The sequence below is a fragment of the Nocardiopsis alkaliphila YIM 80379 genome, from assembly GCF_000341005.1.
Lineage (GTDB): Bacteria > Actinomycetota > Actinomycetes > Streptosporangiales > Streptosporangiaceae > Nocardiopsis > Nocardiopsis alkaliphila.
The window spans coordinates 1-47,642 of sequence record NZ_ANBD01000019.1; the positions used below are offsets into that span (position 1 = coordinate 1).

39 protein-coding genes are annotated in these 47,642 nt (G+C 68.6%); 17 read left to right on the top strand and 22 right to left on the bottom strand.

Translation table 11 applies throughout. The annotated features are described in order from the left end of the window. Window positions 1-814 (bottom strand): MFS transporter (locus tag D472_RS0102065; RefSeq protein ID WP_017602842.1); only part of this gene is annotated, 814 nt, incomplete at its 3' end. Between the two features lie 69 nt (window positions 815-883). Between D472_RS0102065 and D472_RS0102070 the strand changes: the two genes are divergently transcribed. The 5 genes from D472_RS0102070 (at window position 884) to D472_RS0102095 (ending at window position 6,116) form a co-directional block, all read left to right on the top strand. Beyond that, a complete protein-coding gene (locus D472_RS0102070) occupies window positions 884-1,816 on the top strand; it encodes a LysR family transcriptional regulator (RefSeq protein ID WP_017602843.1) in 933 nt (310 codons plus the stop codon). Window positions 1,817-1,923: 107 nt separating this feature from the next. Continuing rightward, complete coding sequence (locus D472_RS0102075; RefSeq protein ID WP_017602844.1) at window positions 1,924-2,250, top strand: ArsR/SmtB family transcription factor; 327 nt, start codon at window positions 1,924-1,926, stop codon at window positions 2,248-2,250. Between the two features lies 1 nt (window position 2,251). Continuing rightward, a complete protein-coding gene (locus D472_RS24620; protein WP_033302973.1) occupies window positions 2,252-3,973 on the top strand; it encodes a SulP family inorganic anion transporter in 1,722 nt (573 codons plus the stop codon). A 542-nt stretch (window positions 3,974-4,515) separates the two neighbouring features. Next, on the top strand, window positions 4,516-5,625 hold the full coding sequence (locus D472_RS24625; RefSeq protein WP_017602847.1) for a ferric reductase-like transmembrane domain-containing protein: 1,110 nt from the start codon (window positions 4,516-4,518) through the stop codon (window positions 5,623-5,625). A gap of 44 nt (window positions 5,626-5,669) precedes the next feature. Then, the gene (locus D472_RS0102095; protein WP_017602848.1) at window positions 5,670-6,116 is read left to right on the top strand and encodes a DUF6221 family protein; all 447 of its coding nucleotides are present in this window, start codon (window positions 5,670-5,672) and stop codon (window positions 6,114-6,116) included. Between the two features lie 380 nt (window positions 6,117-6,496). On the opposite strand, the gene D472_RS0102105 is transcribed toward D472_RS0102095, so the two are convergent. Genes D472_RS0102105 through D472_RS0102125 form a run of 5 tightly spaced genes read right to left on the bottom strand, consistent with a single transcriptional unit; the run spans window position 6,497 to window position 11,536 of the window. After that, complete coding sequence (locus D472_RS0102105; RefSeq protein WP_017602849.1) at window positions 6,497-7,957, bottom strand: aldehyde dehydrogenase family protein; 1,461 nt, start codon at window positions 7,955-7,957, stop codon at window positions 6,497-6,499. A gap of 38 nt (window positions 7,958-7,995) precedes the next feature. Next, window positions 7,996-8,781: an ABC transporter ATP-binding protein gene (locus tag D472_RS0102110; protein ID WP_033302983.1), complete on the bottom strand. Its 786-nt coding sequence runs from the start codon at window positions 8,779-8,781 to the stop codon at window positions 7,996-7,998. A 54-nt stretch (window positions 8,782-8,835) separates the two neighbouring features. Next, window positions 8,836-9,744 (bottom strand): ABC transporter permease, encoded by a 909-nt coding sequence (locus tag D472_RS0102115; protein WP_017602851.1) that lies wholly within the window; start codon window positions 9,742-9,744, stop codon window positions 8,836-8,838. Next, window positions 9,741-10,580, bottom strand: coding sequence for an ABC transporter permease (locus tag D472_RS0102120; RefSeq protein WP_017602852.1), 840 nt, complete (start codon window positions 10,578-10,580; stop codon window positions 9,741-9,743). Before D472_RS0102120 ends, D472_RS0102115 begins: the two co-directional genes overlap by 4 nt. Then, a complete protein-coding gene (locus tag D472_RS0102125) occupies window positions 10,577-11,536 on the bottom strand; it encodes an ABC transporter substrate-binding protein (protein ID WP_017602853.1) in 960 nt (319 codons plus the stop codon). Before D472_RS0102125 ends, D472_RS0102120 begins: the two co-directional genes overlap by 4 nt. Window positions 11,537-12,254: 718 nt before the next feature. Between D472_RS0102125 and D472_RS0102130 the strand changes: the two genes are divergently transcribed. Then, complete coding sequence (locus D472_RS0102130; protein ID WP_026117300.1) at window positions 12,255-12,965, top strand: GntR family transcriptional regulator; 711 nt, start codon at window positions 12,255-12,257, stop codon at window positions 12,963-12,965. Between the two features lie 155 nt (window positions 12,966-13,120). On the opposite strand, the gene D472_RS0102135 is transcribed toward D472_RS0102130, so the two are convergent. Both D472_RS0102135 and D472_RS0102140 read right to left on the bottom strand, forming a co-directional pair. After that, the gene (locus tag D472_RS0102135; protein ID WP_026117301.1) at window positions 13,121-13,786 is read right to left on the bottom strand and encodes a lytic polysaccharide monooxygenase auxiliary activity family 9 protein; all 666 of its coding nucleotides are present in this window, start codon (window positions 13,784-13,786) and stop codon (window positions 13,121-13,123) included. A 556-nt stretch (window positions 13,787-14,342) separates the two neighbouring features. Next, window positions 14,343-16,127: a serine/threonine protein kinase gene (locus D472_RS0102140; RefSeq protein ID WP_026117302.1), complete on the bottom strand. Its 1,785-nt coding sequence runs from the start codon at window positions 16,125-16,127 to the stop codon at window positions 14,343-14,345. Between the two features lie 281 nt (window positions 16,128-16,408). On the opposite strand from D472_RS0102140, the gene D472_RS0102145 reads away from it, so the two are divergent. From D472_RS0102145 to D472_RS0102155, 3 genes are all read left to right on the top strand, one after another. Continuing rightward, window positions 16,409-17,662 (top strand): cytochrome P450, encoded by a 1,254-nt coding sequence (locus D472_RS0102145; protein ID WP_026117303.1) that lies wholly within the window; start codon window positions 16,409-16,411, stop codon window positions 17,660-17,662. A gap of 138 nt (window positions 17,663-17,800) precedes the next feature. Continuing rightward, window positions 17,801-18,727 carry an aminoglycoside phosphotransferase family protein gene (locus D472_RS0102150; protein WP_017602857.1) on the top strand — a complete coding sequence of 309 codons (927 nt, stop codon included), beginning with the start codon at window positions 17,801-17,803 and terminating at the stop codon, window positions 18,725-18,727. 81 nt (window positions 18,728-18,808) lie between these two features. Further along, a complete protein-coding gene (locus D472_RS0102155; RefSeq protein WP_017602858.1) occupies window positions 18,809-19,783 on the top strand; it encodes an alpha/beta hydrolase in 975 nt (324 codons plus the stop codon). On the opposite strand, the gene D472_RS0102160 is transcribed toward D472_RS0102155, so the two are convergent. Further along, window positions 19,760-20,776: an AraC family transcriptional regulator gene (locus D472_RS0102160; RefSeq protein ID WP_017602859.1), complete on the bottom strand. Its 1,017-nt coding sequence runs from the start codon at window positions 20,774-20,776 to the stop codon at window positions 19,760-19,762. The genes D472_RS0102155 and D472_RS0102160 overlap by 24 nt on opposite strands. Before the next feature lie 81 nt (window positions 20,777-20,857). On the opposite strand from D472_RS0102160, the gene D472_RS0102165 reads away from it, so the two are divergent. Then, window positions 20,858-21,712 carry an NAD(P)H-binding protein gene (locus tag D472_RS0102165; RefSeq protein WP_017602860.1) on the top strand — a complete coding sequence of 285 codons (855 nt, stop codon included), beginning with the start codon at window positions 20,858-20,860 and terminating at the stop codon, window positions 21,710-21,712. A gap of 46 nt (window positions 21,713-21,758) precedes the next feature. On the opposite strand, the gene D472_RS0102170 is transcribed toward D472_RS0102165, so the two are convergent. Next, window positions 21,759-22,466, bottom strand: coding sequence for a pentapeptide repeat-containing protein (locus D472_RS0102170; protein ID WP_017602861.1), 708 nt, complete (start codon window positions 22,464-22,466; stop codon window positions 21,759-21,761). Window positions 22,467-22,503: 37 nt separating this feature from the next. Then, a complete protein-coding gene (locus D472_RS0102175) occupies window positions 22,504-24,069 on the bottom strand; it encodes a PucR family transcriptional regulator (RefSeq protein ID WP_017602862.1) in 1,566 nt (521 codons plus the stop codon). A gap of 315 nt (window positions 24,070-24,384) precedes the next feature. On the opposite strand from D472_RS0102175, the gene D472_RS0102180 reads away from it, so the two are divergent. The 5 genes from D472_RS0102180 to D472_RS0102200 all read left to right on the top strand — a co-directional run bounded on the left by D472_RS0102180 (window position 24,385) and on the right by D472_RS0102200 (window position 31,202). Then, entirely contained in the window at window positions 24,385-25,254 is an 870-nt protein-coding gene (locus D472_RS0102180; protein WP_017602863.1) for an FAD binding domain-containing protein, read from the top strand. Beyond that, entirely contained in the window at window positions 25,245-25,760 is a 516-nt protein-coding gene (locus tag D472_RS0102185) for a (2Fe-2S)-binding protein (RefSeq protein WP_017602864.1), read from the top strand. Before D472_RS0102180 ends, D472_RS0102185 begins: the two co-directional genes overlap by 10 nt. Next, the gene (locus D472_RS0102190) at window positions 25,757-27,115 is read left to right on the top strand and encodes an 8-oxoguanine deaminase (RefSeq protein WP_017602865.1); all 1,359 of its coding nucleotides are present in this window, start codon (window positions 25,757-25,759) and stop codon (window positions 27,113-27,115) included. The genes D472_RS0102185 and D472_RS0102190 overlap by 4 nt, the downstream gene beginning before the upstream one ends. After that, window positions 27,115-29,547: a xanthine dehydrogenase subunit D gene (pucD, locus tag D472_RS0102195; RefSeq protein ID WP_017602866.1), complete on the top strand. Its 2,433-nt coding sequence runs from the start codon at window positions 27,115-27,117 to the stop codon at window positions 29,545-29,547. Before D472_RS0102190 ends, pucD begins: the two co-directional genes overlap by 1 nt. A gap of 212 nt (window positions 29,548-29,759) precedes the next feature. Further along, a complete protein-coding gene (locus D472_RS0102200) occupies window positions 29,760-31,202 on the top strand; it encodes an NCS2 family permease (protein WP_017602867.1) in 1,443 nt (480 codons plus the stop codon). A gap of 364 nt (window positions 31,203-31,566) precedes the next feature. On the opposite strand, the gene D472_RS0102205 is transcribed toward D472_RS0102200, so the two are convergent. From D472_RS0102205 to D472_RS0102220, 4 genes are all read right to left on the bottom strand, one after another. Next, window positions 31,567-32,517: a D-alanine--D-alanine ligase family protein gene (locus tag D472_RS0102205; protein WP_026117304.1), complete on the bottom strand. Its 951-nt coding sequence runs from the start codon at window positions 32,515-32,517 to the stop codon at window positions 31,567-31,569. A gap of 52 nt (window positions 32,518-32,569) precedes the next feature. Further along, window positions 32,570-33,802: an aminotransferase class I/II-fold pyridoxal phosphate-dependent enzyme gene (locus tag D472_RS0102210; RefSeq protein ID WP_083903354.1), complete on the bottom strand. Its 1,233-nt coding sequence runs from the start codon at window positions 33,800-33,802 to the stop codon at window positions 32,570-32,572. A gap of 749 nt (window positions 33,803-34,551) precedes the next feature. Next, entirely contained in the window at window positions 34,552-35,856 is a 1,305-nt protein-coding gene (locus tag D472_RS0102215) for a GAF domain-containing protein (RefSeq protein ID WP_017602870.1), read from the bottom strand. 501 nt (window positions 35,857-36,357) lie between these two features. Further along, the gene (locus D472_RS0102220) at window positions 36,358-37,905 is read right to left on the bottom strand and encodes a PucR family transcriptional regulator (RefSeq protein ID WP_017602871.1); all 1,548 of its coding nucleotides are present in this window, start codon (window positions 37,903-37,905) and stop codon (window positions 36,358-36,360) included. 292 nt (window positions 37,906-38,197) lie between these two features. On the opposite strand from D472_RS0102220, the gene speB reads away from it, so the two are divergent. Next, window positions 38,198-39,157: an agmatinase gene (gene speB, locus D472_RS0102225; protein WP_017602872.1), complete on the top strand. Its 960-nt coding sequence runs from the start codon at window positions 38,198-38,200 to the stop codon at window positions 39,155-39,157. A gap of 261 nt (window positions 39,158-39,418) precedes the next feature. Here speB and D472_RS0102230 read toward each other — a convergent pair whose 3' ends face one another. After that, window positions 39,419-40,042 carry a TetR/AcrR family transcriptional regulator gene (locus D472_RS0102230; protein ID WP_017602873.1) on the bottom strand — a complete coding sequence of 208 codons (624 nt, stop codon included), beginning with the start codon at window positions 40,040-40,042 and terminating at the stop codon, window positions 39,419-39,421. 202 nt (window positions 40,043-40,244) lie between these two features. Beyond that, complete coding sequence (gene ddaH / locus D472_RS0102235; protein ID WP_033302977.1) at window positions 40,245-41,084, bottom strand: dimethylargininase; 840 nt, start codon at window positions 41,082-41,084, stop codon at window positions 40,245-40,247. A 260-nt stretch (window positions 41,085-41,344) separates the two neighbouring features. On the opposite strand from ddaH, the gene D472_RS0102240 reads away from it, so the two are divergent. Beyond that, window positions 41,345-42,439 (top strand): zinc-binding dehydrogenase, encoded by a 1,095-nt coding sequence (locus D472_RS0102240; protein WP_017602875.1) that lies wholly within the window; start codon window positions 41,345-41,347, stop codon window positions 42,437-42,439. 98 nt (window positions 42,440-42,537) lie between these two features. On the opposite strand, the gene D472_RS0102245 is transcribed toward D472_RS0102240, so the two are convergent. From D472_RS0102245 to D472_RS0102265, 5 genes are all read right to left on the bottom strand, one after another. Then, the gene (locus D472_RS0102245; protein ID WP_033302987.1) at window positions 42,538-44,247 is read right to left on the bottom strand and encodes a dihydroxyacetone kinase family protein; all 1,710 of its coding nucleotides are present in this window, start codon (window positions 44,245-44,247) and stop codon (window positions 42,538-42,540) included. 65 nt (window positions 44,248-44,312) lie between these two features. Further along, window positions 44,313-45,182: a dihydrodipicolinate synthase family protein gene (locus D472_RS0102250; RefSeq protein WP_017602877.1), complete on the bottom strand. Its 870-nt coding sequence runs from the start codon at window positions 45,180-45,182 to the stop codon at window positions 44,313-44,315. A 49-nt stretch (window positions 45,183-45,231) separates the two neighbouring features. After that, window positions 45,232-46,740 carry a tripartite tricarboxylate transporter permease gene (locus D472_RS0102255; RefSeq protein ID WP_017602878.1) on the bottom strand — a complete coding sequence of 503 codons (1,509 nt, stop codon included), beginning with the start codon at window positions 46,738-46,740 and terminating at the stop codon, window positions 45,232-45,234. After that, window positions 46,737-47,231 (bottom strand): tripartite tricarboxylate transporter TctB family protein, encoded by a 495-nt coding sequence (locus D472_RS0102260; RefSeq protein ID WP_051045921.1) that lies wholly within the window; start codon window positions 47,229-47,231, stop codon window positions 46,737-46,739. The genes D472_RS0102255 and D472_RS0102260 overlap by 4 nt, the downstream gene beginning before the upstream one ends. Before the next feature lie 14 nt (window positions 47,232-47,245). Continuing rightward, the coding region (locus D472_RS0102265) for a tripartite tricarboxylate transporter substrate-binding protein (RefSeq protein ID WP_017602880.1) at window positions 47,246-47,642 on the bottom strand (397 nt) is incomplete at its 5' end.

Consider the following 47,642-nt stretch of genomic DNA (forward strand, 5'->3'; position numbering starts at 1 on the left):
GGAACAGTAGTGAGGCCACGGCCTGGGACAGGCCGAAGGGTTCATCGGTCAGGCGAAAGCCCAGCACGTTGTACACGGCCATGAAGGCACCCATGAGCAGGAGGGCCTGGGCGTAGAGGGCGGGCAGGCCACGAGTGGTCGAGGCGGCGCGTAGGCGTGGACCCAGACCGATCGTTTCGGCGGTGTCGGTGCGGTGGAGGGGGCCGGTCCGCCTCTGTCGCGGTAGGACCAGCACGAACACGATCAGGGTGGCCAGTCCCAGGATGGTGTTGGCGGCCACTCCCCACTGCCAACCGCCGTGTTCGGCGGCGAATCCGGCCAGGAGTCGTCCGCCCATGCCACCGAGGGGGTTACCGGCGATGTACAGGCCGGTGGCCTTGGGGGCGTCGGCGGGGTGGATCTCCTCGGCCAGGTAGGCGACGGCGGCGGCCGAGACTCCGCCCAAAGCGGCGCCTTGGAGGGTACGCAGCAAGAGCAGGATCCAAAGTTCGCCGGCGAAGGGCGCCGCGGCCCCCAGCAGGATGGACAGTGCCAGGGAGAGGGCGATCACGCGGGCCCGACCGATGCGATCGGCGACACCGCTCCAGATCAGGGTGAAGCCGGCCAGGCCTCCGGTGGCCAGGGAGACGGTGAGGGCCGCCTGGCCGGCGGTGGTGTCGAAGCCGGCGGCGATGGCGGGCAGGATCGGTTGGACCGACCACAGTTGGGCGAAGGTGGCCACGGCGGCGGCCACCAGGGCGATGACCGTGCGTCGATAGGCCCAGGTGCCGGCCCTGGGTTTGAGATCGGTGGTGGACGTGCTGGTCACGGTCATGGTTCAACGCTAGGAAGCGTCGTTTCATACGTCCAATGCATGATTTCGGGTTCATGCATACTGTTTCGCATGGATGAACCCGACGTGGAGGCGTTGACCCGAGTGTTGGCTCCGCGACTGGAGATGTTCTCGGCCATCGCCCGGACCGAGCACGTCACCGGCGCGGCCGAGGCGTTGAACATACCCCAGCCCACGTTGAGCAGGGCGTTGTCGCGTTTGCAGGACGAGTTGGGGATGGCGTTGGTGGAGCGCACCGGGCGGGGAATCCGGTTGACCCGTGCCGGGCGCTCGTTGCTGCCACACGTGGAACGGGCGTTGGATGATCTGCGTCAGGGGGTGGCCGAACTCACCGGTGTCGAGGAGGGCCGGGTGGCGCTCACGTTCTTGCCCACGCTCGGGGTGGAGGTGGTGCCGGTGCTCCTGCGGGGGTTTCGCGCCGAGCATCCGGGGGTGCGGTTCACCCTCACCCAGGAACCGTGGGCCGACTCGCTTCATCGTCTGTCGGCCGGGGGCGCGGATCTGGCGTTGACCTCTCCCCTACCGTCGGGACAGGGGTTGGTCTCGCGGGTGTTGCACACCCAGTACCTGCGTCTGGTGGTACCCGAACATCATCCGGCGGCGAATGCGGGCGTGGTGTCGTTGGCGTCGGTGCGCGATGAGTTCATCCTGCTCAAGCCCGGACGGGGGGTGCGACATCTGACCGACCGGTTGGAGGACCTGGCCGGTTTCACGCCCAGGGTGGCCTTCGAGGCCGACGACATCGCCACGGCGCGGGGGTTGGTGGCGGCGGGTCTGGGGGTGTCGGTGTTGCCGGCACGCCCCAAGGGTCCACTCGGTGGCACGGCGGAGTTGTCCTTGGGCGAGGGGGAGGCCGAGCGTCCGGTGGGGATCGTGTGGCCCGGTGAGGGGTCCGGAGGTGGTTACGAACCGCCGGCGGTCGGGCTGTTCCGTGAGTACGTGTGCCGGGTGGGGCCGAAGGTCATCCCGGGTCTGACCGGGTGAGGGCGGAGGGAAGCGGGTGAGCGACGCGACACCATGAAAACATGGAGAATTCTTCAATTGAAGATATGGTGAGTACATCCCCGATCCGTCGACCCTTGAGGCGTGCTGTGCATCGACCCCTGTACCAGGCCAAGGCGGAATTCTTCCGCATGCTCGGCCACCCCATCCGCATCCGCGTCCTGGAACTGCTCCAGGATGGCCCCAAGGCCGTCCGCGAACTCTTGACCGACGTGGACGTGGAGCCCTCCAGCCTGTCCCAACAACTGTCGGTCCTGCGGCGTTCGGGCATCGTCACCTCTCGACGCGAGGGTTCCACCGTGGTCTACGAATTGGCCGGCACCGACGTCGCCGACCTCTTGATCGCCGCCCGCCGCATCCTCACCGAGCTCAGTACCGGACGCGAGGAACTGTTGTCGGAACTGCGTGGCGGTTGACATGGCACGGACGACTTCCCCTTCCCACCTCGGCCGGAGGCTGTGGACGAGTGTGCGCACGCTCCTGCCCCAACGTTCCGACTTCACCGCCATGCGCCGCTCCCCCGGACGGGACCTGCTCGCCGGTGTGACGGTCGCGATCGTCGCGCTGCCCCTGGCTTTGGGTTTTGGCATCTCCTCCGGGCTGGGTGCCCAGGCCGGACTGGTCACCGCGATCGTCGCCGGGTTCCTGGCCGCCGTGTTCGGGGGTTCCAACCTCCAGGTCTCGGGGCCCACCGGTGCCATGACCGTGGTGCTGGTGCCCATCGTGGCCGTGCACGGGCCCACCGGTGTGCTCATGGTCGGGATGATGGCGGGGCTGATCCTGTTGGCCCTGGCCTGGGCCCGAGGCGGACGGTACATGCGCTACGTTCCCGCTCCGGTGATCGAGGGTTTCACCCTGGGGATCGCCGTCGTCATCGCCCTACAGCAGGCCCCGTTCGTGCTGGGTCTGCCCCAACCCGAGGGACACGACGTTCTGGCGGGCGCGGCCTTTTTGGTCATGGACTTCGTGGCGGATCCGAACTGGACGCCGCTGCTGGTCGCGTTGGGGGTGGCCGCGGTGATGTTGCTGGGGACGCGGTGGCGGCCCACCTTGCCGTTCTCTCTGTTGGCGGTGGCCGCAGCGACCCTGTTGGTGCACTTCACACCGTTGTCCACGCCTACGATCGGCGCCCTACCGGCCGGCCTGCCCGCGCCCTCCCTGTCGTTCCTGGACCTGTCCGCGATGGGCCCGTTGATGGGCGCGGCCGTGGCGGTGGCGGCTCTGGCGGCCCTGGAGTCGCTGCTGTCGGCGACGGTGGCCGACGGGATGCGCGTGGACGAACGTCACGATCCCGACCGTGAACTCTTCGGTCAGGGTGTGGCCAACCTGGCCGCGCCGATCTTCGGTGGGGTGCCCGCCACCGCGGCGATCGCGCGAACGGCCGTGAACGTGCGCTCGGGCGCCAACAGCCGTCTGGCCGCGGCCATGCACGCGCTGGTGTTGGCCGTGGTGGTCCTGCTCGCCGCCCCGTTGGTGGAGCTGGTGCCGCTGGCGGCTCTGGGCGGTGTCCTGTTGGCCACGGCCGTGCGGATGGTCGAGGTGGGTTCGGTGCGCGCGATGATGCGTTCCACCCGAGGTGACGCCGTCGTGCTGGTGATCACCGCGGTCGCCACCTTGGCCCTGGACCTGGTCACGGCGGTGCTGTTGGGCATGGCGGTCACCGCGTTCCTGGCCCTGCGCGCGGTCGCGCGCGAGGCCCGCCTGAACCGGGTGGAGCTGTCGAAGGGGTGGTCCGGTGACCACGGTGCGCAAGAGCGTGCTCTGTTGGACGAGCACATCGTGGCCTACCGGCTGGACGGGCCACTGTTCTTCGCGGCCGCGCACCGGTTCCTGCTGGAGTTGACCGAGGTGGCCGACGTGTCCGTGGTGATCCTGCGAATGTCGCGGGTCAGCGCGGTGGACGCCACCGGAGCCCTGGTGTTGGGCGATGCGGTGGAGCGTTTGGAGCGCAGGGGCATCACGGTGCTGTTGTCGGGAGTGCGCCAAGACCATACCCGGGCGTTGACGGCGCTCGGGGTGGTCGCTCGTCTACAGGAACAAGGGCTGGTGTTCGACACCACCCCCGAGGCGATCGCCCACGCCCACGCCCTGTTGCGTGAACGCGGAACCCTGGACGACGTGGGGACTTCTTCGATCTGAGCCTGGGGTCGCGAGGGTCGAGGATTTTCGGATCACGGCTTCCGGGTGAGGTCGTGATCCGGGGTCGAGGCGCTGACCGGGACGGGCCTGGCCGCGAGAGCGCGCGGCGCCGTCACGACACCACGGTCGGGTGGCGATCGACAGGGTGGGCCTGGTCATTTCGAAGAGGCGGGGCCAGGCCCGTTCGACGGTCGAGAGCACGAGCTCCGACGTTTCCCCGCCCACGTGTGCGATCGCCGCCGGAGGGGCCGTGGATGAAGGCCCGTTGCCCATGTGCTCGATCGTAGGGTCGGCCTCGCCAGGGCCGGGCTCCGGGCAGGGCGGTTTCCAAACCCCCGCCGACGAGTGACCACCCGCTGGAGCGAGCGATTACCCGAGGATCTCACCGGCCTCCTCACAATCGAGATCCGTTCGGCAATGATTGAGCACTCAACAACCCTGGGCGTGGCGTCGACTTTCCGCTAGCGTGCCAGTGCGGTCCGTGTTCCACCTCCGCCCCCCTCCCACCCTCGAACCGGATCCCCGCTCTCCCACTTGGAGCCATGATGTCCTCCCCCCTCAGACCGCGTCCTCGGTTCGACCGCAGGACGCTACGCGCGGATCTGCGCACCTTGCTCATCGACTCCACCGCGGCCCTCATGGTGACCGCGGTGATCTTCGTGATCCTGTACCGACGCATCGACCACGGCACTTCGGCGACCCTGGAGGTCATGCCCTACCTCGCGGACGCCAGGACGTACTGGCTGTACTGGGCGTGCCAGGCCTTCGGTTGGTCGGCGATGCTGTGGGCGTGGATCACCGTCATGCTCGGGCTGTCGCGCTCGACCCGACCGGTTTCCCGGTCACCGCTCTCTCACGCCCGCATGGAACACTGGCACCGGGTCGCCAGCATCACCACCATCGGGCTGATGTTCGCCCACGCCCTGGCGTTCTTCCTGGAGTTGCTCCGACAGAACGAGGACGGCCTGTCCTGGGGAAGGCTGGTGTGGTCGGCCTTCGTCGACGTCTTCGTCCCCGGCGGGTACGCCACCGGCACTGGTCAGGTCGCGATCCTCCTCGGTCTGATCGCCCTCTACCTCGCAATCCCCTTGAGCCTGTCGTTCTACCTTCGGGCGTGGACGGGATCGCGTCTGTGGCGGGTGTTGCACCGGTTCGTGATCCTGGTCTACGTGTTGAGTGTGTGGCACACCCTGTTGTACGGCACCAACGTGTGGTTCGACGGTTGGTTCCGCACCATCGTGTGGGGTCTCCAACTTCCGGTGGCCCTGTTGTTCCTGGCCCGCTTGCTGGCACCGCTGCGGCGTGAGGAGAGGCTCACTCGCGCCGACCTGGGCGGTGGTGTCGGCCCTCTGTCGAGGCTGGGCGGGCGGTTGTCGGTGGCTGCGGGAGTGGTCGTGATCTTGCTGGTCACGGTCTCCGGCCGGGACGGTGGCAGGACTCCGGGACAGGAGAGTGGGGACATGCTCGTCACCCAGCCCATGGTCTGGGGCGGGCTCGCCGTCGTACTGACGGTGATGGGCGCGGTGGCCTTGGCCGTGAGGTCGGGTGGGGAACGGGTTTCCCGCGGTGGGCGGATCGAGCCCGAGTCGCGAGTGCGACAAGGCCCCCTGGGCCCCGCTTCCGGTCGTGATGACTCCGAACATCCGCTATAGGGTTCGTCCAGGCACGCTCCGATGTCCTTCGAGGTATCGAACCCTTGGGGGAACACCGAAACGATCAGGGGGATGCGTTGGAGGCTTTGCTCTCGTTCCTACGGGCGCGCATGGACGAAGGGTGGCGGGGCGCACTCGCCGCGGGGGCCTCCTCCGCCGAGCGAACGTGGTCGGCTCGGCTGGACGGCGTGGAGTCCGTGGACGGCGCGACCGTGGCGTCGACCCCCGGTGAAGACGCGCGGATGGATCGCGCGCGCTCGGAACACATCAGCCGCAACGACCCCGCACACGTTCTCCGGTCCCTGGAGTCCACCCGGCGCCTGCTGGAACAGTACGAACTGCTTCACGCCGATAGGGTCGACCACCCGGACCGGGAACCTCTGCTCCGCGAATACGAGGAATTCATCCTTCCCCTGCTCGCCCTCTCCTTCTCCGAGCATCCCGACCACCGTTCACGATGGTCTCCTCGGGAGGCTCCTCCTCGACGGTGAGTCCTACCTTTCCGTGTCCGGGCCGTCCCTGGTCTGTGCGCAGGTGGCGAGCCTCGGTCGGATACGAGACCGCACCTGAGGCAGACCGCCGCGCAAAGGCCTTTCGCCGTGAGGGGGGCGCCTCGGGCGGGAGCCTTCGGCGCGGCGGTCTCTTTCGGAGCCGCTTACGGCGGCAGGTGGTGAGCGAGCACCCCGAACACGGCGAGGGCGCGAGTCGCGTTTCCACCCACGTGTCACCGGATCGCTTCCGTGCACGCCTCGTCCACGGCGGCGACCCGGTGCTCTCGGTGCGAGCGGAATCCACGGACCGGAAGGGGCATCGGGGGCCGGTTCCTTCCCGAACCCATGGAGGCACCGACACCCGTGGAAGGGGCTGCGGGCTAGAAGGGGTATCGGGCGGGGTCGGCCTGCATGGTGATCCACTGGGTCTCGGTGAAGGCCTCCAGGTTGGCGCGGGTACCACCGAAGCGTGACCCGGTTCCCGAATCGCCCACACCACCGAAGGGTGCCACGGCCTCGTCGTCGACCGTCTGGTCGTTGACGTGCACGATGCCGCTGGGGATGCGATCGGCGATCTCCAGTCCTCGCATGGGGTTGGTGGTGATCACGCCCAGGGAGAGCCCGTACTCACTGCTCGTGGCCAGTTCGACGAGTTCGTCGATGCCGGAGAAACGCATCACCGGGGCCACGGGACCGAAGACCTCCTCGGCGTAGGCCGCGGTGGTGGTGCTCACCTGGTCCAGGACGGTGGGCCGGTAGTACAGGCCCTCGTAGGTGCCGCCGGCGCGTAGGCGGGCTCCGGCCTCGACACTGGAGGTGACCAGGTGGTGGATCTTGTCGCGCTGGCCGGTGTCGATGATGGGTCCCAGGGCGGCGCCGTCCTGTTCGGTGCTGCCCACGGCCAGGGCCTCGGCCTTGGCCGCGAGCTCGTCGACGTAGGCGTCGGCGATCGATTCGTGCACCAGGTGACGTCCGGTGGTCATGCAGATCTGGCCTTGATGCAGGAAGGACCCCCATGCGCCGATGGAGGCGGCGGCTTCCACGTCGGCATCGTCCAGGATCACCAGGGGTGAGTTGCCGCCCAGTTCGAGGTGGGCGCGCTTGAGGTGGCGGGCGGCCGCCTCGCCGACCTTGCGGCCGGCCGGGGTGGAGCCGGTGAAGGAGATGACGCGCACGGGCGGGGTGGCCACCAAGGCCTCACCGGCCTCCACGCCTCCGGGCAGCACCTGGAAGACGCCTTCGGGCACCCCGGCCTGGCGGAACACCTCGGCCAGGACCGCGCCACCGCACACGGCGGTGCGCGGGTCGGGCTTGAGGATGACGGAGTTGCCCACGGCCAAGGCCGGGGCGACCGAACGGATGCCCAGGATGAGGGGGACGTTGAAGGGGGCGATGACCCCGACCACGCCCACGGGCACCTGGCGCGAGAAGCTCAGTCGCGGCTTGGCGGTACGCAGGATCTCACCGTGCGGCTGGGAGGCCAGGGCGGCGGCCTCATAGCACTCCTCGGAGGCCACGTGCACCTGAAAACCGGCCATGCCGGCGGCGGCTCCGCCTTCGTGCCTGAGCCAGTGGGAGATCTCCTGGGCGTTGGCGTTGAGGATGTCTCCAGCGCGGCGCAGGATGGCTGCGCGCTCCTCGAAGGAGAGTGCGGCCCAGGCGGGCTGGACCTTGGCGGCACGCTGGGCGGCCTCGTGGACGTCGTCGGCGTCGGCGATGCCGATACGCCCCAGGACGGTGCCCGAGGAGGGCGAGACGACCTCAGTGTCGCCTCCCTTGGCGGGGGTCCAGGCGCCGGTGAAGAGGGCGGAGGTGAACTTGTCGGCGTCGAGCAGGCTCACGGTGGGCTCCTTGCGGGTTCGTTGCTGATGCGGCGGGGTCAGGCGGCGGGGGTCGGGGTGCCCTTCTTGGCCTGTTGGATCTGGGCGTAGACGTGGGCGCGCAGGTGGGTGAAGCGTTCGTCCTGTCGGGTGGTCAACTGGTCGCGTTCGACCGGCAGGTCCACGATGACGTCGTCTTGGACGACTGTAGGTGAGTTGGACAACACCAGGACACGTTCGCCCAGGTAAACGGCTTCGTCGATGTCGTGGGTGACGAACAGGACGGTCACGCCCAAGCGCTTCCAGATCTGGCGGACCAGGTCTTCGAGGTCGGCGCGGGTCTGGGCGTCCACGGCGGCGAAGGGTTCGTCCATGAGCAGCACCTGGGGCTCGTAGGCGATCGCCCGGGCGATGGCCACGCGCTGCTGCATACCGCCGGAGAGCTGCCAGGGGTAGGCGTCGGCGAAGTCGGTCAGGCCGACCGCTTCGAGGGATTCGGCGACCAGTTCGGCTCGGCGGGCCTTGGGAAGCTTCTTCTCCTTGAGGGGCAGCTCGACGTTGGCGCTCACGCTCATCCACGCGAAGAGGCTGCGCCCGTATTCCTGGAAGACCACGGCCATGCCCGGTGGAGGTGAGAGTACGGGCTGCCCGGCCAGTTCCACGGTGCCGTTGGTGGGCGGCATGAGGCCTGCGATGCACTTGAGCAGAGTGGTCTTGCCACACCCGGAGGGACCGACGAGGCAGACCAGCTCGCCTTGGGCGAGCTCGAAGGTCAAGTCGCGCACGGCCTCCACCGCCGTGGCGCCCCCGTTGTAGATCTTCTGCAGGCCGGTGACCTTGAGCATGGTGGGGCGTTCTCCCAGGTGGTGCGGGACGGATTCATGGGTGGTGGTCACGGGTCACTCTCCCCGGTGTGCGGCGCGCAGGCCGCGGTACCAACCCAGGACGCGACCTTCGACGAATTCGAACAGGGACGACAGCACGAAGCCGAGAACGCCGAGCAGGACCATGCCCGCCCACATCTCGGGGATGGCGAAGGTGCGCTGGAACTGGACGATGGCGAAACCCAGACCACTGGAGCTGGCGAACATCTCGCTGATGACCATGAGGATGATGGCCAGGGCCAAGGCCAGGCGCAGTCCAGCCATGATCTGGGGACTGGCCGAGCGCAGGATGAGTACACGCAGGCGGGTGGTCCCGGTGATGCCGTAGCAGCGGGCGGTGTCGGACAGGACCGGGTCGACGGCGCGCACGCCCTCGACGGTGTTGAGCAGGATGGGCCACACGCACCCGAAGACGATGACGGTGATCTTCATGGTGTCGTCGATACCGGCGAGCATGATCATCAACGGCACCAGGACGGGTGGCGGAATGGCGCGCAAAAACTCCAGGACGGGTTCGATCGTGGCGCGCACGCGGGAGTCCAGGCCCAAGAGCACACCCAGACCCACACCGATCAGGGCGGCCAGGGCGAAGCCGGTGAGCAGGCGGCCCAGGCTGGGCAGGACGTCGACGAAGAAACGGTCGGAGAACCACAGTTCCGCGAAGGCCGACCCGATGGCGGACGGGGTCGGTGTGTAGAAACCGGCACCGGGTTGGGCGGTGAAGGCCCAGTACAGACCGATGAGCACGGTGGGCAGCAGCAGGATGTGCGCGGTGCGCAGGGCCACGCCGGCCGGTCCGCCGGCACCGGGGCGGCGCCGCGTGGTGCGGGCCACGGGGCTCTCCTGTTCGGTCGGGTCCGCCGTGGGCGGGTTCTGGGGGTCGTGCGGTGTGGATCGTGTATCGCCGAGGGCGGTCCGGCTCATGTGGTGACCTCCCCGCGAACGGAGGTGTGCCAGCGCAGGACGCGACGCTCCAGGGCCCGCACACCGATGTTGATGATCACGCCGAGGATTCCGGTGGCCACGATCCAGGCGTAGACGAGGGCGATGGCGTTGCCCTGTTGGGCGGTGGTGATCTGTTGTCCGATCCCGGGTGAGCCGATGATGAGCTGGGCGGTGATGGACAGGATGAGGCCGACGGCGGCGGCCAGGCGCAAGCCGGTCATCAGGTAGGGCAGCGTGGTGGGCCACACCACGTAACGGATGCGGGACAGGCGGCCCAACCCGTAGGAGCGGGCGGTCTGTTCGGCGACCGGGTCGACGTCGGCCACCCCGTACAGGACCTGGATGTAGATGAGCCAAAAACAGGCGTAGATCACCAGGAGCAGGGTGGAGCGGATGTCGGTTCCGTACACGAGCACGGCCAGCGGGATCAGGGCCACGGACGGGATGGGGCGCAAGAAATCCACCGTGGAGGTGGTGAAGGCCCGCACGCGAGGCGCCGCCCCCAGCGCGAAGCCCAGGACGACGGCGGCGACGAAGGCGATGGCCAGACCCAGGGCCCATCCGTACAGGGTGTGTCCGACCGCCTCCCAGAACGGGCCGGTCAGGGCGCGTTCGGCGAGGGTGAGCAGGACTTCGGAGACGGGTGGGAAGTAGCGTTCGGGCAGCACCCCGGCGCGGGGCATGGCCTCCCACAGCAGGAGCAGGGTCGTGACGCCCAGGATGCCGAGGAGGGGTCGGTTGGGTGCGCTGCGCGCCCGGGCGCCCGGGCGACGGACGCCGCCCGGGGCCGGGGCCTGTGTGGTGACGGTGCTCATCGGATGAGGGTGTCCAGGTCGGGGTCGGCGTCGATGAGGCCGTCGGTGACCATCAGGTCGGCGAGGGTGGCCACGGCGTCGGTGTCGATGGTGCTGGGGAAGCGCGGCCAGCGCAGGTCGTCGATGATCTCTTCGTTGATCTCGGTGTAGGTGGTGAGGATCTGCTCGGTCTCCTCGGGGTTCTCCTCGGCGTAGGCCAGTGAGGCGTTCATGGCCTCGGTGAAGGCGTCGACGGTCTCGGGGTCCTCTTGGATGAGTTCCTCGCCGGTGAAGTAGGCGGCGATGGACAGGTCCTGGTGCAGGTCGACGAAGTTACCGGCGATCTCGGTGGCGCCCTGTTCGAGGGCGATGGTCAAGAAGGGCTCGACGACCCAGGCGGCGTCGACCTGGCCGTTGCCCAGGGCGCTGGGCATGTCGGGGAAGGCCAGTTCGATGAACTCCAGGTCGGCGGGGTCGCCCCCGTCCACGCGTACCGAGTTGCGCACGGAGGTGTCACCGATGTTGTTGAGGTTGTCGATGGCCACGGTGGCGCCTTCGAGGTCGGCTGCGCCGGTGACGTCGCTGTCCGGGGGCACGACCAGGGCACTGTAGTCGGTGTCGGCGTCGCCGGTGGTGGTCATGCCGTTGGCGACCACGGTCAGGGGAAGGCCTTGTTCGCGGGCGATAATGATGGAGGCGAGGTTGCCGAAGGCGAAGTCGAGTTCGCCGCTGACCACTCGGGGCACCGTGGTGGCGCCACCACCGCCGGTCTCGATGGTCACGTCCAGTCCCTGTTCCTCGAAGAGTCCCTGTTCCACGCCGAGGTAGAGCGGGGCGACCGCGGTGATCGGGAGGACGCCCACCGTGACGGGGGTCAGGCCGCTCTCGTCGGTGGCTTCTTCGCCGGTGCCGCAGGCCGTGGCGGTCAGGGCGAGTATGGCGCCGATGGCGAGCGCTCTGGTCTTGATGGCGGTCATCTGTTCTCTCCTGGGACGGGCCGGCAGGGGATGGGCCTGCTTCGGGGTGGCGGGGGTGGATCAGGGTGATGGTCGGTGGGCGGGGATCGGTACAGGAGTGTGTCCAGCGGTGCCGCGATGGCGGTGGCGAGAGCCGAAGGGCACTGTGTGGAGACTCCGACGGACCAAGGATGGAAGGCGCACTCATTATGTACGCCCTGCGAACATGTGTTCAGTAAGTGAACATAGGTGATCCCGATCACCGGGTCAAGGCGCAGGTGAGGAACATTTCGAACACGCGAACAGCCGAAGACCGAATGACCATGACCGGACGGCGTTCTCGCAAGGACGCGAGGAAGATCCATCGCCCCGGCCCGTCGATCAGGGGACGCCGTTCAGGGAGCGCCGAGGAAGGGATGCGGAGTCTCGTTCGGAGCGCAAGGAGGGTCAAGGGCCACCAGGCCCGAAGCGACGCATCCACCAGGGGTGGGAAAGAGGTCCGGCAACGGTCGACGAGCACCACGCTCGGACACCGAACGGTCGAAGGCGGGGCCCGTGGTCCGGATCAGGACGGAACCCGGACCACGGAGCAGAACTCCGCACGAGGCCCCATGTTCGACCAGACCTTGTCGAAATGTCAACATTTGAACATCACGAATGGCACCAAAATCCACCGTGGACGGTACCAAGATCCACGTGGTTCTCCCTTTCCTCCGTGTGCGCCCTACACTTTTGCGACGTGGCACGAGACGACGGCAGTAACAACGGGGTCCGGCGGGTCCGCAGACGGGGCCTGGCCCACGAGGTGGCCGACCACATCCGGGAATCCATCCTCACCGGGCGAGTCGCTCCGGGCGAGCCCCTGCGCGAGGTCGACCTGGCCTCCTCCCTGGACGTGAGCCGTGGATCGGTACGCGAGGGACTGGCCATGCTCGAACGTGAGGGCCTCGTGCGCAGTGAGTGGCATCGTGGCGCTCGGGTGATCGACTTGGGCCCCCAGGACGTCAACGAGGTCTACATGGTGCGCGCCGCACTGGAACGTCTGGCCACCGTCAGCGCCGCGGCCAACATGACCCCCACCCGCCTGGCCGACCTGGACTCCCTGGTCCAGGCCATGGGCCGTGCCCTGGAAGACGACGCCGACGGCCTGACCCTGCTCGCCTTGGACCTGGCCTTCCACGACCGTGTCTACGAGGCGGCCGACAACAGTCGCCTGACCGACTCCTGGCACGGGGTGCGCTCCCAGGTCCGCCTGATCCAACTCGTACGGATCGAACGCGACCAGGCCCACTATCGTGACCTTCTGGTCGCCGAACACCACGATCTGGTCCGCCTCATCAGCCGCGGCCCCAGCGAGGAACTGGCCCGGGCCGCCGAGGAACACGTCGACGCGGCCCGGCGCGTTCTAGCCCCTCTCGTGGACCATGGACGCTCTGACGCTCCCCGCTGAGCCGCGCCCCTGAGCCCATCTTCTTCGGTACGACCCCACCGGCCCACCTCCGGGGTCGCCGACGAACCCGTCCAGCCTCCGAAACGGGTCGGGGCCCGGTCTCCTCCTGCGAGACCGGGCCCCGACCCTCCACAGGAGGGCCTTGGGTGGACGGGTCAGTTGAAGACCACGTCGGAGCAGTTGTAGAACGCCTCGGGGCTGTCCGAGCGCTCCCAGACCACGTAGATGACGTGCTGGCCCGAACGCTGGGGCAGGTCCACGTCCCAGTAGTACTCGGCGCCCTCCACACCGCCCTCGCGCAGCGGCGGGTCGGTGACCTCGTCGATGAGCTCCAGATCCGACCAGTTCACCGGAGAATCGGGCGACCAGCCGGAGTTGGTGACGTAGGTGTAGAAGGTGCCCGGGTGGGGCGCCCAGGCGTTGTGGTGGAACTCCACGGTCTGTCCCGAGGGCATCGACGTGGTGGGCCAGTCCGAACGCACCGCGTTGAAGGCGGCGAAGTCGTCGGTGGGGCCGCACAGTTCACCGTCGGCCACGAACTCCTGGTGGCGACCGTCGGAGTCGCTGATCAGGTTGCCGAACCAGTTGTAGAAGGCGTAGTTGCCGCCCTCTGCCAGGGCATCGGCGCAGGCGGGATTGGTGGGCACGACGTTGCCGCCCTGACCGCCCTGGATGCCGTCGACGTAACAGGCGTAGGTGCGGCTGGCGGGATAGGTGAAGGCACCGTGGGCCTCGGCCGACTCCGCGCTCAGGGTCAGGGCCAGACCGCCTATGAGGGCGGCCGACGCGGTGAGTGCTCCGGTCCTGGCGAGGGTTCTCATGGGGCTTCCTTTCGGGGTTCGCGGGGTTCGGTGATGAACGGAGCGTGCCCTGGCCTCGGCGGCGGTGCCGTCGAGGGCGTAGCGGACACGCCCTCCCCAAGGGGTGGTGCGGTCGGTGTCACCACGGCCCACGGGAGTCCGGCTTCAGTACGGGCCCCACGGGTCCCATCGCTCGGGGCGATGAGCGGCCAAGCGGTGTGCGTCGGCAGGAGCGGAACCGGGGCGGAACCTGCCGGGAACACCGGTGAGGGGGGTCGGTGCACTACGCCTCTCCGTTTGCCTCTGTGACTACCATTCCTGAAAACCCTGTCCATGGGAGCGTTCCCATGGGGGTTGTGGTGCAACTTAACAAGCACCGAACCCGACCACAAGGGGGGTCTACGCGAATTCTTTACTCATAGCTCCACACATCACACGTTGAGTCATCAATCGCCGAACAGGTGAGACCCGCGTGAAGTGCGAGGACGACCACTGGTCACACCAATGGCCATGATGTGTCCCAGAGGAAACGGGGGCGGTGGACCGATCGGTCCACCGCCCCCGCGCAGAGATCGATTCAGCCCCAGAAACCGAAGCTGTACAACAGTCCGTTGGTCGCCGCGATCACGCCCAACGCCAGCACCGCGCCCGTCACGAACGAAGTCCGCAACGACCGCACCAGGTACTCCAGCGCCACCAGGTTGTTCAGAATGAAGTAGCCCAGCATGGTCGCGTGCCAAAAAGAGGCCATGCTCCAGGGTTCGAAGTAGTACGGAGCACCCGTCCACACGTCGGTTTCGGTGGTGAACCACGTCCACGCCAGCGCCGCACCGTACCCCAAGGGGATCTGGATCAGTGGCAGGATCAACAGCGGTAGTACCTTGACGAAACTCCACAGGCTGGGCTGGTCCGCCTGTCGCGCCTCCGCCTGCGCTCGGCGGGTCGCCTCCTGTTCGGCGCGTATCCGGTCGCGGTGGGCACGTTCGGCCTCCTGGCGACGTCGCTGCTCCTCACGCTGTTGCCGGGCGCGCTGTTCCTCCTCCTGCTGCTGCAGGCGCCGCTGCTCCATCTGGCGCCGCCGCTGTTCCTCGGCCTGGCGGTACTGCTCCTGTTGTGCCTGGTGCGGGTCCGCGGTATCGCGGCGTGCCCCGTACAGGTCCGCGTAGGGGTCCTCTCCCCCGGGGCCGCCCTGCCGGTGTGTGGAGTCCAAACGTGCCGTGGGCGGAGACTGCCCCGGCCGCTGCCCCTCACTCGGGAACCGTCGGGTGGGCTGGTAGCCCTGGCCAGGCTGGTTTCCCAGTACCGAGGTCGCACCCGCCGTCGGGTCCTGGCCCTGCCCGGCCGAGGGGGCCACCTGGGTGGACTGGTCATCGCCCAGCGCACCGGCCGCGGCGGCTCCGGCCACCCCGCCCAAGGCCGCGGCGCCCCCGGCGCCCAACACCTCGGTCCGTCGGTGACCTCCGGTCGCCCCCGGGTCGGCCGCCGAGGTCGCCAGGGCCTTGTTGACCTTGGCCACCTGTTCCTGCACGCCCATCATCACCGCGGGCGGCAACCAGGAGGCGCCCGCGTGCACATCGCCCAGGTAGTCCAGGATCTCCCCCGGGCCCGGGCGACCCTTGGCGTCCTTGGACAGGCAGGCCGCCACCAGGTGTCTCAGTGACTCGGGCACCCCCGACAGGTCGGGTTCTCGGCTGATGATGCGCATGACCATCGTGGGCATGTTGCCCTCCCCGAAGGGCCCGCTCCCCGAGGACGCGTACGCGAGCACCGCGCCGTAGGCGAACAGGTCACTGGCCGGGGTCAACTCCTCGCCCTGGACCTGTTCGGGGCTCATGAACCCCGGAGTGCCGATCACCGACTGGGTCGCCGCGGTGCCATCGGTGGCCCGCGCGATCCCGAAGTCGATCACCCGTGGCCCGTCCTCGGCCAACAGGACGTTTCCAGGCTTGAGGTCACGGTGGATCAGGCCCACCCGGTGGATCTCGGCCAGTGCCTCGGCCAGCCCCGCCGCCAACACCCGTACCGAAGGCTCCGGCAGCGGGCCGTGGGTCCGCACCGCCTCATCGAGTGGCAACGAAGGTACGTAGGAGGTCACCAGCCACGGCACCTCGTCCTCGGGGTCGGCGTCGATGACCGGAGCGGTGAACGCGCCACTGACCTGGCGGGCCGCGGTGACCTCCCGAGCGAACCGCTCCCGGAAGGAGGTGTCCGCGGCCATGTGCGGATGGATGCGTTTGATCGCGACGGCGCGGCCGCCGGCCGAACGTCCGAAGAACACCTGACCCATGCCCCCGGCACCCAGGCGCCCGATCAGCCGGTACCGGCCGATGCGCTCCGGATCAGTGCCCTCTAGCGGCCCCAACGTCCTCAACCTCCGGCCTGTGCGGCGTTGTCCCAATGCAACGAGGCCCCAGTCTAGGGCTTGGCCCGTCCCCGCCCGAACCATCGTCACGGTGCCTGCTCCTCGGGCGCGTCAGGGGGATCGTGCCGGGAAGGAAGACGGCTCCAAGAGCGATGCCAACGACCGGACCGGTGCGCATGGTTCCCATCTGGCCACAGACGGCCAACCCTGCGGATGGGCCCTTGGCCGAGGAAGGTCCGCCTAGGGTCGAAAGAGTGTCCCCGAGACGAGAAGGCGTGACCGTGGAGATTCTCGAAACCCTTCGTATCGACGGCCGACTGCGCACCGCCCACGGCGTGTCGTGGCTCATCGCCCAGACCGGAGACCATCCCGCTCGGCTCCTGCACCGGCCCTGGCGGGAGAACCCCTTTCCGACCTACCGGCGCCTGCGCGACCTGGGGCCGGTGGTCTCCAGCCGTCTGCCCTTCCACGCCGCCACCACCCGCACCGCGGTCGATCAGATCCTGCGCAGTCGCGACTTCGGGGTTCGGCCCCCCGGAGACTTCAACGTCGCCGAGCAGTTCAACGTGATGGACCTGTCGTTCCTACAACAAGACCCTCCCGACCACACCCGGTTGCGCAAAATGGCCCGCCCGGCCTTCTCCCCACGCCGGATGGAGGGGTATCGCGTCGAGATCGAGAAGATCACCGAGGACCTCCTCGACCGCGCCCTGGAACGCGGTGGCTTCGACCTGATGCGTGACTTCGCCCAGCCCTTGCCCATCATCGTGATCAGTGGCCTGTTGGGCGTTCCCGAACGTGACCAGACCGATTTCGATCGCATCGGCAACGTCATCGGCGCCGCCCTGGACGGGGCCCGCTCCGCGCGTCAGCTGCGTCAGATCCAGGAGGCGACGGCGGAGCTGGACGTGTTGATCGAGCGTTTGGTGATCGAGCGTCGAGCGGATCCGCGTGAGGACGTGGTCTCCGACCTGGTCGCTCGCCACGACGAGGGAGGGATGAGCGCGGCCGAGCTGGGCGCGATGTTCCGGTTGTTGCTGGTGGCCGGGTTCGAGACCACGGTGAACCTGATCGGGAACGGGGTGATGGCGCTGCTGCGCCACCGCCAGGAGTGGGAACGTCTGGTCGCCGAGCCGGAACTGGCCGGTGGTGCCGTGGAGGAGGTTTTGCGTTACGACTCACCGGTCCAGCTCACCGGGCGTTGGGCGCACCGTGACACCGAGGTCGAGGGTGTACCCATCAGTGCGGGCCAACAGGTCATGTGCCTGCTCGGGTCCGCCAATCGCGACCCCCGACACTTCACCGAGCCCGACCACTTCGACATCGCTCGTGCCAACGCCTCCGAGCACCTGTCCTTTTCCGGCGGGGTGCACTACTGCCTGGGTGCGCCGTTGGCCCGGTTGGAGGGCGAGATCGCCCTGCGAGCCTTGAGTCGGCGAATACCGGGATTGCGTCCCACCGCGATGCCGACCCGGCGTGACACACTGACCGTTCGCGGATTGGCCACGTTCCCGGTCACCACGGGTGAGCGGTAGAGCGGAGAGGCGGAAGACGATCGGCGGGTGAGATACGCACCCCGTGCTTCCCGCGCGTTCTCGCGGCTTTGAAGACCGGTCGAGGGCGCCGGTCATCGTTGGCCATCCTGTTCTTCGACGCCTTGAGGAGTTTCCGGCATGGAGCACGGCCCCACCGATCCCATCGTCGTGCCGCCGGCCCTGGTCGAGACCGTCACCTCCTTCTTCGGCCCCGCCTGGGCACAGGGTCTCCCCGCTCTGGCCGCTCAGCGACTCGACCGTTGGGGGCTGACGGTGACCGGCGAGCCCATGCACGGGGCGGTGGCCTTGGTGATCCCGGTCCGTCGCGGCGACGGATCCCGGGCCGTTCTCAAACTCCAGCCGCAAGACGCCGAGACCGAGGGCGAACCCTTGGCGTTGCGTGCCTGGGACGGGGACGGATCGGTCCGACTGTTGGCGCATGATCGCGGGACCGGAGCGATGCTGTTGGAGCGCCTGGACGCCGGGCGCCGGTTGGACGCCGAGCCCATCGAGTCGGCCTTGGAGGTCATCGCTACCCTGATCGCGCGGCTGAGCTCCCATCCGGGTGTGGCAAAGGTACGTCGATCAGGCCCCCTGGCCCGAGACATCGCCGTTCGAGGGCGGGCCCGGCTGCCGGAGGTCGAGGAGTCCTGGCGCCCGGTGATCGAGCGTTGGGCGAGTCTGGCGGACGAACTCGCCGACGAACCCGGTGACCGTCTGTTGCACTGGGACCTGCACTACGAGAACGTCCTGGCGCCGTTGGAGGACTCGCCCGGCGCCGAACGCGGACCCTGGTCGGCCATCGACCCCAAACCGCTGGTCGGCGACCCGGGTTCAGAGCTACTACCGGCGCTGCGCAACCGTTGGGCCGAGGCCGAGGAGACCGGTGACCCGGTGCGCGCCATCCGGCGCCGATTCGATCTCCTCACCGAGGTCGCCGGGCTGGATCGGGACCGGGCACGCGCCTGGACGCGGGTACGACTACTCCAGGATTGTCTTTGGCTGGAGGCGGCCCGGTGCCGGGTGCCGCGCACCCACGCCCTCATCGACCAGGCCTTGGGGTGATGTGGTCGAGGCCGGCCTAAGGGATTTCGGGGGTGTTCGATAGGGTTCCGACGCTTCCTGTCACCTGAGGAAAGGGTCTTGATGTCCGTTCCCCCGCGTCCTCCCTTCGACCCCGAACTGGTACCGTCCCTGGTCGAGCTCAACAGCGAGCTCCCTGCGGCCATCACTCGCGACATGATCGGCGCCCTGCGAGAGCGCGGTGTCCGCCAGGCTCCCGGAGACGAGACGGACATGACGCTGGGCGGGGCCTTCACCGAACACGAGCACATCGCGGTGGGGCCCGACGGCCACGGGGTCCCGCTACTGGTGTGGCGTCCGCGCGAGGTGAGCACCAACACCGGCGCCCTCTACTGGATCCACGGTGGCGGCATGATCGGTGGCGTCCACCGGGGCGGTGAGATCCCGACCCTGCTCGCCTACGCCCATGAACTGGACCTGATCGTGGTGTCGGTGGACTACCGGTTGGCGCCCGAGCACCCCCACCCCACGCCGGTCGAGGACTGCTACACCGGGCTGGTGTGGCTGCACGAGAGCGTCGCCGAGCTGGGTGTGGACCCGAACCGGGTGGTGGTCGGTGGTGCCAGCGCCGGAGGTGGCCTGGCCGCCGCCGTCAACCTGCTGGCCCGCGATCGGGGTGGCCCCGCCATCCGGGCGCAGTTGCTGCTCTATCCCATGCTGGACGACCGCAACGACTCGGTCTCCGCCCACCAGATGGCGGGTGTGGGCATGTGGGATCGTACCTCCAACGCCACCGCCTGGGACTGCCTGCTCCAAGGCGCTCAGGGTGGTCCGGACGTGTCGCCCTACGCGGCGCCGGCACGTGCGAGGGATCTGTCGAACCTGCCTCCGGCTTTCCTGGACGTGGGATCGGCCGAGACCTTTCGCGACGAGGTGGTGGAGTACGCCTCCCGGATCTGGAAGGCCGGTGGCCAGGCCGAGCTGCACGTGTGGCCGGGCGGGTACCACGCCTTCGATTCGGTCGCCCAGGACGCCGCCCTGAGCCGTTGCGCGCAGTCCCAGCGCCTGCCCTGGCTACGACGGGTCCTGACCGACTGAGTCGGTTCGCGGATCCGTCGAGTCGTCGATGGGCCCCGTTCCCTTCATCGTCGATTCACCCCTGGCCCTTCGGCGGTGCTCCGTGGGTGTGGTGCCGCGCAGGCGTTTGAAGGCGGCACTGAGCGCGAAGGCGGTGGAATAGCCGAATCGGCGGGCGATGCTGTCGACGGTGTCATCGGTGTCGCGCAATCGCTCGGCGGCCAAGCTGACCCGCCAATCGGCCAGGTAGGTCATGGGCGGGACGCCCACCAGGCTCTTGAAGGTGCGGGCCAGGGCTGCCCGGGAGACCCCGCAGTTCTCCGCCAGGGTGGCCACCGTCCAGGGGTGGGCGGGACGGTTGTGCAGTAGGCGCAGGGCTCGGCCGACCACCGGGTCGGCCATGGCGGTGTACCAGGCGGGTGGCTTGGCCCCGGGCAGGGCGAACCAGTCTCGCAGTTTGGTGATCAGGGCCAGGTCCAGCAACCTGTCCAGGACCAATTGCTGTCCGGGAGCCGTACAGGAGATCTCGGCTTCGATCATCGCGCCCCACCGGTCCTGGTACTCGTCCGCGGGGACGATCAAGATCGGGGGCAGGGTGGCGAACAGGCGCCGACTCAACTCTTTGGGGACCTCGTAGTAGCCGCTCAACAACAGATCCGGGGCGTCGAGGGAGTCACCGTAGGTGCGCAGGCCCAGGGCGGCCTCTTCGACCAATGGTTCACCGTCCGGGCCCAGGCACAGCTGTTCGCTCAGGACGGTGCAGCTGATGGGGGCGTCGACGGGGTCGGCGATGGTGTGCGGGCCCGGAGCGCGCAACAGGGCGGTGTCACCGGCCTCCAGACGCAAGGGCTCGCCCGCCCCGGGCACGATCCAGGCCTGACCGCGCACCATGGTGACCAGGGTCAGGGGCGAGTCGTGGTCGAAGCGCAGTGCCCAGGGCGGGGTCATGACGGACTTGCTGAAGAGCGCGCCTTGGGCGCGGACTCCTTGGAGGAGGTCGGCGAGGGCATCCACGACATCATCGTAGACGCTCGGATATCGACCTGAGCCTTTCAACCATGGAACGTCTCCTCTGGTCGCAGTTGACTCGTTTTTATGACGAACCACGATGAGAAGCCGATCCTGGTGGTCGGTGCGAGGGGTATGACCGGCGGCCGGGTGGCCCGGCTGCTACGCGAGGGCGGATACGAGGTACGGGCGGCCTCGCGTTCGGCGGAATGGACCTTCGATTGGCGGGACCGTTCCACTTGGGACGGGGTGCTCGAGGGCGCGGGTTCGATGTACCTGGTGCAGTACGATCCCGAGCCCCTCGCCCCCGCGTTCATCGAACGCGCGGCGCGGATGGGAGTGGAACGCGTCGTGTTGTTGTCCGCCTATGGAGCGGATCAGCCCGGCTATTTCGAAGCGATGGACTTTCCACCGATCCACCTGCTGGGGGAGGCCGCGGTGCGTGCCACCGAAATGGAGTGGACTTTGCTGCGTCCGGGATGGTTCGCGCAGAACCTGAGCGAGGGTCTGTTGATGGAGGGGGTCCGGGAGGGAGTCTTGCGGCTTCCCACCGGGCAGGGCAGGGTGAGCTGGATCGACACCGACGACATCGCCGAGGTGGCGGTCGCCGCGCTGACCGGGTCCGGCCACCACGGACGCATCTACGAATTGTCCGGTGCCGAGGCGTTGACCCTGGACGAGACCGTCCGGGCGATCTCCGCCGTCCTGGGAAGTCCGGTGCGATACGAGGCCTTGTCCGTGGAGGAGTACGTGGCCGATCGACTGGCCGCCGGGTGGTCGCGGCAGGACGCGCACGTGATGGCGGCGGCCCTGTCCCCCATTCCTCGTGGCCTGGAGGGCCGGTCGGCCCCGGGGGTGCGAGACGCGCTGGGTCGTGCGCCCACCGGTTTCGGTACCTTCGCCCGAAAGGCGTTCACCCGGCCGCCCTGGCAGCAGGGCTGAGCCGGTTCCGCGCAGGGGCCCTCTCGGTGCCCCTGCGCGGTCTACGCTAATCGGCGACGGTGATGCCCAGGCAGGCCAGGATCGTCCCGGCCTGGGTGGAGCCGATGGTGGCTCCGCGCAGATGAGCGGCCTGGTCCAAGGGCACCTCTCCCAGATCCGCGCCGCGCAGGTCGGCTCCGGCGAACTTCGCGGCCACCAGGTTGGCTCCACGCAGGCGCGAATCCACCCACACCGTCTCGCGCAGGTCGGCCGCGGACAGGTCGGCCTCGTCCATGCGCAACCCTTCCAGGGTCTGTCCGCGCAGGACCAACCCCTTGCAGCGGGCCAGCATGAGGTTGCACTGGGCGAAGGTGTAGCCGATCCCCCGCAGCGAGGTCAGCCCCGCGCCGGTCATCCGGCACCCCTGGAAGACGGTGTCGGTGAGCAGGGCGCCCTGCCATCGGGTGTTGGCCAGGTCCACCCTCTCGAATCGGGCGTCGGTGCACTCGGTGTGGGCGAAGGAGGTCGCCGAGGCACTACCTCCGATCACGACCGCTCCTTCCAGCACGGCACGGTCCAGACGAGCCCCGTCCAGACGACAGTCCACCAAGCGGGCGTCCACCAGGTGGGCATCACGCAGATCCGCACCACTGAGGTCGCAACGGGTCAGGACGCGGGGTGGCGCGCCCGCGTCCTGGGACAACACCTCGCGCAGGTCGAGGTCGGACAGGTCTGCGTCGGTGGTCTCGGCGGTGGCGAGAAGATCGGTGCTCACGCCCAGGACCCTAGCGCTCGAGGCCGACGGGACGCGGTCAGTCGCGCAGTTTCAGCGCCAGGAACAGGTCTACTCGGTGCTCGAGGTTGCTCAGGTCGCGTCCGGTGAGCTCCTCCACCCGACCGATGCGGTAGCGCAGGGTGTTGACGTGCACGTGCATGGCTGCGGCGCAGCGCTGCCAGGACCCGGAGTGGTCCAAAAACCGTTCCAGGGTCTCCACCAGCTCCGAGCGGTGGTCACGGTCGTACTCCACCAAAGGGCCCAGGAGGCGTTCGCGGTAGGAGGTCTGTACCTCCTCGGGAACCGAGGCCAGCAGGAGTTCGTGGGAGTCGATCTCCGCACCGGCGATGACCCGGGAGCGACCACCGCGCAGTTCGGCCAGGCGACGGGCGTGACGGGCCTCGACGGCGGCACCGCGCAACTCGGTGATTCCCTGAGCGGCCGAGCTCAGACCGATGGCCAGACGATAGTCGAGCAGGGCGGGCTCCAGGACACCGGCACGGTGGACCAGGTCGACGCGGAGGGCCTCGCCAATGGCTCGGTGGTCGGGGCCGCCCACCGGAATGACCGCCAAGGCATCGTTGTCTCCGGTGACCACGGCTCCGGGGCGCTCGGCGACCAGTTCGGTCACCACCCGGCGGGCCAGGTCGGGTACTCGGGGCTCGGGCAGCATCGTCGCGCTGACCACCACGTGCGTGCGGTCATCAAAGGCTCCGTTGTCGCCGACCCCGCTCATCAGGGTGGCGACCTCGTCGAAACGTTGGGCGGCGAGCAGGCGGGGCAGTCCCTCCAGGTGGCGTGCGGTGGTCAGGGCGCGTTCTTCCTCACGACTGCGGGACAGGACCCCGACCGAGACGAGTTCGGCGACCGTCTCGTGTTCCTCCTCGCTCCAGGTGGTGTGGTCGCCGGCGACGACCATGAGCCAGCCGGCCAGCGGGTGGGACTCCTTGGCGCGCACGGGCAGGAGCGTGAAGGTGCGATCGTCCTCGGCGGCCCTGGTGGCGTGCGGGAAGGAGGACCAGGTCAGCGCTTTGGCGGAGAGGTGTTCTCGTTCGGCGGCGGACAGGGGCGTACCCGAGGAGGCGATGGAGCGTCCGGTGGAGGAGATCATCCACGCTTGGATACCGGCCTGGATGGCGGCCGAGGCGAAGGCGTGGGGGAAGTCGGCTCCGGAGGCGACGTCGGCCATGAGACGGCGGTGGCGGTCACGGGTCTCGGCGATGGTGGTGAAACGGCGTTGGGTGAGTGAGCGCAGTACCTCTTCGGTCACGGCGCCGAAGGAGGTCTCCGCGGGGATCTCCACGAGGGGGACCTCGTGGGCACGGCAGGCGGCGACCAGGTCGCCGGGGACCTCGCCCAACGCGGTTCCGGCACCGATGGCCACGGCTCCGGCGCCGCGGACCGAGGACACGAACGTCTCGGAGTCCTCGGGACCGGTGCGCCACATCATCCCGGTCAGCACGAGTTCGCCGCCGCGTAGGTAGCGGGCGGGCTCGAGCAGGTCAGTGGTGTAGGCCCACCGGATGTCACGTTGGGCGTGCTCCGCCCCCGCCAGGAACCGCAGGTGCAGTCTCTTGACGGCGATCAGGTCACTGATCCGCATGAACGTCCTTCGTTGCCGGAGTGGGCGTGTCCTCACCAAGGATCCCGCATGTCAGGACACAGTGTGTCCCAGGAGGCGCGGTGTCGAACACCATGTCAGGGGTCGTTCCGATGTTCTCACCGGTACCACTTGTAGGAAACGACCAAAGGTCGGCCTTCGTTCCTCGATCACTTCATGTCATTACCGGCTGGCAGAAAGGGTTTTTCCAGTGGTGTACTTCACAGGATCAACCACTGTTCACCAGAAGCATCGGTGTCGACGAGCGTTCGCGTCGACGGGGACATGACCGGACCATTGCGCAGGACGAGGACGAACATGGAATTTCTGCGGCCATCCACACTGGTGGAGGCCCTAGAGGCCAGGAGTGCCCACCCCGACGGTGTGCCCATCATGGGCGGCACCGACGTGATGGTGGAACTGAACTTCGACAAACGCCGTCCTTCGGCGCTGATCGACCTGACCCGGGTGCCCGAACTGACCGAGTGGGGTGGAGAGGGCGACCACATCCGTTTGGGCGCCGGGGTCCCGTACACGAAGATCATCGAGAACCTGTCGGCGAACGCGCCGGCCCTGGCCAAGGCCTCGCGGACGGTGGCCTCTCCCCAGATCCGCAATCGGGGCACGGTGGGGGGCAACCTCGGTGGCGCCTCTCCCGCCGGGGAGGCCCATCCCCCGCTGCTGGCCACGGACGCCGAGATCGAACTGGCGTCGGTGCGCGGCCGCCGCAGGGTCAGGGCTCGCGACTTCTACCTGTCGTTGCGCACGACCGCTCTGCGTGAGGACGAGTTGATCACCGCGATCCTGCTCCCCCGTCCCACGGGTCCACAGCAGTTCGCCAAGATCGGCACCCGTAACGCCATGGTGATCGCCGTGACCTCCTTCAGCCTGGCGTTGGACACCGAGAACCGGAAGGTGGGCACCGGGGTCGGTTCGGCCGGCCCCACCCCGCTGCGCGCGGAGGCCGCCGAGGAGTTCTTGGAGGCCGAGTTCGACTGGGAGAACGGCCGTCCCCTACAGGAGACGGTCGTGCGTCGCTTCGGCGAGTTGGTGGCCGCTGCCGCCCGCCCCATCGATGACCAGCGAGGCAGCTCCGAGTACCGCAAGCACGCACTGTCGGTCATGGCGCGCCGTGCACTGAGTTGGTCCGTCACCGACTACCGGAAGGGGTCCACGCGATGCGCGTGAGTTTCAACGTCAATGGTGAGGACGTCACCGCCGACAACGTCTGGCCGGGCGAGAGCCTGCTGTACGTGCTCCGTGAGCGCTTGGGGTTGCCCGGCAGCAAGAACGCCTGCGAGCAGGGCGAGTGCGGTTCCTGCACGGTCTACTTCGATGGGGTGACCGCGTGTTCGTGCATGATCGCCGCCGGGCAGGCCGAGGGGCGCCGGGTGCGTACCGTGGAGGGTCTGGCCAAGGAGCCCGGCAAGGGCGGCGACCGCAGCCTGAGCGACGTACAGGAGGCGTTCGTGGAGATGGGTGCCGTGCAGTGCGGTTTTTGCACTCCGGGTCTACTGGTGCAGACCGACGACCTGTTGGAACGCACCGTGGGTGCCGGTAAGAAGGCGCCGGCGGACGCCGAGATCCGTGAGGCCCTGGCCGGCAACCTGTGCCGCTGCACCGGCTACGAGAAGATCATCGACGCGGTGCACCTGGCCGCCGAGCGCCGCGCCGAGGCCGGGAGTGCCTCATGAGCCGGGTGATCGTGGTCGAGGGTGCCCATGTGGTGACCGTGGACGGTCCCGAACATCCCGGCGGGCACGTCGTGGTGCGCGATGGCCGGATCGAGGCCGTGGGTTCGGGACCCGCTCCGGCCGTGGAGGGCGAGGTCGAGCGGATCGATGGCCGGGGCCTCGTGCTCACGCCCGGCCTGGTCAACACGCACCACCACCTCTACCAGTGGGCGACCCAGGGGCTGTTCGCCGACAACACGCTCTTCGAGTGGCTGGTGGGTTCCTACGAGATCTGGCACCGCCTGGACGCCGACGTGGTGTCGGGTACGACGTCGGCCGGACTCGCGCACTTGGCGTTGTCGGGGTGCACCACCGCCTCCGACCACCACTACATCTACCCGGCCGGACGCGGTGACATCGTGGCCGCCGAAGTGGAGGCCGCCCGTGAGGTGGGCATCCGTTTGGACCTGGCCCGTGGTTCGATGGACCGTGGTCGAAGCCAGGGCGGTCTGCCCCCGGACGACGTCGTGGAGACCCTGGAGGGCGCTTTGGCCGGAACGGCCGCGGCGATCGATGCCCACCACGACGCCTCCTTCGACTCCCTGACGCGGATCGCGGTGGCGCCCTGTTCGCCGTTCTCGGTCTCCCGAGAGTTGATGGTCCAGGCCGCGGCGCTGGCTCGGGACAAGGGAGTGCGTCTGCACACCCACATGGCCGAGACGCTCGACGAGGAGGAGCAGTGTCTGGCCGAGTTCGGATGTACCCCCGTGGAGTACGCCGAAAGGCTCGGCTGGCTGGGCGACGACGTGTGGTTCGCGCACGCGGTGCACCTGTCGGACGCCGCGATCGGGCGGATCGCCGCCACCGGCACCGGTGTGGCGCACTGCCCCAGTTCCAATGCCCGACTGGGAGCGGGCATCTGTCGGGTGACCGAACTGCTCGAGGCCGACGTCAAGGTCGGCCTGGGGGTGGACGGCCCGGCCTCCAGCGAGCTGTCGACCATGGCGGGGGAGATGCGTCAAGCGTTGCTGATGGCGCGTGCCCGCAAGGGACCACAGGCACTGACCGCTCGACAGTCGCTGGAAATGGCCACCTTGGGCGGCGCCCGGGTCCTGGGCCGCGATCGGGAGATGGGTTCGGTGTCGGTGGGCAAGCTCGCCGACCTGGCCCTGTGGCGGGTGGACGGCTCCGGCCACAACGTCATCGACGACCCGGTCGTGGCGATGGTGTTCGGCCCCACCCCGCCCTTGGAGCGGCTTCTGGTCGGCGGGGACACCGTCGTCGACCGCGGCGAACTGCGCACCTTGTCGGCCGAGACCGCCTACGAGCGCGGTCGAGCGGCGCATCGGAGTCTGACCCAGGAGGTGAGCCGCTGATGGCGGCGACGACCCGTACCGTCACGGACCTGTCCAGCACCACCAAGGACGGAGTGGGTTCCAGCCCGCGCCGTCCGGACGGCACGTTGAAGGTCACCGGCGAGTTCGCGTACTCGTCGGACATGTGGATGGAGGACATGTTGTGGGGCGCGACCCTGCGCAGCCCTCACCCACACGCCCGCATCCACGGTATCGACATCACCGCGGCGTTGAAGGTGCCCGGGGTGCAGGCGGTGCTCACCCACGAGGACGTGCCGGGGGCCAAGCGCTATGGCCTGGAGCACCAGGACCAGCCGGTGTTGGCCTTCGACAAGGTGCGTTACAAGGGTGAGGCGGTGGCGATCGTGGCCGCCGACCATCCTGAGACCGCCCGTCGCGCGATGGAGCGCATCAAGGTCGACTACGAGGTTCTGGAACCGATCAGCGACTCGCGCAGGGCGGCCTTGGACCCCGACTGTCCGCTCGTGCACGACAAGGGCGAACTGCCCGAGCACCCCGAGCTCAACCAGAGCGGCAACCGGCTGCGCTACCAGCCCATCCGTACGGGCGCGTTCGTGGACGTGGCCACCTCCAAGGAGGGTCAGGAGCAGGCCCTGGAGCGGTTGCGCGCCGAGGCCGACGCCGTGGTGACCACCGAGTACGAGGTGGGCATGCAGGACCAGGCCTTCCTGGGACCGGAGTCGGGGATGGCGATCCCCGCCGAGGACGGCGGTGTGGACCTGTACGTGGCCACCCAATGGCTGCACGTGGACCAGCGCCAGATCGCCCCGGCCCTGGGGTTGCCCCAAGAGAAGGTACGTCTGACCCTGGCCGGCGTGGGCGGCGCGTTCGGTGCCCGTGAGGACCTGTCGATGCAGATCCACGCGTGCATGTTGGCGTTGCACACCGGCAAACCGGTCAAGTTCGTCTACAACCGGGAGGAGTCCTTCTACGGGCACGTGCACCGTCACCCGGCCAAGATGCGCTATGAACACGGCGCCAAGGCCGACGGTACGCTGCTGTACGCCACCGCCGAGATCATCGTGGACGGCGGCGCCTACGCGTCGGCGACCCCCGCGGTGGTGGGTGTGGCCTCATCCCTGGGCATCGGCCCCTACGAGGTGCCGAACGTACTGGTGGACGCCTATGGCGTGTACACCACCAACCCTCCCTGCGGTGCGATGCGCGGATTCGGTGCGGTGCAGGCCTGTTTCGGCTACGAGTCCCAGATGGACAAGCTCGCCCAGAAGTTGGGGATGCACCCGGTGGACCTGCGGATCAAGAACGCCATGGCGCAGGGATCCCGGATCATCACCGGGCAGGAGATCGACATGCCGCTGCCGATGGCGGAGATGTTGGAGCGCTGTCGTGACCTTCCGATGCCGGTGGAGCGCGCCGAACTGGAGGACCCCTCCGACCAGCGCACCCTGCCCGGCGGTGTGGCCGGAACCACCCGTGGCGAGGGTGTGGTGCGTGGCGTGGGTTATGGCGTTGGGCTCAAGAACCTGTGCTTCTCCGAGGGGTTCGACGACTACTCCACCGCTCGGGTGCGGCTGGAGATCGTGGCCGGTGAGCCGGTGGTGCTGGTGCACACGGCGGCCGCGGAGGTCGGCCAAGGGCTGGTGACGGTCAAGGGGCAGATCGCGCGTACCGAACTCGGGGTGGAGAAGGTCGTCATCGCCCCCTCCGATACCCAGGTGGGTTCGGCCGGTTCGTCGTCGGCCTCGCGCCAGTCGTACATGACCGGTGGCGCGGTGCGCACCGCGTGCGCCTCGGTGCGTGCGGAGGTGTTCGAGTCGGCCCGGGCCAAGGGTCTGGTGCCGGCCGGAATCGAGGACACCGAGCTGACCTTGGAGGGCGGCAAGGTCGTCTCGGCCACCGCCGGCGTGTTGGTGTCGTTGGCCGACCTGCTGGGCGAGTCCGCCGAGGGCGGCACCGTGGTCGAGCACACCCGTGAATATCACCATCGACCCACCGAGATGATCGACCCGGAGCTGGGGCAGGGCGCCTCGCACACCCAGTTCGGAATGTGCGTGCATCGGGCCGTGGTGGACGTGGACGTGGAGCTGGGCCTGGTCAAGGTCGTGGCCTTGGACGCGGTCCAGGACGTGGGCAAGGTGCTGCACCCCCAGCAACTCGCCGGTCAGATCCAGGGCGGGTCCGCCCAGGGACTGGGGTTGGCCCTGATGGAGGAGATCCAGGTCAAGGACGGCCAGATCCGCAACCCGTCCTTCACCGACTACCTCATCCCCACCATCCTCGACACCCCGCCGATGCGCATCGACGTGTTGGAGCGCCCCGACCCGCACTCGCCGTACGGACTGCGCGGTGCGGGCGAGCCGCCCACGTTGTCGTCCACTCCGGCGATCGTGGCCGCTGTGCGCGACGCGACCAAGCGTCCGCTCACCCACGCGCCGGTGCGTCCCGAGGACATCGTCGGTATCGACCTGTAGCTCCTCGATGGACTGAGCCGCCCACGGGGCGGGAGGGGTGGCCGCGTCCGCCGCCCCTCCCCCACCAACCGCCGCCTCGAATGTGCCGCCCACCTCGGCGCCGAGGTGGGCGGCTCGGGACGATGCCGTCCCGACACGCCAAATATGGCTACACAAAGTAGCCAACTCCTTACACGCGGCAGCGCCGTGCTCATCTCCCTCCAGGAGGGGACATGAACCGACCCGACGACCTCGGAGCACACTCCCCAGCGCGCACCGGCACGGATGGCTCCTGGCTCGATCGCTTCTTCCTCATCGGTGAACGAGGTTCCACCTTCGGCCGGGAGGTGCGCGGAGGTTTGACGACCTTCATGGCGATGGCCTACATCATCGTTTTGAACCCGATCATCCTCAGTGGCGTCACCGACGTGAACGGTGAACAGCTTTCGGCCGACCGGCTGACCACCATGACCGCCTTGGCCGCAGGGCTGGTCACGATCATGATGGGCGTGGTGGGCCGTGCCCCGATCGCCTGCGCGGCCGCCCTGGGCGTGATGGCGGTGGTCGCCTACCAGGCCGCACCCGTCATGACCTGGCCCGAGGTGATGGGTCTGGTGGTGTGGCAGGGCATCGCCATCATCCTCATGGTCGTCACCGGGGTGCGCACCGCGGTGATGAACGCGCTGCCTCTCAACCTCAAACTCGCCATCGGTGTGGGTATCGGCCTGTTCGTGTCGCTGATCGGCCTGGCCAACGCCGGGTTCGTCAGTGCCGGCGAGGGCGGAAGCCTACTGCAACTCGGCGTGGCGGGCGGGGGTGGACACCTGGACGGATGGCCGATCCTGGTGTTCGTGGCCGGCCTGGTCTTGGCCTCGGTCCTGTTGGCCCGCAACGTGCCCGGGGCGATCTTCTATGGGATCATCGGCGCCACCGTGCTCGCCGTCATCTTGCACTACGCGCTGCGTCTGGCTCCCGGAGTCTGGGGCAGTGGCGTCCCCCAATTGCCTTCCAGCCCGCTGGCCGCTCCCGATTTCGGGTTGCTGTTCCAGGTGGACCTGTTCGGCGCCTGGACGTCTGCGGGGGTGACCACCGCCGGAGTCATCCTCTTCACCTTGGTACTGGCCGGGTTCTTCGACGCCCTGGGCACCATCCTGGCCATCGGCACCAAGGCCGACCTCGCCGGCGAGGGTGGGCAGATGCCCCGGGTCAACCAGATCCTGGTGGTCGATGGCGCCGGTGCGGTGACCGGTGGTCTGACCAGCTCCTCGGCCACCCTGGTGTTCGTGGAGTCCACCGCGGGGGTGAGCGAGGGAGCCCGCACGGGTCTGTCCAGTGTGGTGACCGGCCTGCTCTTCCTCAGCGCGATCTTCTTCGCCCCGGTGTTCGGTATGGTGCCGGCCGAGGCGGCGTCGGTGGCGATGGTGCTGGTGGGCGCCATGATGATGATGCACGTGGGGCAGATCGTGTGGACGGACATCTCGGTGGCCATCCCCGCGTTCTTGACCATCGTGATGATGCCGTTCGCGTTCGACATCGCGACCGGGATCGGTATCGGGATCATCGCGCACACCCTGATCAAGTCGGCGCAGGGCCGCTTCACGGAGGTCGGTTGGCTGATGTGGATCATGAGCGCGGTGTTCGCGTTCCACTTCGCCATGCATGCCCTGGGGCTGTGAGTACCCGCCCAGTGCTTCGTGGCCGGACTCCGTCGTGTCGACGGTGGTCCGGCCATCGGTGTGTTCAGGAGGCGACCTTTTCCCGACGGTCGGCCAGGACGCCGCGTAGTGCCACCTCGCGTGGATCGTTCCAGATGTGTGGTCCCAGCCTGGTGGGGACGTGCCCGTAGCCGGTACCGGTGGCCGGGTCCGTGAATCCGCAGGAACCACTCGCCCCGGAGCGCCATAGGCACGGTCGTCTCCGCCGAACCGTCACCGGGCAAGGACTCGCACGGGCCCGGCGCGTATGGACTGCTCCCTGGAAGTCGATCCGAAGATCCGGTTCCTGGGCCAGGGAGCAGCCCCGTGGGGACGATCAGCTCGCTCAGCCGCGCAAATGCGCCTGGTGGGCGAGTTCGCGGCAAAGGACCCCGAAGTCCAACCCCGCAGCGGCGGCGGCCATCGGGAACGTGGAGGTCTCGGTCAGGCCTGGAGCGACGTTGGTCTCCAAGAAGACGACCTCGCCGTCGGGGTCGACGATGAGGTCGGTGCGGGACAGGTCACGCAGGCCCAGGGTTCGGTGAGCGGTCAGGGCCACCTCGGTGGCGGCCCGGACGGTCTCCTCGCTCAGGCGAGACGGGCAGAAGAACTCGGTGCGACCGGCCGTGTAGCGAGCGGCGTAGTCGTACACACCGCCGTCGGGGACGATCTCCACCGGAGGCAAGGCCACGGGGCCGTCTCCGGTGTCCAGTACGCCCACGGCCAGTTCGGTCCCCTGGACCTGCTCCTCCACGAGCGCCGTGTCACTGTAGGCGAAGCAGGAGACCAGGGCGGTGGACAGGTCCTTGGTCGAGGTCACCGGGGCGGCGCCGAAAGCCGAGCCACCGCGGTCGGGCTTGACGAACAGCGGCAGACCCAGCCGTTCGGTGAGCTTGTCCAAGAGTGCGGGGGCGCCCAGGTCGTGGAAGGCCGACTTGGGGAGGGTGGCCCCACGCGGCACCCGCACGCCCTTCTCGGCGAGTAGGGCCTTGGCCGCGGGCTTGGCGTAGGCCAAGCGGCAGGCGTGGGGGCGGGCGCCCACGTAGGGCGCACCGACCAATTCCAGGACCTCGCGGATCGCCCCGTCCTCCCCGGCGGACCCGTGCAGGACGGGGAAGACCACCTGGGGCGGATCGTCGGCCAGGCGCTGGAGCAGTCCGGAGTCGACGTCGGCGACCTGCACCTCGACGCCCAGTCGGCGTAGGGCCTCGGCGACGCCGCGGCCGGAGTGGACGCTCACCTCGTGTTCGGGGGACAGGCCTCCGGCGAGAACGAGTACCCGGTCAAGATCGGCCACGGCGCGGACCTCCTTCTGTGCTTCTGTCATCTTCTGGTGCCCCTCAGGGTGTTCAGGGCAGGTCGGGGGTGGGCGCCTGGCTGCCCTCACTGGGCTTGGCCATGGCGGGTCCGAACGTGTCGCGTAGGTCGAGTTCGCCTTCGATGGCGCCGACGAGTCTGCGTACGCCCTCCCGGATCTGTTCGGGGGTGGGGTAGCAAAAACTCAGTCGCATACTGTCGCGGCCACGGTCGTCCGCGTAGAAGCCGGTGCCGGGCACGTAGGCGACGCGTTCGTTGACCGCACGCGGCAGCATGGCCTTGGCGTCGATGCCCTCTGGCAGGGTGGCCCAGACGAAGAACCCGCCCTCGGGCTTGGTCCAGGTGCAGCCGTCGGGCATCATCGCGCTCAGCGCTCCGAGCATGGCGTCTCGGCGTTCGCTGTACATGCTGTTGAACGTCTTGATCTGCTCCTGCCACGGAAAGGTGTGCAGGTAGCGGCGGACCACGAGCTGGTTGAACGTGGAGTGGCTGAGCATCGCCGACTCGGCGGCCAAGACGAGTTTGGCGCGAACCGCGGACGGGGCCAGGGCCCAGCCGATGCGCAGGCCCGGGGAGAGGGTCTTGGACAGCGAGCCCAGGTAGATGACGTTGCCCTCGCCCTGGGAATAGAGGGTGGGCTGGGGTTCGCCGTCGTAACGGAGCAGACCGTAGGGGTTGTCCTCGATGATGAGGACGTCGTGACGTCGACAGACCTCCATCACCCGGGCTCGGCGTTCGGTGCTCATGGTGATGCCGGCGGGGTTTTGGAAGTTGGGAATCGTGTAGAAGAACTTGACGGTACGTCCGTCCCTGGAGGCCTGGGTAAGCGCGCGATCGAGTTCGTCGGCGTCGACGCCATCGTCGTCCATGCCCACGTGACGGATGTCGGCCTGGAAGGCGGCGAAGGTGTTGATCGCGGTGACGTAGGTGGGGGCCTCGGTCAGCACGACGTCACCGGGGTCGACGAAGACGCGGGTGAGCAGGTCCAGGGCCTGTTGGGAACCGACGGTGACGATGACGTCGTCGGGGGCGGCCTGGATGCCCTCCAAGGTCATGTAGTCGCAGATCTGCTCGCGCAGGACGGGGTCGCCCTGGGCCGAACCGTACTGCAGGGCGGCGGCACCCTCTTCGGAGACCACGTCCTTGACCAGGTCGCCGATCTGATCGAGGGGCAGCGCGGCGACGTTGGGCATGCCACCGGCCAGGGAGACGACCTCGGGGCGGGACGCGACGGCGAAGAGTGCCCTGACCTCCGATGCGACCATGCCCTGTGCTCGGTGTGCGTAACGGCCGACGTGGGGGTCGATTCGCGAGCCCTGTTGGCCGGGCTGCTGCTCTCGGTGGTCAGCGGACACGGTCCACCTCCGAAGGAAGGACGGTCTGGTGGTCTCTGCGCGGGTCGGTGTCAAGACGTCTTCGTCTTTCGGTTCGACGCCGCGTCGGACCCTTTGGTTCACGTGGGGTCACCGGGGACGGCCGGGCCGTGGTGACACCTGGTGAGTCGGTCGGGTGAACCACTGAGCGCGGTTCGGTAAATGTCCTGAGTGTAGCCCAGTGCCCATGGGGACACGCTCCAGCAGGGCTTTCGTGTGCCATGCCGCACGTCCGACCGCTCGGATGCGGCACATGTGGTGAAGGTACCCGGGAGCACGGTGCGGCTCACGTGGGAAGTTCCCGATCATGGGTCCTCTTCAACCGTGTCGAAGAGGGGGTGAGTGTTCTTCGAAGTGGTGGTACGGCCCGGAGTGAAGCGACGGCTCCGGGCCGTACCGACTCGCACGCGTTCGCCTCGGCGAGGTTCCCCCGAGCCTCGCGGGCGTTCCCGTCGGACGCGTCCGTCCTCGCCCCCGTAACCCCCCTCAAGGTCCGCAGGACACGGACGCGTCCCGCGCCGGTGGACGTTTTCCGTGCCCTCTCTTGCCCGGAGGTCCCCACCGACGAGCGGGCCGCGCGAAACCAGTTGATCGCATACGCCCCGCAACGGCAACGGTTGCAAAAGGTTGCGATTCGGTCTCTAAGGGCAGTCGAACAGATCCTCCCCTTCGGTGTGGTCCCGAAGAACTCGCACACCGGGGGCCAGGGAATGGGGCATCAGGTCCGCCGGTGACGAAGGTCCCTGGACTCGGACCTCCACGCCGTCACAGAAACGGTAGGGGCGACTTTCGATCACCCCACCCAGGTTGCGTCGCATGCGAGAGAGTTCGGCCCGCACCGTGACCACGTGGTTCTGGGAACCGAACACGTCTTGGGACAGTTGGGCACCGGAACGGCCTTGTCGGTGCACGGCCAACAGGAGCAGGAGTTCGGAGTGGCGTGGAGTCAGGTTGTGCACCCACTCGCCGCTGGGGCCGGACACGGTCACCGTATGGGCCCCTCGTTTGGACACGTCCAGGGTGACGCAGGAGGCCTTGGCCGACTCCTCGGGACAGGGGCGGAGGAGCCAACCACCCGGCAGTGGCTCCAGCGCGCATTCACCCAGGGCCGGCAGCCACATCGTTCCCGCCTCGCAGTTCGTGGGCAGTAGCACCCGGCGCATCGGTTCCATGTGCACCGCAGCGGCGACCCAACCGCTCTGGTCCACGATCAGGGCCGGACGGGTGAGTCCGGCCAGCAGGGGTGCGGCCACCGATCGCAGTCGCTCCAAATGGGTGTGATGGATGCTCTGCAGGTGTGCCTCGGCCAACTGGGCGACCGCGCTGACCAGGGCCAGGGTGGCGGGATGGATGGTGGAAACCGGCCCGGTGACGTTGATGGCGCCCAGCAGATTCTCGTCACGGGGATCGTGCACGGGCGCGCAGGCACAGGTGAGGGCGTGCAGATTGCGAACGTAGTGTTCGGCGGAGTAGATCTGTACGGGACGGCCCACCACCAAGGCGGTACCAATGGCGTTGGTACCGGTACTACCCTCGTTCCAATAGGAACCCTCGACCAATCCGACACGGTCGCCGATCGTGCGCATCCGACGGGACCCGTCCCGCCAGAGCACCTGACCGGTGGCGTCGGTCACCAGCATGATGTGGTCGGCCTGGTCCGCCACCGAGAGCAGGGAACCTCGGATCAGGGGCAGGACCTCGGCCAAGGGTGAGGCATCGCGATGGCGCTGCAGTTCGTCCAAACGGGCCACCCGCGGCGGAGGGCCGGCGTCGGGGTCGATGTCCAAACCCCGCATCCGCCGCCAGGAATCCTCGACCACCGGACGTAGCGACGCTGGTGGGCGTCGCCCCGCGAGCGACGCCTCGTGGGCACGACGGAGCAGGTCGGCGTGCTCGTGTGCGTCCGCCCCAAGGGGCAGCGCCGTGTCCAGCGCAGGAAAGGTCATCTGGTTTTCGGGGCGGTTGTCCCGGCGCTCGGGCCGTGGAGAAAGCCCCTACCTCCTTCTCAGTGGTGTGGATGTGGTCGACGTCCATGACGTTCACAAGTCTGCTGCTTCGTCCATGACAGGGCACACCGAACGCCCTGAACGCTTGGTTTCGTCGGTGATTCCCCGCCCACCCTTCCGTTTCCTGTCCGGATCATGCCCTGGTCGAGGACTACGCGTCGTTACGGCCCGCTTCCCGACCCGGGCTCGAAGGTCCGCGAGGCGGGCCTCATGGAGGTGGGTCGTACGGGTCGTGGAGGCGAGTGCTCGACACAAGAGCCTCCCCCGCTCGGAGCGGCTCAACGTGGACGGCCGGAAATGGCCGGATACGGCCACCCATGGCGACCTCGCGCACGCGTCTGCTTTCGTGTCCCCACGGGCGAGAAGAAACCTGGGGGTTTCGACCGAACCATCGACGGCTGTAGTGGCCGGTGCGAACGTCCTTGAGGGGTCACGTACTTCTCAGGAGTGCTCGGGACGACGGGTGAGGGCGAACCACAGGCGCATACGGCGTTCAGGATCGGCCAGGTCCACCCCCAAGTCCCGTTCGATCCGACCGATGCGGTAGCGGACACTGTTGCGATGGACGCCAAGGTCCGCGGCGGTCCGGTCCCAGTTGCCATGCCGCGCCAGCCAGGCGCGCAGGGTGGTGCGCAGCGTACGGGCGGCGGACGTGTCCGCCGTCAGGGGGCCGAGGGTCTCCCGACTCAGCCGCGCGACGCTCTCGGAGCCCAGCAGGGTGTCGAAGAGGTCGCTCTCGGCCGTCCACAGCAATGGTTCTTCCATGGCACGGGCGCGTACCAGCAGGGAGGCGGCCTCACGATCGGCGTCGGCCAGGTCCTCCACGGGCATCGCCCGGCTCAGGGCGCCGATCCATCCGTGAGAGCGCAACCGGTCCAGGTACTCGTGGTGGGCGCCCTCGGTCCGGTCGGCCAGTATCGCGCGCACGATGGTCTGGGCCCCTTCGACGAAGGGGACCCGGTCCACCAGGCGGGTCCCCAGGGGCAGGTCGTCCACGGCCGTGTGGGGGCCTCGGGCCACCGGGGTGGCGCGCAGGACCCGGTAGTCGGCGAGGGTCTCCGCGGAGGCGGGGGTGCTCGTGTCGGTGAGTTCGGCCAGCACGCCGACGGCACCGGGGTTGAGGGCACCGTCCAGCAACAGGGCGACGAGCGCCGCTCCAGGGTCTGCGGTAACCCTCTCGTCGCGGGCCCGACGCAGCAGTTCGAGGAGGGAGATGGCGGTACGCAGGACCGCACGATCGGTGATGTCGAGGGAGTCGGGACGGCCCACAAGGAGCACCTCGCCTTCCTTGGAGGAGGCGCCCACGGTGTGCAGGAAGACCTCGTCGGGTCCACTGCGGACCTTGGCGCTGCGCGGTCCCGACGAGGCGGTGAGCTTGGTGACCAACGTGCGTAGTTCGGGGGCCAAGCGCGTGGGCGCCCCGTTGGTGCGGTGGGCGGGCCCGATGGGATCGGCGGGGGTCAGGGCGGCCCAGCCACCGAGGGTGTCGGCCAGCACCGCCAGTAGTCGATCCACGGGCGAGGAAGTGGTGACCGTACGTGCCAAGGCCTGGTGGGATTCGCCCAGGCGGCGCAGGTCGCGCAGGTGACGTTCGCCCAACTCCTCCCCCACCGCGCGGCTGATCGCCGCGAAGGGGGTGACCGGTGGGACCTCCAGCAACGGTAGCCCTTGGAGCCCGCACTGCTCGATGAGCCGGGCGGGGACGGTCTCGTGGACGGGGGCCATCCCGAAACCGACCGCGGACACACCCACACCGACCAGGGAGGCCACGTAGGAACGGACTCCATTCGTGGTGTCGGGCAGGTTGACCCCGGCGGTGAGCAGGAGTTCACCGCCGCGCAGGTAGGCGGCGGGTTCGACGAGCTCGCCGGCGACCGCCCAGGTGATCGGTGGATCGCCGACCTCGACGAGCGTGCTCAGGGCCAGGTCCCGTCGGGCCAGGACCACGCTCAGGGGCACGTGGGGCGTATCGCTCCCGTTCTCGGCCATGGCCCTCTCTTGATCGTTCGCCCTCTCCGAAACCGTTCCTCCTCCTTGCCCTCCCCAAGGCGCCGTCCGGGCTCGATGGACGGTTCGGCCAAAGTTCAGCAAAGATCGGGGTGATTCGGCCACTGGAGTGGAGCCTAGCGACTCCTTAGTCTGGCCGAAGCATGGTGACCTGTGTCAATGCCGCCGCGGTGTCGCAAGGCCCGACGGCGCGCCCTTGGGCCTCGGGCCCGCCCGATGTCCGCCCCCGACACCGTGTCCGCCGCGCCAGAACCGACCCACAGGAAGGGAATCCATGAACACACCGATCGGACCCATCGACTCCAGCCTCGTGCCGCGTTTCGCGGGCCCGGCGACCTTCGCCCGCCTGCCCCGCGTCGACGAGGTGGACCGGGCCGACATCGCCGTGATCGGCGTGCCCTTCGATACCGGTGTGTCCTACCGTCCCGGCGCCCGTTTCGGCCCCTCGGCGATCCGTGAGGCCGGCCGGCTGCTGCGTCCCTACAACCCGGGTCTGGACGTGTCCCCCTTCGAACGCCTACAGGTGGTCGACGGCGGCGACATCGCCGTGAACCCGTTCTCCATCGGCGACGCGGTCGAGACCCTGGACCAGGGCGCCTCGGAGTTCGTGCGGGCCGGCACCCGCCTGGTCACCCTGGGCGGGGACCACACGATCGCGCTACCCCTGCTCAGGTCCCTGTACCGGGTGCACGGCCCGATCGCGATGCTGCACTTCGACGCCCACCTGGACACCTGGGACACCTACTTCGGTGAGCCCTACACGCATGGCACCCCGTTCCGGCGTGCCGTGGAGGAAGGCATCCTCGATACCGAGGCCATCGCCCACGTGGGCACCCGTGGCCCCCTGTACGGCAAGCGGGACCTGGAGGACGACCGTCGCTTCGGGTTCGGCATCGTCACCGCCGCCGACGTGATGCGCAAGGGTGTGGACGAGATCGCCGACGCCCTGCGTCAGCGCATCGGAAACCGGCCGCTGTACGTGTCCGTGGACATCGACGTCTTGGACCCCGCGCACGCCCCGGGCACCGGCACCCCTGAGGCAGGAGGTCTGACCAGCCGTGAGCTGCTGGAGATCCTGCGTGGGCTGGCCGGCCTGAACCTGGTGGGCGCCGACGTGGTGGAGGTCGCCCCGGCCTACGACCACGCCCAGATCACCGCCACGGCCGCCTCGCACGTGGCCTACGACCTGGTGAGCCTGCTGGCCCTGAACCACCAGGAGGAGCCGGGCTCCTGAGAATCGACCGACCATGGGGCGCACGTCCTCGGTACGGGACCAAGAACACGCGGGTGTGCTGCGGATCTTCGGCGAGGCGGGCTTGTGCGGGGTGTGGGTGAACACCCACGGCGCGGCGCCGTCGAAGACGCCGCACGGCGGGTTCGAGCGCTCGGGGCGGGGCGAGGGCTTGTCGGCCTACGCTATGGCCTGGAGGACGGCGTCCGCGTCGAGCACCCCTCGAGCGCGTTGGATCGATCGTCGACGAGTCGTCGGGGTGGTTCACACCTGGGCGGGCCGTCGGGGGCGCAGGTGCGACCAGGTCAGCTCGGTGACGTGGCCGGCCATGGTGTCGGGGTTCTCGTCCGGGTGGTCCAACAGCCAATCGGCGAAGGCGTCGGCGGTGCTCACGGCCACCCGGGCGAGCAGTTGGGCCTCCCGAGGGTCCAGGGCGCCGTAGTCACCACGGGTGCAGGTGGTGATGAGGTCGGCCATCTCGTCGGTGACCCGGTCGCGCATGCGGAGGGTCTCGCCCTCGAAGGGCTGTCCCTGGGCCGCGGCCCGGCGGTACAGGACGGTCCAGCTCTCGCGGTTGTCGATCACGAATCCGAAGAAGGCGCGCATTCCTCTGCGCAGCGGATCCTCGTCGGTGGGGTGCAGTGGGTCGCGTACCGCGGTACGGATGGCCTCCACCAGGCGTTCCATCTCCCTGCGGACGCAGGCGGTGAAGATCCCCTCCTTGGAGCCCAGGTAGTGGTAGACGGTGGGTTTGGACGTCCCGGCGGCCACCGCGATCTCCTCCACGCTGACCGTGTGGTAGTCGCCCCGGGAGAACGCGGAAACGGCGGCGTCGATCAGTTGCTGTTCCCTGACCCGACGCGGAAGTCTGCGCTGTTTGGTCTTCACGGGACAGACCCTAAGGGATCGAGGTTTCGAGGAAGGGCCCCCGGGATTCGGGTTCCTCGACCCGTTCCGTGTATTGGCCGCCATTACGCACGTGACCTGTGGGGCCTCTTCCGGGGGAGATTTCGAGATGTGTCACATCCCACATTTTGAGGGGTTTGAATGGTCGGATTCCGCACGGGAGTGCGCGAAATCCGACCCGCGCTCATCGGACGGAGGGGTCCCGAAGTTCGAGGGTGCAGCACTTGGCTCCGCCCCCGGCCTTGCGAAGCTCGCCCATTTGGACGGGATGGACCGCGTACCCCAGGTCCCGCAGCCGGTCGGCGAGATCGACGGCCTCCGCGGCGAGGACCACGTTGTGGCCGTCGCTGACCGCGTTGAGGCCGAGGACGGCGGCGTCCGCCTCGGTGGCCGGTATCGCGTCGGGGTAGAGGGAGCGCAGCACCCGGCGACTGCCCTCGGAGAAGGCCCCCGGGTAATAGACGACGCGGTCGCCGGACGGGGCGAACAGAGCGGTGTCCAGGTGGTAGAAACGGGGGTCGACCAACTGCAGGGTCACCACGGGGCGGCCCAGGAACCGTTCGGCCTCTTGGTGGGCGGCGGCCTCGGTGCGAAAGCCGGTGGCGGCGAGGATGACCTCGTCCAGGGTGATGAAGTCACCCTCGCCCTCGTTGACGTGCTTGGGTTCTTTGATCCGGGTGTATCCGGCGTTGTGGAACCAGTCGAGGTAGGCGGGCCCTTCGGGGGTGCGTTCGGCGCTGGCGAAACGCGCTCCGTAGACGCGACCGTCGACGACCAGACCACCGTTGGCGGCGAAGACCATGTCGGGCAGACCCTCGATGGGTTCGATTTCGCTCACCCGGTGCCCCAATGATCGATAAAGATCGCGAAGGGCCTCCCATTGCCGAATGGCACGTCGACGATCCACTCCGGCGTCCGGATTCATCCAGGGGTTGATCGTGTATTCCACCGCGAAGTGGGTGGGTCTGCACATCAGATAGTGCCGGGGTGGGGCCACCGGCGCCGACTCTAGGGGTCGAATCACGAAACCTCCTCATCGAGGTGGCTCGGAAGCCGAATGGCCCGCGGCCGTTCAGGCTTTTACCACACCGCGTTTCCGAGCCGTCGAACATCAGATACCCGCGTCCATGAGGCGTCAACAGAGACTTTTTCGCGAACCGGGCGAAGAGCGGCGACGGCGGGTGCGAGCGTGACGCCCACGTGCGACCCGTGCACCACCCCACGCTACCGACCGACCAGACGGTATTGCTAGGGTCGCGACAGTTCTGCGATTGGAGCCCTCCCATGACTACGACCGTCAAAGCAGCCGTCTTCCACGAGGTCGACGCACCACCACAGATCCGTTCCCTGGTCCTGCCCGATCCCGGCCCCGGACAGGTACGGGTCCGCCTGGCGGCGGCGGGCGTGTGCCACTCCGATCTGTCCCTGTCCAACGGGACCCTGGCCCAGTCCTGGCCCGCGGTGCTGGGCCACGAGGGCGCCGGCACCATCGACGCGGTCGGCCCCGGGGTCGAGGACCTGGTGCCCGGTCAGCAGGTCATCTTGAACTGGGCACCCGCCTGCCGGGAGTGCTGGTTCTGCCTACGGGGAGAGCCCTACCTGTGCGAACACGCACTGGACGGCACCAAGGCCCCCTACGCCGAACTCACCGATGGAACCCCGGTCTACGCCGGGTTGAGCACGGCCGCCTTCGCCGAGGCCACGGTCGTCCCGGCCAAGGCCGTGATCCCGCTACCGGATGGAATCGACCCGGCGGTCGCCGCGGTGCTGGGATGCGCTGTGATCACCGGCTGGGGCGCCGTCAACAACGCGGCCCGGCTACGGGAGGGGCAGTCGGCGGTCGTCCTGGGACTGGGCGGGGTCGGACTGTCCGTGTTGCAGGCCGCCCGGGTGGCCGGAGCCGGCCCACTGATCGCGGTGGACGTCTCCCCCGACAAGGAGGAGCTGGCCCGATCCCTTGGCGCCACCGACTTCGTCGTCGCCGACGGATCCACCCACAGGGCCGTCCGAGGCCTCACCGGCGGACGTGGGGTCGACCACGCCTTCGAGGTGGTGGGCAAGGCCCAGGTGGTGCGCACCGCCTGGAACTGCACACGCCGAGGCGGGACGGTGACCGTGGTGGGCCTGGGCTCGGCCAAGGACGAGGTGTCCTTCAACGCCCTGGAGCTGTTCCACCAGGCCCGCACGCTACAGGGGTGCGTCTACGGCTCCAGTGACCCGGACCGGGACATCCCGCTGCTGGCGGAGTCGGTGCGCTCCGGTGACCTGCGGCTGTCGGCGATGATCACCGACGAGATCCCCTTGGAGGGCGTTCCCGCGGCCTTCGAGCGGATGCGTCAAGGCAAGGGCGGCCGATCCCTGGTGCGCTTCGGGAGGTGAAAGAAGGTTCGAGAGCCCGTGGTGTCGGACGGATACCACGGACTCCCGAACAGGGCGTCCCCATGGTGCTCCCCTCACGGCACACCATGGGGACCGTCTCAGGACAGGACGTCGCGCAGTTCCTCCAGGAACCGCAGGAGGGCGACCGAGCCCGGGTCGCGCTCCCCCGCCCCGCGTTCACCCACCCAGGCGGCACGCCCCTTCGTCGAGGTCAGGGCGCTGGTCTCGACGACGGCGCGCTCGGCCGCGGACGCGGCGACCCGCGCGGCGATGGCCGCGTCGTCCACACCGACCAAGGCCTCTCGCACCGACAGCAATCCGTCCACGAACGTCTTGTCACCGGGCTGAGCACCGCCTCGTTCCCGCACTCGGCGGGAAACGGCCGCGGTCAAGCGCGCGGCGTCACGGACCGAGATGGCCGCGAGTTCCTCCGCCTCGGCCGCGGCGGCGAGCACACCCGCGCCGGTCAGCGCGGCGAACGTCGAGGGGTTGGCCGCCGCGAACGCCGTGGCCGCGCTCCGGAGCACGTCGGCGTGGTGTGCGTCCTCGGGCAGCGCGAGCAACGCCTCGCGAACGGCCTCCGCCCCGGAAGAGACCGTGATCCCCAAGTCTCCATCACCGAGCCGCGAATCCAGCAGCCGCAATTCCTCCGCGTGCGAGGGCATGCGTTCCATGACCTCGATCAGTGTGCCGCGCAGTGCACTGACGGTACCGGTGCGGCGGAGGGTGGGGGCCGAGGTCGTACCGGTACCGGCTCCGGCGGCACCGACGCCCTCCATAGGCGCCCGAGGTGCTTCCGTGTTCCCTTGACCGAAGAACGGGGAGGCGGCCGGGGCGTCGATCAGTTCGGCCAGTTCGTCGTCGAGTAGTAGCACCGAGACCGAGGCCCCCGCCATCTCCAGGCTCGTCGCGAACTCACCGATGTAGCGTCGGTGGATGACCACGCCGCGCTGTCCCAGTACCTGATGGACCCGGCGGTAGATCAGGTACAACTCCTCCAGGGGAGTGGATCCCAGGCCGTTCACCAGGACCGCCACCCGGTCCCCGGTCACGGGTTCCAATTCGCCGAGGATCTCGCTGAGGAAACGGTCGGTGATCGCGTCGGCCGTCTCCAACGGGCCCCGGTGACCGCCCGGCTCACCGTGGATACCGATCCCGACCTCCATCTCCCCCTCGTCGAGCGTGAACGTGGGTTCACCCGCGGCGGGGAGGATGGTGGGTGACAGACCCACTCCCATGGTGCGCGTGGCGTCCACGGTGCGCTGGGCCACCGAGCGCACCGTTTCCAGATCGGCACCGCGCTCGGCGCAGGCCCCCGCCGTCTTGTAGGCGAAGAACAGCCCCGCCACTCCGCGTCGGGTGTCCTCCTTGCCCCGGGGTGCGGACAGGACGTCGTCGGTGCCCAGCACGGTCGCCGTCGCGATGCCCTCCGCCGCCACGACGTCCGCGGCCAAGTCGAAGTTGTAGACGTCGCCGCCGTAGTTCCCGTACAGGTAGAGCACACCCGCGCCCCCGTCACAGGCGCGCGTGGCCGCGGCGATCTGTTCGGCGGAGGGTGAGGAGAACACGTTCCCCACCGCCACCCCGGTGGCCAGTCCCTGGCCCACGTACCCGAGGAACAAGGGAAGGTGACCGGAACCACCCCCGGTGACGATGCCGACACGGCCCTCGACCGGCGCGTCGGCACGAACCAGCGCCCTACGATCCCGGGTCGTCGCGCGCAACCGGTCGGGGTGCGCCATGAGCAGGGACTCGGTGACCTCGTCGACGAAGTCCTCCGGCCTGTTGATGATCTTCCTCAGCGCCATGCGCACTCACACACCTCTCGCTCTATCGCCCTGGGGGCGGGTTCTGTGGACGTCCCGGGAGCCGGTCAGGCCAGGGCCTCGGCGGTCTCCCGAAGGGTGCGCAGGTCTTCCTCCAAGACGGCGTCGCCGCAGACCCTCGCCGGTCCGGCGGAGATCCCTTGGACCTCCAGGCCCGCCTTCAGGTGCGGGATACTGCCGCTGCGCACCGCCGCCACAGCGCGTGCCACCAAGGGCTGTGCGGCGCGCACACCATCGGTGTCACCACTGTTGAGGGCGTCGCGCAGCGCCACGAACGGCCGAGGGAAGACGGACGAGACGCCGGAGACCACACCGAGGCCGCCCGCACGCACGAACTCCTCGAAGGCGATGTCGTTACCGGACAGGACGTCGAAACCGGTGGGGGCCTGGGCCAGGTAGGCCGACACCGACTCGTCGCTCTCACCGCTGATCTTGACCCCGCGCACACCCACGTCGTGGAGGCGGCGCAGCACCGAGGGGGCCGCCGGGGTGGTGGAGCGCACCTGGAACAGGTAGGCGTGCACCTGCGCGTCACCGGCGGCGGCCACCAGACGCTCGTAGTAACGCACCAGCGCGTCCTCGGGGGCGGGCAGGAAGAAGGGCGTGATGGCGGCGAATCGGGTCGCCCCGGCCTCGAGGGCGGCGCGGACCAGGGATTCGGCCTGACGGGGAGCGGCCGCCCCCACGTGGGCGTAGACCCTCTCCGGTCCGAAGACCTCCAGTGCCGTGCGGATGACCCTGATCCGCTCCTGGTCCTCCAAAGCGGTGAACTCACCGGTGGTGCCGGCGACGAACACGCCGTCGACCCCCTGGTCGCGCACCGCCGTGAACAACGCGGCGGTGGCTTCGGGGTCGAGAGCCTCGTCTGAGGTGAAGGGGGTCGGAAGGGCGGTGATCACCTTCGCGTGGACGGACATGCGTGATTCTCCTCTGATGGGAAAGGGGCGGTCACCGGTCGAATCCGGATCAGGGTGCCGGGGTGGTGCCCTCGACGGCGCGGGCACGGCGCGCACGCCAGGCGCCTCGCAGCGGCGGGACGATGAGGGCGAGCCCGCTCACCGTCAGGAGGCCGAGGGCGATGGGGCTGGTCAAGATGTTCTCCACTCCACCGATCTCCAGAGCCCGACGGAGGTTGCCCTCGGCCAGACCGCCCAGGATCAGGCCGAGGACGACCGGACCGGGCGGGATCGCGAAACGCTTCAGGAAGAGGCCGAGGAGACCGAACACGAGCATCACGGCGACGTCCAGGACGCTGTTGTTCACCGCGTAGGTGCCGACCATGCAGAAGACGAGGATGACCGCCCACAAGAAATGCTGTGGCAGTTCCAGGAGTTTGGCCACGCCACGCATGCGCAGGATGCTGATCACGAGTGCGACCACCGTGGCGATCAGCATGATCCCGGCGATGCTGTAGACCAAATCCGGCTGGTTGGAGAACAGGGACGGGCCGGGCTGGATGCCCCAAACGACCATGGAGCCGATCATGACGGCCATCACGGAGTCGCCGGGCAACCCCAAGGCCAGGGTCGTGGTGACCGAACCACCGAGGGTGGAGTTGGAGGAGGTGTCCGCGGCGGTGATGCCCTCCAGCGACCCCTTGCCGAACTCCTCGGGACGTTTGGAGAGTCTGCGCGCCTGGTCCCAACCGAGGATGCCGGCGATGTCACCGCCGGTGGCGGGCACGATGCCGACCACGCCACCGACACCGCTACCGATGGCCATCGGCTTGAACATGGTGCGCCAGTCCGCACGGGTGGGGAACCAGCGACCGAAGTCCTTGATCGGCTCCACGGCTTGGCCTCGACGGTGCACGAGGATCTGGTTCATGACCTCGGCGATACCGAAGAGTCCGATGATCGCGGCGATGAAGGGGATGCCGTCGGACAGTTCCGAGACCCCGAACGTGAATCGTGGCGTGCCCGTGATGGGGTCCCGGCCCACGGCCGCCAAGAGCAGGCCCAGCCCACCCGCCATGAGCCCCTTGACGATCCGGCCGCCGGACACCCCGATCATCATGGTCAGACCGAACACGACCAGCGCGAACATTTCGGCGGGGCCGAAGTTCAGGGCCAGCCGGGACAGTGGGATGGCGGCGACCATGAGCAGGATCACGCCGACGATCGTTCCCCACGCCGAGGCGAAGGCGGACGAGGTCAGGGCCAGTCCCGCTCTGCCTTGGCGGGCCATGGGGTAACCGTCGAAGGTCGTGGAGATGGACGCCGGTGTGCCCGGGGTGTTGACGAGGATCGCCGGGACCCGGTCGCCGAAGTTGGCCGACACGTAGATCGTCAGCAAGACCGCCAGTCCCGGGAGCGGCTCCAGGGAGAGCGTGAAACCACTGGCCAAGGCGACGGCCATGGTGGCGGTCACTCCGGGAAAGGCGCCGACGAGCATACCCAGGAGGGCACCCGCCGCGATGCACAGCAGGACCAGGGGGTCCAAGAGGGCACCGAAACCTTCGACTATCGGACTCATAGCGGGACTCTCAAAAGGACGCCGAACAGAAGGTAGAGGATCGTGGTCACGACGACCGGGAAGAGGAGGAGCGCCTTCCATCCACGGCCACCGCCCAGCCAGGTCAAAGCGACGAACAACACCGCCGTGGAGACCCGGAAGTCGACGAAGTACCACAGGACGCCGTAGCCCACGATCGACGCGACCATCGCGACGAGCCGCCACGTTCCTTGTCGGGTCGCGGTCTCCGGCACGTCCTCGGCCACGACCACGGTCGGCCGGAGCAGCGCCCCGGCGGCCAGGACCAGACTCAGCGACAACAGGAGGACGGCCAGCGACTCCGGCCACCACCTCGGGCTGAACTGGGTGAGGCGGGCCCCTTCGGGGATCTGTGCGGCCAGGACGAAGGCGACCACGGAGAGCGCGACGCCGGCCGCGGCGGGGACCAGGTCCCGTAGTCTGCGTCCCGGACGCGCACCACCCGTGGTGGGCGCGTCCGGGGGTGTGGTCATGTCGGCCACGAGGCTCAGCCCTGGCCCTCGAGCAGCTCGGCGAAGCGGGCGTGCTCCTGGTCGACGAACTCGGCGAACTCGTCCGAGTCCACGTTGACCGGGATGTTGCCCGAGTCGGTGATGATCGTCCGGAACTCTTCGGAGTCGGCCGCCTGGACGAACGCCTCCTCCAGCGCCGAGCGGACCTCGTCGGACAGCCCGGTCGGTGCGCCGATGCCGCCCCAGCCACCGATCACGATGTCCACGCCCTGTTCAGCGGCCGTTTCCACCTCGGGCAGGGATTCGGTGGGCTCGGAGTCGAAGACGGCCAGGACACGGAGCCGACCGTCCGTGTGGGCGGGAGCGGTCTCGGAGACACCCGCGACCACGGCGTCCACCTGGCCGCCGACGGCGGCCGTGACGGCGGGGGGG

Coding starts and splice junctions, on each gene's coding strand:
- D472_RS0102260 (WP_051045921.1), bottom strand. CDS start 47,231: ATGACCACACCCCCGGACGCGCCCACCACGGGTGGTGCGCGTCCGGGA.
- D472_RS24620 (WP_033302973.1), top strand. CDS start 2,252: ATGGCACGGACGACTTCCCCTTCCCACCTCGGCCGGAGGCTGTGGACG.
- D472_RS0102110 (WP_033302983.1), bottom strand. CDS start 8,781: ATGCTCAAGGTCACCGGCCTGCAGAAGATCTACAACGGGGGCGCCACG.
- D472_RS0102150 (WP_017602857.1), top strand. CDS start 17,801: ATGGAGCACGGCCCCACCGATCCCATCGTCGTGCCGCCGGCCCTGGTC.
- D472_RS0102250 (WP_017602877.1), bottom strand. CDS start 45,182: ATGTCCGTCCACGCGAAGGTGATCACCGCCCTTCCGACCCCCTTCACC.
- D472_RS0102070 (WP_017602843.1), top strand. CDS start 884: ATGGATGAACCCGACGTGGAGGCGTTGACCCGAGTGTTGGCTCCGCGA.
- D472_RS0102155 (WP_017602858.1), top strand. CDS start 18,809: ATGTCCGTTCCCCCGCGTCCTCCCTTCGACCCCGAACTGGTACCGTCC.
- speB (WP_017602872.1), top strand. CDS start 38,198: ATGAACACACCGATCGGACCCATCGACTCCAGCCTCGTGCCGCGTTTC.
- D472_RS0102245 (WP_033302987.1), bottom strand. CDS start 44,247: ATGGCGCTGAGGAAGATCATCAACAGGCCGGAGGACTTCGTCGACGAG.
- D472_RS0102240 (WP_017602875.1), top strand. CDS start 41,345: ATGACTACGACCGTCAAAGCAGCCGTCTTCCACGAGGTCGACGCACCA.
- D472_RS0102220 (WP_017602871.1), bottom strand. CDS start 37,905: ATGGCCGAGAACGGGAGCGATACGCCCCACGTGCCCCTGAGCGTGGTC.
- D472_RS0102120 (WP_017602852.1), bottom strand. CDS start 10,580: ATGAGCACCGTCACCACACAGGCCCCGGCCCCGGGCGGCGTCCGTCGC.
- D472_RS0102200 (WP_017602867.1), top strand. CDS start 29,760: ATGAACCGACCCGACGACCTCGGAGCACACTCCCCAGCGCGCACCGGC.
- pucD (WP_017602866.1), top strand. CDS start 27,115: ATGGCGGCGACGACCCGTACCGTCACGGACCTGTCCAGCACCACCAAG.
- D472_RS0102175 (WP_017602862.1), bottom strand. CDS start 24,069: ATGCGGATCAGTGACCTGATCGCCGTCAAGAGACTGCACCTGCGGTTC.
- D472_RS0102125 (WP_017602853.1), bottom strand. CDS start 11,536: ATGACCGCCATCAAGACCAGAGCGCTCGCCATCGGCGCCATACTCGCC.
- D472_RS0102215 (WP_017602870.1), bottom strand. CDS start 35,856: ATGACCTTTCCTGCGCTGGACACGGCGCTGCCCCTTGGGGCGGACGCA.
- D472_RS0102210 (WP_083903354.1), bottom strand. CDS start 33,802: ATGGTCGCATCGGAGGTCAGGGCACTCTTCGCCGTCGCGTCCCGCCCC.
- D472_RS24625 (WP_017602847.1), top strand. CDS start 4,516: ATGATGTCCTCCCCCCTCAGACCGCGTCCTCGGTTCGACCGCAGGACG.
- D472_RS0102115 (WP_017602851.1), bottom strand. CDS start 9,744: ATGAGCCGGACCGCCCTCGGCGATACACGATCCACACCGCACGACCCC.
- D472_RS0102180 (WP_017602863.1), top strand. CDS start 24,385: ATGGAATTTCTGCGGCCATCCACACTGGTGGAGGCCCTAGAGGCCAGG.
- D472_RS0102255 (WP_017602878.1), bottom strand. CDS start 46,740: ATGAGTCCGATAGTCGAAGGTTTCGGTGCCCTCTTGGACCCCCTGGTC.
- D472_RS0102135 (WP_026117301.1), bottom strand. CDS start 13,786: ATGAGAACCCTCGCCAGGACCGGAGCACTCACCGCGTCGGCCGCCCTC.
- D472_RS0102165 (WP_017602860.1), top strand. CDS start 20,858: ATGACGAACCACGATGAGAAGCCGATCCTGGTGGTCGGTGCGAGGGGT.
- D472_RS0102185 (WP_017602864.1), top strand. CDS start 25,245: ATGCGCGTGAGTTTCAACGTCAATGGTGAGGACGTCACCGCCGACAAC.
- D472_RS0102190 (WP_017602865.1), top strand. CDS start 25,757: ATGAGCCGGGTGATCGTGGTCGAGGGTGCCCATGTGGTGACCGTGGAC.